Genomic DNA, 54,422 nt, shown 5'->3' on the forward strand with positions numbered 1-54,422 from the left:
GCATCGGCGCCAGCGCGTAACCCACCATGCCGCCGAACCCCACGGCCGGCGACGGCGAGCGCCGCTACAACGCGCGCCTGGCCGTCCCGCACTATCAGGACATCTTCGACGGCTGGGCACGCGCGTCCGCCGCGGTGCGCGAGCGCGCCCGCGCGCGGCTCGACATCGCCTACGGGCCGCACGCGGCCGAGCGCCTCGACCTGTTCCTGCCCGAGGGCCGCCCGCGCGGCACGCTGATGTACATCCACGGCGGCTACTGGCGCTCGCTCGACAAGAGCGACGCCTCGCTGGTCGCGCCGCCCTTCACTGCCGCCGGCTACGCGGTGGCGGTGGTCAACTACGCGCTGTGCCCCGCAGTGAGCGTGGAGACCATCGTCGCGCAGATGCGCAGCGCGGCAACCTGGCTCGCCGCGCACCACGCGCAGTGGGACGCACCGCCCGGACGCCTGTTCGCCTGCGGCCATTCGGCCGGCGGGCACCTGGCAGCGATGCTGCTGGCCACCGAACCCGAAGTGAAAGCCGCCGTCTGCATCAGCGCGTTATACGACCTGCGCCCACTGCTCGACGTGCCGTCGGTGATGGAGGCCACGCGCTTCACGCCGCACAGCGCAGCGGCCCTGAGCCCGGCCCTGTTGCGACCGGTCTCTGCCGCGCCCCTGCTCACCGCGCTGGGCAGCGAGGAGAACGCCGGCTTTCACGAACAATGCGGGATCATCCGGCGCCAGTGGCACGACGTGCACGCCGGCCACATCGACTGCCCCGGCCACGATCACTTCTCGATCCTCGACGCATTGACGCAGGCCGACGGCGCCATCGCCATCGCGGCGCTTCGCCTGATGCGGTCTTTCGACGACACACCTTCCCCATGATTCCAGACAGCGCCCTCGACACCCTCTTTCGCCAGGCCCGCTCCCACAACGGCTGGCTGCCCCGACCGGTCAGCGAAGCGCAACTGCGCCAGATCCACGAGCTCGTGAAGTGGGGTCCGACCTCGGCCAACTGCTCGCCGATGCGCGTGGTCTTCGTGCGCACCGACGAAGGCCGCGAACGCCTGCGGCCGCTGCTCTCGCCCGGCAACGTCGACAAGACGATGACGGCGCCCGTCACCGCGATCCTCGGTTTCGACACGGCCTTCTACCGCGAGCTGCCACGGCTCTTTCCGCACCGGCCGTCGATGCAGGACGACTTCACGGGGCCCGACAAGGAGGCGCACGCGATGCGCACGGCCTTTCGCAACGCGAGCCTGCAGGCGGCCTACTTCATGCTCGCGGCCCGCGCCATCGGGCTGGACTGCGGGCCGATGTCGGGCTTCGACGCAGACGGCATGGACGCGGCCTTCTGGCACGGCACCTCGGTGCGCACCAACTTCCTGTGCAACCTCGGCCACGGCGACCCCGCCAAGCTGTTCGAGCGCCACCCGAGGCTCGCGTTCGAAGAAGCCTGCCGCTTCGCCTGAGGGTCGCACGATGCTTGTCGATGCGACGTTGATCGCCGCCGCCTTCGTGGCGGGCACCCTGAACGCGGTGGCCGGCGGCGGCAGCTTCCTGACGCTGCCGGCCCTGGTGTTCGCGGGCGTGCCGGCCGTCAGCGCCAACGCCACGGGCACGCTGGCGCTGCTGCCCGGCTACCTGTCGGCGGCCTGGGGCTTTCGCGGCGACACCCAGCCACCGCCCGGACTGTCCATGCGGGCGCTGGTGCTGCTCTCGCTGCTGGGCGGCAGCGCGGGCGCCGCGCTGCTGCTGATCACGCCCGATCACACCTTCCGCCGCGTCGTGCCGTGGCTGCTGTTGCTGGCCACGCTGCTGTTCGTGCTGGCGCCGCGCCTCACGGCTTCGCGGCAGGCGGGCGCGCGCAGTCCGGCGGTCGCGAGGGTCTCGGTGCTCGCCGTCACGGTCTATGGCGGCTACTTCAACGGCGGGCTGGGCATCCTGCTGCTGGCGCTGTTCGGCCTGCTCGGACAGACCCGCCTGCTGGCCGCCAACGGGCTCAAGAACCAGGTGTCGGCGCTGCTCACGCTGATCGCGGTCGCCCTCTATGCCTGGGGCGGCCTCATCGCCTGGCGCGAGGCCGCGACCATGGCCGGCGCCGCACTGCTCGGCGGCTACCTGGGCGCACGCGGCGCGCGGCGCCTGCCGCCGGCCTGGCTGCGCGCGGGCATCGTCGCCACGGGGCTGACGATGAGCCTGCTGTTCTTTCTTCGCTCCTCGTGAAGGCCCGATGGACGCTGGCGCATCGGGTGGCGATGCGCCCACGCGTTCACACGCCGATGCGCTTGAAGGTGTTCGAGCGCAGCAGCCCGATGAAAGCCTGGCTCGCGCGGCTGGCGCGGTAGGTCGTCCCGAAAGCCAGGCAGGCACGGAACATGAGCGCCGGTTCGAAAGGCACGCTGGCCAGGCCCTGGTTGTGGAACTTGTGCGCCACGATGGGATTCGTGATCGCGATCCCCGCGCCGGCCAGTGCCAGTTCGCATTGCGTGAGGCTGTAGGGCGTGCTGATCGCGGGCTGCCAAGGCACGCCGGCGTCGACGAAGCTGCGCCTCATCTCGGCGCATGCGGGGGCCGGCGGAGAAAGCGCGATGACGGCTTCGCCCGCCAGGTCAGCAGGGACCAGAACCGCCCGCCGCGCCAGGCGATGGCTGACCGGCATGGCGCAGACGGCGGGCACCTCGTAGAAGCTCGAGGCCGTCAGCCCGGCCAGGTCGACCTCGTCGCTGAGCACCGCGAAGTCCGCCTTGCCCGCCAACAGCGCGTGGCGAATGCTGCGTGAACTCTCCACCATCAAGGTGAGGCGGATCGTGGGAAAGCTCTGCCTGAACTGTCCCACCGCTTCCGGCAGCACCGCGGTGGCCAGCGCATGCAGGCATGCCACCGTCAGTTCGCCCTTCGCCGGCGAGCGCAATGCGTCCAGGCGCGCGCCGACGCGCTCCATGGCGCCGAACACCTCGTCGATGTCGCCCACCAAGGCCTGCGCGGCCGCCGTCGCGGCAACGCGGCCATGACGCCGGGTGAGCAGCTCGACACCGCAGTCGCGCTGCAGCTGCGACAGCGTCTGCGTCACCGACGGCTGGCTGACGTGCAGCGCCTGCGCCGCCCGGCTCAGCGAGCCCAGTTGCACCACGGCCCGCAGCACTTCGAGCTGGCGCAACGTCGGTGTCCAGTCGGGGGCCGGGGCGGAAGGGGTCTGACGGGTCATAAGGCCAACTTATATACCCTAAGGCCCGCTGGCTGGCCGCGCTGCGGTGCGCTGCCTAGACTGCCCGCATGCCTTTTCCCGCCCCCCAAGACTTGCAGCCCGCGCATCGCAGCGGCTTGCGCTGGAACCCCGCTCTCGAGGGGCTGCGCTGCCTCTCGTGCGGCACGCTCTATCCCGTCTCGTTGCGCCACGATGGCTGCGCGAAGTGTGCCGCCGACGGCCGCCACGTGAGCCTGGCCGCCTCCTATGCGGGCGCTCCTGGCCAGGGCATCTCGCTGCCCTTTCTCGGTTTCGCGCAGCAGACACTGGCCGGGACCTCGCGCTCGCTGCCGGCGTTCGCCCAGGCCCTGGGCGTCGCGCAGCTCACGGTGCACGACGAAAGCCGCAACCCCTCGGGCTCGCACAAGGACCGCATGTCGGCCTTCGGCGTGGCGCACGCGCTGCTGGCCGGCGCCGACACGCTGGCGCTGGCCTCGAGTGGCAACGCGGCCCTCTCCGCAGCGGTCTACGCGCGCGCCGCCGGCCTGCGCTGCGAAGTCGCGACATACGCCGACATGCCGCCGCCCTATGTCGACGCGCTGGAAGCTCAGGGGGCCGTGCGCTTCGTCTTCCCGGACAACCAGGGACGCTGGGACCACGTGGCCCGCCGCGCCGGTGACACGGGCGTCCTGCCGTTGACCAACTATCACCTGCCCGCCTTGGGTGGCGCACCGCTTGCCATCGAGGGCTACAAGACGATCGCGGCCGAAATGGCCGCCTGGAGCGCGTTGCCGGACCACATCGTGGTGCCGACGGCACGCGGCGATCTGCTCTGGGGGATCTATCGCGGCCTGTCGGAACTGCAGGCCGCGGGACGCATCCGGGCCATGCCTCAGCTGTGGGCCGTGGAGCCGTTTCCCCGCCTCTCCCTGGTCTTGAACGGGGCCTCGCTGCACGCCTCCCACCCCGGCCAGACCGTCCAGTTCTCGACCGCCGGCGCCACGACCACGTGGCTGCAGCATCAGGCCGTCACCGCAACGGGCGGCGGCGCGGTGGCGATCGACGACGCGACGGCCCGGCGGGCCAGGGTCAGCTGGCAGGCCGTGGGCAGCCAGCCCGAGCTTTGCGCGGCCGCGACCCTGGCCGCCGCGCAGCAACTCGTCGCCACGCAGCGCATCGACCCGTCCTCGCACGTGTGCCTGGTGCTGACCGCCAATGCCACGCGCGACCCGGCGTGGCCGGACCCGGCCACCACCCCTTCCTTGTTCGAACCCTCCCACGGAGTCCCCGCATGACGCTGCATCCCTCCCGACGCCAGGCCGTCCTTGCGCTCCTTGCCGCCGGCCTCGCAGGCCGGGCGAGCGCCCAGGCCGCGCCGATCAAGATCGTGGTGCCCTGGGCGCCGGGCGGCAGCACCGACGCCATCGCACGGGTGCTGGCGCAGCGGCTGTCGGAAACCATGGGCCGCACCGTGCTCGTCGACAACAGGCCGGGCGCGGCCGGGCAGATCGGCACCGATTCGGTCGCCAAGGCGCCCCCCGACGGGAACAGCCTGCTGATCGTGGAGTTGCCGCACGCCATCGCACCCGCGGTGACGGCGAAGCTTCCCTATGACCTCCTGCGCGACTTCGCGCCCGTCACGCTGCTGGGCACGACGCCCCTCGTTCTCTTCACCAGTGCCGATTCCGGGGCGCCCACCGACTTCGCGAGTTTCGTGGCACGCGCCAGGAGCGAGCCGCCGCTCGCGCTGGCCCACAGCGGCGCCGGGACCATCAGCCACCTGTCGTCCGAATTGCTCGCCGCGCGCAGCGGATTGAAGTTCACCCTCGTGCCCTACAAGGGCTCCGCGCCGGCACTGGTCGATGTCGCGGGCGGCATCGTCGCGGGGCACTTCTCGTCGCTGGCAGCCGGTGCGTCGCTCTACCAATCGGGCAAGCTGCGCGCCCTCGCCGTCACTTCCGCGAGCCGCATCCCCCTGCTGGCGAACGTGCCCACGCTGAAGGAACTCGGTGTGCGCGACATGGAGATCGACCAGTGGTGGGCCCTGGTGGCGCCGGCGCAGGCCAACGCGGACATGCTGGAGAAACTGCGCTTGCAGGTCTCAGCGGTCATGGCCCACCCCGGTGTGAAGGACAAGCTCTCGTCGCTGGGCATCGTGCTGCGCTTTTCCTCGTCCCGGCCCGAGTTGGCCGAGTTCATGCAGGGCGAAGTTCGACGCTGGGGTGCCGTCGCGCGCGGGCTCGCCTTGAAGCCGGAATAGGCCCGCGGGTTGCCGGCAGTTTCAGGCCGGCTTGCGCGCCCTGCCGCCGAAGATCGCCGTCCCGACCCGCACCATCGTGCTGCCGGCGCTGACCGCCGCCTCGAGGTCAGTGCTCATGCCCAGCGAGAGCGTGTCCAGCGCGATGCCCGCCGCGCGGATCGATTCAAACACCGCGTGCGCGCGCAGGCACAGTTCGCGCTGCGCCGCGAAATCCGCCGCCGGTTCGGGGATCGCCATGAGCCCGCGCAGCTGCAGTTGTGGCAAGGCCGCCACAGCGCGTGCCAGCGCCAAGGCTTCTTCCGGCGGCACGCCGGACTTGTTCGCGCCGCCGTCCACGTTGACCTGCAGGCACACCTGCAACGGCGGCAGGTGGGCCGGCCGCTGGGCCGACAGGCGCTCGGCGATCTTCAGGCGGTCGATGCTGTGGACCCAGTCGAACTGCTCGGCCACGGGCCGTGTCTTGTTGCTCTGCAGAGGGCCGATGCAGTGCCATTCGAGCCCCGCGCGCAGGTCGGCCAGCGCGGCGATCTTGTCCAGGCCCTCCTGCACGTAGTTCTCGCCGAAGGCCGCCTGGCCGGCCGCGTGCGCCTCGCGCACCGCCTGCGGCCCGAAGGTCTTGGACACCGCCAGCAGGCGCACCGCCAACGGGTCGCGCCCGGCGTCTGCACAGGCCTTGTCGATCCGGGCCCTTACTTGCTGGAGGTCGTCGCCAATCATCGTCATAATCTTCCGAATTCGTATCAAAACGTCACTAAAGCCTGCCTGAGGAGCCCCGTGGACATCACCCAACTGCTGGCGTTCAGCGTCAAGAACAAAGCCTCCGACCTGCACCTGTCGGCCGGCCTGCCGCCGATGATCCGCGTGAACGGCGACGTGCGCCGCATCAACGTCGATGCGCTGGACCACAAGGCGGTGCACGCCATGGTGTACGACATCATGAGCGACACGCACCGCAAGCACTACGAAGAGTTCCTGGAGGTCGACTTCTCGTTCGAGATCGACGGCCTCGCGCGCTTTCGCGTGAACGCCTTCAACCAGGCACGCGGCGCGGCGGCGGTGTTCCGGACCATTCCCTCGAAGATCCTCACGCTCGAGCAGCTCAACGCCCCGAAGATTTTCGGCGAACTCGCGCTCAAGCCGCGCGGGCTGGTGCTGGTGACGGGCCCCACGGGTTCGGGCAAGTCGACCACGTTGGCCGCGATGGTGAACTACCTCAACGAGAACGAGTACGGTCACATCCTCACGGTGGAAGACCCGATCGAGTTCGTGCACGAATCGAAGAAGTGCCTGATCAACCAGCGCGAAGTGGGGCCGATGACGCTGTCGTTCTCGAACGCACTGCGCTCCGCCTTGCGCGAAGACCCGGACGCGATCCTGGTGGGCGAGTTGCGCGACCTCGAAACCATTCGCCTCGCGATGACCGCGGCCGAAACGGGCCACCTGGTGTTCGGCACGCTGCACACCTCGTCGGCCGCCAAGACCATCGACCGGATCATCGACGTGTTCCCGGGCGAGGAAAAGGAAATGATCCGCGCGATGCTGTCCGAATCGTTGCAGGCCGTGATCTCGCAGACGCTGTGCAAGACCAAGGACGGCCAGGGCCGCGTGGCGGCGCACGAGATCATGCTGGGCACGCCGGCCATCCGCAACCTGATCCGCGAGGCCAAGGTCGCGCAGATGTACTCCACCATCCAGACCGGCCAGGGCTCGGGCATGCAGACGCTCGACCAGAACCTGACGGAGCTGGTGCGCCGCAATACGATCTCTGCCGCCGAAGCGCGCGGCAAGGCCAAGATCCCAGAAAACTTCCCCGGCTGATTCGAACAGCCACCCGGAGCACAGACATCATGGAACGCGATCAAGCCAGCCAGTTCATCAACGACCTGCTCAAGCTCATGGTGAGCCGCAACGGCAGCGACCTGTTCATCACCGCCGACTTCCCGCCGGCCATCAAGGTCGACGGCAAGGTCACCAAGGTGTCGCAGCAGGCGCTGGGCGCACAGCACACGCTGGCGCTCACGCGCTCGATCATGAACGACCGCCAGACGGCCGAGTTCGAGCGCACCAAGGAGTGCAACTTCGCGATCTCGCCGACCGGCATCGGGCGCTTTCGCGTCAACGCGTTCGTGCAGCAGGGCAAGGTCGGCATGGTGCTGCGGACCATTCCCGCCAAGCTGCCGACCATCGACGGCCTGGGCATGCCGCAGGTGCTGAAGGACGTGGCGATGACCAAGCGCGGCCTCACCATCCTGGTGGGCGCCACGGGCTCGGGCAAGTCGACCACGCTGGCCGCGATGATCGACTGGCGCAACGAGAACTCCTACGGCCACATCGTCACGGTGGAAGACCCGGTCGAGTTCGTGCACCCGCACAAGAACTGCGTGGTGACGCAGCGCGAAGTGGGCATCGACACCGACAGCTGGGAAGCGGCGCTGAAGAACACGCTGCGCCAGGCGCCCGACGTGATCCTGATGGGTGAAATCCGCGACCGCGAGACCATGGAACATGCCGTGGCCTTCGCCGAAACCGGCCACCTGTGCATGGCCACGCTGCACGCCAACAGCGCCAACCAGGCGCTGGACCGCATCATCAACTTCTTCCCCGAAGAGCGCCGCGCGCAGCTGCTCATGGACCTGTCGCTGAACCTGCGCTCGCTGGTGTCGCAGCGGCTGGTGCCCACCGAGGACGGCCAGGGCCGCGTGGCGGCGGTCGAGATCCTGCTGAACACGCCGCTGATCTCCGACCTGATCTTCAAGGGCGAGGTGGGCGAGATCAAGGAGATCATGAAGAAGAGCCGCAACCTGGGCATGCAGACCTTTGACCAGGCGCTGTTCGACCTGTTCGAGGGCAACGCGATCAACTTCGAAGAAGCGATCCGCAACGCCGACTCGGCCAACGACCTGCGCCTGCAGATCAAGCTCAACAGCCAGCGCGCGCGCAGCTCCGACCTGGCGGCCGGCACCGAGCACTTCGCGATCGTCTGAGGCCGCCCCGCCGGTGCGTTCGTGGGGCGCGCCGGCTTTCTTTCTTTGGCTTTAAGCTGTCGGCCATGAGCAGCATCAACCCCCGCACCTACGAATCCGTTCCCGCCCAGACGGTGGCCTTCCTCGGCCTCGGCGTCATGGGCGGGCCCATGGCCGGGCACCTGGCCAAGGCCGGCCACACGGTCACGGTCTACAACCGCACGCCCGCCAAGTCGCAGGCCTGGGTCGCCGAGTTCGGCGCGCCCGGCCGCCACGCCCCCACGCCGCGCGAAGCCGCGGCCGGCGCCGACATCGTGTTCTGCTGCGTCGGCAACGACGACGACCTGCGCTCGGTGGTGCTCGGCGACGACGGCGCCCTCGCCGGCATGAAGCCCGGCGCCGTGCTGGTCGACCACACCACGGCCTCGGCCGACGTGGCGCGCGAGCTGTCGAAGGCGGCGCTGGCGCGCGGCCTGCACTTCATCGACGCGCCCGTGTCGGGCGGCCAGGCCGGCGCGCAGAACGGCGCACTCACCGTGATGTGCGGCGGCGATGCGGCCGTGTTCGAGCGCATCAAGCCGGTCGCGATGGCTTTCTCGCGCGCGGTCACGCTGCTGGGCGAGAGCGGCGCAGGCCAGCTCGCGAAGATGGTCAACCAGATCGCCATCGCGGGGCTGGTACAGGGCCTGTCGGAAGCCATCGCCTTCGGCCAGCGCGCCGGCCTCGACATGGAAGCCGTGCTGGGCGTCATCGGCAAGGGCGCGGCCCAGAGCTGGCAGATGGACAACCGCGGCAAGACCATGATCGCCGGCAAGTTCGACTACGGCTTTGCGGTCGACTGGATGCGCAAGGACCTGGGCCTGGTGCTCGACGAAGCCAAGCGCAACGGCGCGCGCGTGCCGGTGACGGCGCTGGTCGACCAGTTCTATGCCGACGTGCAGCAGGCCGGCGGCAGGCGATGGGACACCTCGAGCCTGATCATTCGGCTCAAATGAAAAAAGCCCGCGGAAGCGGGCTTTCTTGTTTCAGCGGACCGGCGCGGTGGTCGCACCACCGGACGGCGCCGGCAGCGGCTCCATCGGCGGCAGCGGCACGCGCGAACCCGAGGAGGCACCCGGCGTCGACGGCGTCGCGTTGCTCACCGGTGCCGGGCCCGTGCCGCCACGCTGTGCCGCGGCCTGGTTGGCCGCCTGGCTCGCGGCGAGGTCGGCCTCGCTCACCACCTCGACCACGCGCACGACCTTCGCCACGCCCGTCACGCCGCGCGTGATCTCGGTGGCGCGGTCGGTCTCGCGCCGCGTGGCGATGCCCATGAGGTAGACCGTGCCGCGCTCGGTCACGACCTTGAAGGAGTTGGCGAAGATGTCCTTGGCGTCGAGCAGCGAGGCCTTCACCTTGCCGGTGACGTACAGGTCGTTCGAACGGTCCTGGAAGGTGCTCGGGGCGCCAATGGTGAGCTCGTTCACCACCGAGCGCACGTTGACCACGCGGCTCACTTCGTCCTCGACGCGGCGGCGGTCGGCGTCGTTGCCGACGGCGCCGGTCAGCAGCACCTGGCGGTTGAAGCTGGTGACGCTCACGTACATGTTGTCGTTGGCGATGTCGCGCACGCGGGCCGCAGCACGCAGCTCGATGCCCTGGTCGTCCAGCTGGGCGCCCGAGCTGCGGCGGTCGGTCGCCACCATGCCCACGCCCACCACCGCGGCGCCGCCCACGACGAGCGGCACGCAGGCGGACAGGCCGCCCACCAGAGCGGCGCCGAGGGTGAGCGCCAGAGCGAAACGTTGGGTCGAGGCCTTGGTCAGGGTCGTCATGGTCATGAGGAAACTTCCTGTTCTCCGAGTAACTGGGCATCCACACCGTCGCACAGGCAATGCAGCGCGAGCAGGTGGATTTCGTGAATGCGCGCCGCACGCTCGTGCGACACGCTGATCTGGACGTCGGTTTCGCGCAGCGCGCGGCCGATGGTGCCACCTGTGCCGCCCGTGCCGCCGACGCCCGGCGCTGCCGTTGCCAGCCCCGTGGCGGCGTTGCCGAGCAGCGCCACCACCGTCATGTCGCGCTCATGCGCGGCGAGCACGGCGGCCAGCACCGCGGACGAATGCCCGCTGGCGCTGAGCACCAGCAGCACGTCGCCGGCCTGGCCGAGCGCGCGCACCTGGCGCGCGAAGCGGTCGGCATCGGCGGCCTGCGGGCTGTCGGCCGCCGGGTCGGTGGTGTCGCCGGGCAGCGCAATGGCGCCCAGCTCGGGCCGCTCGCGTTCGAAGCGGCCCACGAAATTCGAGGCGAACTGCGCGGCCAGCAGGCCCGACACGCCGGCGCCGCAGGCCAGCACCTTGCCGCCGCTGGTCACGCAGGCCAGCAAGGCCTGCATCGCTTGAGAGATGGGTTTGCTGAGGACCGGGCCGGTCTGGTATTTGAGGTCGGCACTGTCAATGAAGTGCTGCTGAATCCGTTGCTCGAGCATGGGGCGCGATGATAACTGGGGGTCGTGAAACAAGACGTTTGAGTGGTGGAGCCTTCAGCAAGGCTTCAGTTCCCTGGCGGGTGCGTCAGCCGGCGTCGAAGGCGGCTTTCAGCCAGGTGATTTTCTCCTCGATCAGCACCACATCGAAACGGCACGGCGGCAATGCGCGCAACCGGCCCAGATAGTGCCGCGCGGCCAGCACGATGCGCCGCTGCTTGCCCGCCGTGATGCTGCCGCCCGCGCCGCCGTGCGAGGCCGCGCTGCGTTGGCGCACCTCGACGAACACCAGCGTGCCATCGCGCGGATCGCGCATGATCAGGTCGACCTCGCCGCCGCCGCGCCCCGGCGTCCGATAATTGCGCGCGACCGGCACGAGGCCGGCCCGGCGCAGGTGGTCGAGCGCGGCGTCTTCCGCCGCATCGCCGCGATGCTTCGTCGTCGTGGTGCTTGTCGTCATGGCTCCCTGCCCTGTTTTTTGTTTTCGCTGCCCTACGGAGAAACCTCTTGGCTTCACTCGCCCCTGCTTCCTTCGGCGCCGCCCTGCCGGCCGCGCACGACGCCGCGGGCGCGCAGCATTATCCGCAGGGCACGCTCTACGTCGTCGCCACGCCGATCGGCAACCTGGCCGACATCACGCTGCGCGCGCTGCATGTGCTGCAACTGGTGGACGTGATCGCCTGCGAGGACACGCGCCACACACAGACGCTGCTGCGCGCCTACGGCATCGACCGCCCCGGCGCACGGCTGCTCGCGGTGCACCAGCACAACGAGGCCGAGGCCGCACAGGCCGTGGTCGCGCGGCTCGCGCAGGGCGAGCGCATCGCCTACGTGAGCGACGCCGGCACGCCCGGCGTGAGCGACCCCGGCGCGCGCCTGGCGGCCGCCGTGCGCGCGGCCGGCCAGCGCGTGCTGCCGCTGCCGGGCGCGAGCAGCGTCGTCACGCTCGTGAGCGCGGCGGGGCTGGTGGCCGACGGCGGCGAGAGCAACGCGCACAACAGCAGCGCCTTCGTGTTCGCGGGTTTCCTGCCGAGCAAGGCCGGCGAGCGCGACACCGCCGTGCAGGCCCTCGCGCAGGAACCGCGCGCCGTGGTGTTGCTCGAAGCGCCGCACCGCATCGAAACCCTGGCCCGCGCACTCGCCGTGCTGGGCGAGCGCCGCATCACCGTGGGCCGCGAGCTCACCAAGCAGTTCGAAGAGATCGCCACCGTGGCCGCCAGCGCGCTGCCCGAGTGGTTCGGCGCCGACCGCGACCGCACGCGCGGCGAGTTCGCATTGGTGCTTCACCCCGTGGCCGTGAGCGGCGACGGCGGCGCGGAAGGCGAGCGCGTGCTGCGCCTGCTGCTGGCGGAACTGCCGGTGAAGACGGCCGTGAAGCTGGCGGCCGAGATCAGCGGTGCGCCGCGCAACACGTTGTACGAGCTGGCGCTGCGCATCCGCAACGAAGCCGGCGCACGATGACGGCGCGTAACCCTCAACCGTCCAGCTCGGCGTAGCGCCGAAAGATCCCGTCCTCGTTGAACGCGATGCGACGCGGGCTCTGCAGGTAATCGTGCACGCGCTGGCGTCGCCGGATGTTGGCGTGCAGCTTCACGACAGCGGGCGTATCGGCCAGCGCCCGCGCAGCGGCTTTCGGAAAGGCGTACTGCAACCCATCCACCAGCTGGAACAGCGACAGATCGGCATAGGTCAGCACGTCGCCGACCAGGTGCAGGTCGCCCGAGGGGTTGCGCTGCAGCACCTGCTCGAACCAGTTCAGGAATTTCGGGATGCGCGCCTCGCGGAAGGCGCGCGCACGCTGCACGGCCGCGTCGCGCTGGTCTTCGTAGTAGTCGCCGGTCGAGATCGGGTGATGGGTGTCGTGCGCCTCGGCCACCGCGTCGGCGATGGTGAGCTGCAACTGGTGGGTCCACAGGCCGTCGGATTCGCCGATGCCGGCCAGCCCGAGCTTGGGGCCGAGGTACAGCAGGATCGCGGCGGTCTGACCGACCACGATGTCGCCGTCGACGAGGAACGGCGGTGCGAACGCGGCGCGCGGGTTGCCGGGGTCGCCGAGCCGTCGGCCCAACGCGGACTCGCCACCGCCTTGCGAGACGGGCAGCCGCGCGACATCGACGTAATCGGCGCCCGCTGCTTCGAGTGCGAGCCGCACGAATTCGCCGCGGCCCTGGATCGTGGGCCAGTAATGCAGTTGGTATGCCATGCGGCCATGGTGGCAGGGCCGGCGGGGCGCTGCAACCGGCGGCCGGCTGCGAGAAAGCTCAGATCAGGCGGCGAAGGCGCGCGGCCGGTTCACCAGAACTTCCACCACGGACGCGGTGGCTGGCGCAGGGCCAGGGGGCGGGTGTCCAGGTCGGCGCTCTGGCTCGGCGGCATCGAATCGCCGAAGCGGCGGCGCATCTCGGCCTCCAGGGCATGTGCGATGCCACGGGCCTGTTTCTCGCCGCGCAGCGCGCGCCGACGCCATTCGGCGGCGTGTGCTGCGAGGCTGGTTTCGTCCAGTTCGGAGAGCTCCATCATGCGGGGAATTTTTACATGCGTGCGTCCGGGTGACAGGGTGCAACGGCGTGTCACGGCCCGGTCGCGCGGATCTCCGGATCGGCCTTGTCGCGCAAGGCCGCGCCGGGTCGGGGAAGAAGTGAAAAAACCGGAAGCCCTTGCGGAATTTCCGGTCTTGAAGGTGGTCCCGCCGCCAGGAATCGAACCTGGATCTCAGCCTTCGGAGGGCCGAATTCTATCCGTTGAAATACAGCGAGAGGGGTGCTCCGGAATGCACCGGAGCCACACATTATGGCCTATCAGGCCGCGGCGGTTTCCGCGTCCTGCGCCGTCGGGACGCCACCGGCCGGCGTGCGCGGGAAACCGAGCCCGGCCAGGTAGACGCGGAAGGTGCGCCGGCCGGTCGACACGAGGTCGAAGGCCGTGGGGTCGAGCAGCCAGTTCTGGATCAGCCCGCCCATCAGGGCGTGCATGCCCTGCGCAGCAACCGCGCCCGGCAACGGCAGCCGGATGCGGGTGCGCCGCGCGGCCAGCCGCAGGGCCTTTTCGAAATCGATCACGCAGGCGTTGCGCGCGTCCAGGTGGCGCTGCTGCACCGAGGCCATGTCATGCGTGTACTCGACCTTGTGGGTCGCGATGTCGAACACGCGCCGCACCTGCGGGTCGGCGACCATGAGCGTCAGCGCGTGGATCAGGCCTTCCTCGATCTCGACCAGCGGATCGTCGCTGCCTCCGGGAGCGTCGCTCTTGGGCGGCGTTTCCAGCGGCAGGATCACGCGCTCCATCATGGCGTTGAACAGGTCGGCCTTGTCCTTGAAGTGCCAGTAGATGGCGCCCCGCGTCGCGCCGGCCTGCTGCGCGATCTGCTGCAGCGTGGTCTGCGAAACACCTTGCGCCTGAAACAACAGCTCTGCGGCATCGAGCAATCGATTCCGCGTCGCCAGTGCTTCTTCCTTCGTACGACGTGCCACCAAGTCTCCTGATTTGTAAAGCGAACGCCCTTTGCGTATCGTGGGGCCATTGCATGGCTGTCACTATACATCCATGAATGTATGTAAACTAGCGCGCTTCTCGGATGGCCCACCTGCCCGTGCTGGTTTACGGATCTCTCCCGCAAACGCGCCATCTCCCGTCTTCGCATCAAAGGAATCACATGCCTCTTCTGCATGTCTCGCGTCAACCGTCCTTGTCGTTTTCGCCGCGTCTCGCGACCGTGGCCCTCGTCTCCCTCCTGTTCCTGGCCGCCTGCGGCAAGGGCGAGGCCCCGGCCGGACCGGGCGGCGGTGGCGGTGGCGCCCGTCCGGCGCCTGAAGTCGGCGTGGTGACGGTCAAGCCCACCGACGTGGGCCTCGTGACCGAGCTGCCCGGCCGCCTCGAAGCCTCGCGCATCGCCCAGGTGCGCGCCCGCACCCCCGGCATCCTGCTCAAGCGCGAGTTCCGCGAAGGCAGCGACGTGAAGGCCGGCCAGCTGCTGTTCCGCATCGACCCGGCACCGCTGGTGGCCGCCACGCAGAACGCCCAGGCCGCCCTGGCCCGCGCCGAAGCCAACGCCGTGCAGGCCAAGGCACTGGCCGACCGCTACAAGCCGCTGGTCGAGGCCAACGCCGTGAGCAAGCAGGAATATGCAACGGCCGTGGCCTCCGCCAAGACGGCCGAGGCCGACGTGGCCGCCAACCGCGCGCTGCTGCAGACCGCCAAGATCAACCAGGGCTACGCCGACGTCACCTCGCCCATCGCGGGCCGCATCGGCCGCGCGCTGGTCACCGAAGGCGCACTGGTCGGCCAGGGCGACGCCACCGAGCTGGCCGTGGTGCAGCAGATCAACCCGCTGTACGTGAACTTCACGCAGTCGGCCTCCGACGTGCTCAAGCTGCGCCGCGCCGTGGCCGCCGGCCAGTACAAGCGTGCCAGCGGCGAAGAAGCCGCGAGCATCCGCGTGGTGCTGGAAGACGGCACCGACTACGGCCAGGACGGCAAGCTGCTGTTCTCCGACCTCACGGTCGACCCGACCACGGGCCAGGTCACGCTGCGCGCCGAGATCCCGAACCCCAAGGGCGAGCTGCTGCCCGGCCTGTACGTGCGCGTGAAGCTCGAGCAGGCCCAGGTGACGAACGCGATCACGGTGCCGCAACAGGCCGTCACGCGCACCCAGCAGGGCGACCACCTGACGGTGGTCAGCGCCGACGGCAAGCTGAGCCAGCGCACCGTGAAGATCAGCGCCGCCAAGGACAACCAGTGGGTGGTGCTCGACGGCCTGAAGGCCGGCGAACAGGTGATGGTCGACGGCTTCCAGCGCCTGCAGATGATGCCGCCCGGCACGCCCGTGAAGGCAGTGCCGTGGCAGAAGCCGGCGCCGAACGGCGCGGCTGCACCCGCGGCACCGGCAGCGTCTGCTGCCGCAGCGGCACCCGCCGCCAGCCCGGCTTCGGCCCCGGCTGACAAGAAGTAATCAGGAGCGCCTCGCATGGCCAAATTCTTTATCGACCGACCGATCTTCGCGTGGGTGATCGCACTGTTCATCATCGTGGTGGGCGGCGTCGCCATCACGCAGTTGCCGATCTCGCAGTACCCGCCGGTGGCCCCACCGGCCATCGTGATCAACGTCGCCTACCCCGGTGCCTCCGCACAAACGCTCGAGGACAGCGTGCTGTCCGTGATCGAGCGCGAGATGAACGGCTCGCCCGGCCTGATCTACATGGAATCGGTGGCCCAGGCCGACGGCACCGGCGCCATCACCATCAGCTTCGAGGCCGGCACCAACGAAGACCTCGCGCAGGTGGACGTGCAGAACCGGCTCTCGCGCGCCACGCCGCGGCTGCCCTCGGCCGTGACGCAGCAGGGCGTGCGCGTCGACAAGTCGCGCAACAACTTCCTGCTGTTCGCGATGCTGTCTTCGGACAACCCCGACTTCGACCCGGTGGCGCTCGGTGACTACGCCGCGCGCAACATCGTGCCGGAACTGCAGCGGATCGACGGCGTGGGCCAGGCCCAGCTGTTCGGCTCCGAGAACGCGATGCGCATCTGGATCGACCCGGCGAAGCTGCAGGGCTTCAACCTGTCGGCCAACGACGTGAATGCCGCAATCCGCGCGCAGAACGCCCAGGTGGCCTCGGGCACGCTCGGCGACCTGCCGAACATCCCCGGCCAGGCGATCTCCGCCACGGTCACGGTGAACGGCCAGCTCAACAGCGTCGAGCAGTTCCAGAACATCGTGCTGCGCGCCAACACCGACGGCTCGACCGTGCGCCTGAAGGACGTGGCACGCGTCGAACTCGGCGGCCAGAACTACGCCACCTCCGCACGCCTGAACGGCGTGCCCGCGGTCGGTATCGGCGTGCAGCCCACGCCCACCGGCAACGCGCTGAAGTCGGCCAAGGCGGTGCGCGCCAAGATGACCGAGCTGGAACGCTACTTCCCCAAGGGCGTGAAGTGGGACATTCCTTATGACAGCTCGCGCTTCGTGCAGATCTCGATCTCCGAAGTGGTGAAGACGCTGTTCGAAGCCATCGCGCTGGTGTTCCTGGTGATGTTCCTGTTCCTGCAGAACTGGCGCTACACGATCATCCCGACCATCGTGGTGCCGATCGCGCTGCTGGGCACCTTCGCCACGCTGCTCGCGCTGGGCTTCTCGATCAACGTGCTCACCATGTTCGGCATGGTGCTGGTGATCGGTATCGTGGTGGACGACGCCATCGTGGTGGTGGAGAACGTCGAGCGCATCATGAGCGAAGAGGGGCTCTCGCCACTCGACGCCACGCGCAAGGCGATGCAGCAGATCTCGGGCGCCATCATCGGCGTGACCGTGGTGCTGATCTCGGTGTTCGTGCCGCTGGCCTTCTTCGCGGGTTCGACCGGCAACATCTACCGCCAGTTCTCGGCGGTGATGGTGGCCTCGATCGGCTTCTCGGCCTTCATGGCGCTGTCTCTCACGCCGGCGCTGTGCGCCACGCTGCTCAAGCCGGTGGAAGCCGGCCACCACCATGAGAAGCGCGGCTTCTTCGGCTGGTTCAACCGCGGCTTCTCGCGCACTGCCAAGGGCTACGAAGGCGTGGTCGCGCGCATCCTGCGCCGCGCCGCACGCTACCTCGTGATCTACGCTGCGATCATCGGCGCCGTCGCGTACTTCTACTCGCACCTGCCGAGCTCGTTCCTGCCCGAGGAAGACCAGGGCAACATCATCGTGAACGTGCAACTGCCCCCGGGCGCGACGCAAGAGCGTTCGCTGTCGGTGATGCAGCAGGTCGAAGGCTTCATCCTGAAGCAGCCTGAAGTGCAGAGCATCGTGAGCGTGATGGGCTTCAGCTTCTCGGGCCAGGGCCAGAACGCGGGCCTCGCCTTCGTGACGCTGAAGGACTGGGAAGAACGCAAGGACCCGGCCCACTCGGCCAGCGCGCTGGCCGGCCGTGCCTTCGGTGCGCTGTCGGGCATCCGCGACGCCTTCATCTACCCGCTGAGCCCGCCGCCGATTCCCGAGCTGGGCAACGCCAGCGGCTTCAGCTTCCGGCTGCAGGACCGTTCGGGCGCAGGCCACGAGGCGTTGATCAATGCACGCAACCAGCTGCTGGGCATGGCCTCGCAGAGCAAGATCCTCGCGCAGGTGCGCCCTGACGGCCTGGAAGACGCGCCGCAGCTGGAGATCGACATCGACCGCGACAAGGCCAACGCCCTCGGCGTGAGCTTCGACGCGATCAACAGTGCGCTGTCGACCTCGCTGGGTTCGAGCTACATCAACGACTTCCCGAACCGCGGCCGCCTGCAGCGCGTGGTGGTGCAGGCCGATGCGCCGGCACGGATGCAGCCGGACGACCTGCTGCGCCTGAACGCCGTCAACACCAAGGGCCAACCGGTGCCGCTGTCGGCTTTCGCGACCACCAAGTGGGTCTCGGGCGCCACGCAGACCGTGCGCTACAACGGCTACCCCGCCATCCGCATCAGCGGTGACGCGGCGCCGGGCCAGAGCACGGGCGCGGCCATGGCCGAGATGGAAAAGCTCGCCGGCCAGCTGCCGCAAGGCTTCGGCTTCGAGTGGACCGGCCAGTCGCGTGAAGAAAAGCTCGCCGGCTCGCAGGCCATGATCCTGTACGGCTTCGCGATCCTGGCGGTGTTCCTCTGCTTGGCCGCGCTGTACGAGAGCTGGTCGATCCCGCTGTCGGTGATCCTGGTGGTGCCGCTGGGCGTGCTGGGTGTGCTGGTGGCGACGATGCTGCGCGCCTACTCCAACGACGTGTACTTCCAGGTGGGCCTGATCACGATCATCGGCTTGTCGGCGAAGAACGCGATTCTGATCATCGAGTTCGCGAAAGACCTGCAGGCGCAGGGCCGCGGCGTGGTCGAGGCCGCGCTCGAGGCCGCGCACCTGCGGTTCCGTCCCATCATCATGACCTCGCTGGCCTTCGGCCTGGGCGTGCTGCCGCTGGTCCTGGCCTCGGGCGCTGGCTCGGCGAGCCAGCGCGCCATCGGCACCGGCGTGCTCGGCGGCATGGTGACCGGCACGATCCTGGCCGTGATCTTCGTTCCAGTGTTCTTCGTGGTGGTGCGCACGCTGTTCAAGGGCAGCGCGCGCCAGCACGAGGCCGACAAGCGGCATGCGGCCGCGGCCGGCATCACGGGAGACCAAACACATGACTAAGAAACCTCTGATTCCTACCGTGCTGGCGGCGGCGATGCTGCTGGCAGGCTGCTCGCTGATTCCGACCTACGAGCGCCCTGCGGCGCCAGTGCCGACCACCTTCCCGGGTGACCCGGCGCAACCGGCCGGCCAGGCTGCGGCCGCCCTGCCCTGGCAGGACTTCTTCACCGACCCGCGCCTGGCGGGCCTGATCCAGACGGCGCTGGCGAACAACCGCGACCTGCGCGTGTCGGTGCTCAACATCGAGCAGGCGCGTGCGCAGTTCCAGATCGAACGCTCGGCGCTGTTCCCGGCGCTCGGCCTCACGGGCACGGGCTCGCGCTCGAGCCCCAACGCCTACCAGGCGATCGATCCGACGCAGGGCAGCGTGGCCTCGCAGTACGCGGTCAACTTCGGCTTCACCGCGTGGGAGCTCGACTTCTTCGGCCGCATCCGCGCACTGAAGGACCAGGCGCTGTCGCAGTACCTGGCCACCGAAGAGTCGCGCAAGGCCGCGCAGATCAGCCTGATCGCGGCCGTGGCCAGCGGCTGGCTCACGCTGCTGGCTGACGACGAGCTGCTCGAGATCACGCGCCAGACGATGGTCACGCGCGACGAGTCGGTGCGCCTGACCAAGCTGCGCTTCGACAACGGCGTGTCGTCCGAGATCGACTTCCAGGCCGCGAACTCGCAGGCCGAGACCGCTCGCGCCGCCTATGCGCAGCAGCAGCGCGCCCGCCTGCAGGACGAGAACGCGCTCGCGCTGTTGCTCGGTGCGCCGGTGCCGGCCGAGGCCACTGCCGGCGGCACCAAGGGGCTCGCGGGCATCCGCCCGATGCCCGACGTGCCGGCCGGCCTGCCCTCCGACCTGCTGACCGAGCGGCCCGACATCCGCGCGGCCGAGCAGCAGCTGATCGCGGCCAACGCCAACATCGGCGCAGCGCGCGCGAACTTCTTCCCGCGCGTGTCGCTGACGAGCTCGATCGGCACCGCGAGCAGCGAGTTCTCGGGCCTGTTCGACCGCGGCACCAAGGCCTGGAGCTTCGCGCCCACGGTCACGCTGCCGATCTTCGATGCGGGCCGCAACATCGCGGGGCTCAACTCGGCCAAGGCCGGGCGCGAGATCGCGGTGGCGCAGTACGAGAAGTCGGTGCAGACCGCCTTCCGCGAAGTGGCCGACGCCCTCGCGGGCCGCGCCACGCTGGGCGAGCAGGCGCGCGCGCAGACCGCGCAGGCCGACGCCGAGGCGGTGCGCTACAAGCTCTCCGACCTGCGCTATCGCAACGGCATCGCCAGTGCGCTCGACCTGCTCGACGCACAGCGTTCGCTGTTCACGGCGCAGCAATCGGCCGTGGCCACGCGCCTGCTGCAATTGCAGAACCAGGTCACGCTGTACAAGACGTTGGGTGGCGGCTGGACCACACGCAACAACGGTTGAGACACCTGCGCGTCCGATATGGAGAGGTCAATTGCCCGCGCGGGCAAAGGGCCTCTCTATAATCGCCGGTTGGTTAGAAAAAGCCCCCGACGAGCCCCCCGTTATTGAGGACGCCATGAGCGCAGACCCGCACAACCAGGCCACAGAAGAAGCCCATACCGGCCCGATCAAGAACCCGAAGCAACTGCTGCTCGCGGTATTTTTCTCTTTCATCATTCCGATCCTGATCATCGTGGGCCTCGTGTCCTATGTGGTCTCGGGCACCAAGCCCGCCGGTACAGCGGAGGGCGACAACATGGCGCTCTACGGCGTGACCAAGGAATCGCGCGACCGTGAAGTGGCCGAGCGCCTGAAGAAGGTCGGCTCCATCGAGATCCGTGACGCCAACCGGCCGCTGGCCGCTGGCGATGCCGTGTTCAAGGCCCAGTGCGTGGCCTGCCACGGCGCACCCGGCATCCCCGGCGCCCCGCACCTGAACGACGCCGCAGCCTGGGGCCCGCGCATCGGCCAGGGCTACGCAACCCTGCTCGAGCACGCGCTCAAGGGCAAGGGCGCCATGCCCGCCCAGGGCGGTGGCGACTTTGAAGACATCGAAATCGGCCGTGCCGTGGTGTACCTGGCCAACGCCGGCGGCGCCAAGTTCCCGGTGCCGGACCGTCCGGCAGCGGCTGCCGCGCCGGCCGAAGGTGCTTCGGCTGCGGCCAGCGCACCTGCCAAGTAAGCAATCGACGGCGCCTCGCGCCCATGAAAAAACCGGCTCTCAGGCCGGTTTTTTTACGTCCGGACAATCCGGAATGCTATCTTTTCAGTAGCTATCAAGCCGCACCTGCATGATGTTCTGCCGGGCTCAGCACATGCCCGAAGCGCCCCGGCAGGTCGTCCGCCTGCACCGCCTCCGGCGTCCAGAGTCCCTGCTCGATCGCTTCGGCGGCGATGCCCACGTCCTGCGTGTGCACCAGCCCGAGCCCTGCCGGCGCAACCAGATAGAGCCGGCCCTGCTCGTCGAGCAGGCAGCCGGTCACCTCGGCCGGCGCGCCCGTGTGGGCCGTGACCGTGAACGCGTTCTCGCCCTGCTGCGCCACGCGCCACACCAGCGGCGCCGCCTCCAACTCGACGTACACGCGCTGCGGCCCGTTCTGGAAGAACCACTGGCCGTCCGCGTCGTGCTCGTAGTTGCGGTGAATGAAGTCGATCAGCTTATCGTGCCGGAGCATCGAGCCCTTGGCGCTGCGAAACGGGCCCTGGGCCTGCGTACGGTCGTCGCGCATGTACCAGTTGCCGCGCGCGTCCAGGCCCAGCCAGCCGTAGCAATGCGGCACATTCGGCCACTTGGCCAACGCCTGTTTGACGATGTCATCCATGGGCCGTATTTTGCGCCTGCGTCGACGAGAGGTGGTGGGCCAGCCACCCGCCCACGCGCTCGGGCATCCCGCCCACATGCCCCGGCGGCAGGCCGAGCGGAAAGCCCACGTGGCCGCCGCCCGCGGGCTGCCACAACGTGACGTGCGACCCGACCTCGCTGGGCCCGGGCAGGCTGCGGGCCGGAATGAAGGGGTCGTTGCGGGCGTTCACCACCAGCGCGGGCACGCGGATCGCGCCCAGCAGCGGCTTGGACGAGCCGCGCGCCCAGTAGTCGTCGGTGTTGCGAAAGCCGTGCAGCGGCGCCGTGAACACGTCGTCGAAGTCGTAGAGATCGCGCGCCGCCATCAGCCGGTCGCGGTCGAACAGGCCCGGGAACTGCGCCAGCTTGGCCAGCGCCTTGGGCTTCATGGTGGCGAGGAACATGCGCGTGTAGACCAGCCGGTTGAAGCCGCGCCCGATCGCCTCGCCGCCCGCTGCGAGGTCGAGCGGCGCACACACCGATGCCACCGCATCGACCGAGGCGCGCGCGGTGTCGCCCGCCTCGCAGGCCCAACACAGCAGCGCATTGCCGCCCAGCGAGACGCCGGCCGCCAGCACCGGCCCGCCGCCGCCCTGCACCACGTGCTGCGCGTGCATGCGTCGCAGGATCCAGTCGATCTCTTCGTGGTCGCCCGAGTGGTAGGCGCGCGGCGCGAGGTTCAGCTCGCCGCTGCAGCCGCGGAAGTGCGGCACCGCGAAGGCCATGCCACGCGACGCGGCAAAGGCCGCGAAGGCTTCGGCGTAGTGGCTGCGCGACGAACCCTCGAGCCCGTGGAACAGCACCAGCAGCGGTCGGGGGCCGGGCTGCGGCGCATCGGCGAAGTCGACGTCGATGAAGTCGCCGTCCGGCGCGGTCCAGCGCTCGCGGCGGTACACCGGCGCCGGCCCGTCGAAGCGGCGCGCCCACAGCGCGGCCCAGATGGTCTGGAGATTGCCGCCGGGCAGCCAGCGCGGCGCGATGTAGCCCATCGCATCGTGCGCAGCGGGCGACGCAGAAGTCGGAGAGAAAGAGGACGAAGGAAAGGGAGAGGCCATCGCTCGGGGCAGGACTCAGTGAAGAACCTGCGGCGTATCGTTCGCATCGTCCGGCTCGCGCGCGCTGCCCGGGCTCGCGTGGTGCGCCACCAGGCGCCAGCCCTGCGCGGTCTTGTGATACACGTTGGTGGCCAGCACGAATGCGTGGCGCGGCCCCTCGGCCGTGAGCACCTCGATGCGCTCCAGCACGTTGTGCACGGCGCTCGCGAGCGACTCGATCTTGCGCACGCGCGCCGGCGTCGCATGGATCGCACCGTTGCCGAACATCTGCTCGAAGGCCGCGCGGATCGCCACCGCGCCCACCAGCCGCGGGCCGCCCGGGTGGACACAGAACACCTCGTCCTCGTCGGCCCAGCAGGCCATCAGCGCATCGACATCGCCGCGTTGCAGCGCTTCGTAGAAGGCGGCCTCGACATCGTCGGCAGTGCCGCCGATGGCCGCGGCGGCGCGGAAAGGGGTCTTGGGCATGGCGGTGAAGGGCGAGAGCGAAGGGGGTACGGCAGATTTTGCCCTGCCCGCGTCACGGCCATGTGGCAGCAGGTGACCGGGCCGCGGGGGCTTCGGTAACGGACGCGGGAATCAGCCACGCGCGCGCCGCGGCCTCGGTGGCGCCCTGCGCAGCCTGCCACACCATCTCGGGCGCGGCCACGTGCACGCCCGGCGGCGCCACGCGCAGCGCGAGGTCGACCAGCTCGGCCATCTTGGGCGCGCGCACCGGCTGCTCGTTGGCCGGCACCATGAACCGCATGATCGACAGCATCCAGGCGGCCAGCCGCTCACCCACATTGGCCAGGCGCACGTCGGCCGGCTTGCGCGCCGAGCGCAGCAGGATCAGGCGCTCGAAGCCGCAGGCGACCACGGCCTGCTCGTCGAGGCTGGCCAGCCCGCGCTTGAGCGCCTCGGGCAGCCGGCCGCGGTCGTGCGGCTGCACGATGGCCAGCGTGCGCACGCCGCTGGCGCGCAGCCAGCGCGCCAGTTCGGGCAGGTCGGCGGGCTCGGGGTGCCACAGCGCGCGCTCGCGGCCGTGGTACAGGCGCGGCGGGTCGAAGGCGATCACCGCGACATCGGCCGCGACCGGCGGCCACTGCGCGATCGGCAGCGCCGGGCACAGAACACTTTCGACGCCGGGCAGCCCGTCGTGCATGGGCTCGCGCGCCAGCACGCGCGTGAGCTGGAAGCGGTGGCGGCCCGCGAGCCGGTGCAGCAGCTCCTGGCCGAGCGCGCCGGTCGCACCCGCGATCAGCAGCGTGCCGGTGGGCGGCGCGGCCGCCGGTGGGAGCGCGCGGTTCGCAGCTTGCAGGGCGTGGAGGGGATCGAGGGCCATGACCCCATCTATGCTAACTTCGGCCTCCTTCTGCGGAGGTAATGCAAATGATGATGAAGCGCTGGTTCCTGATTCTCGCGGCCGTCCTGTCCCTCAGCGGATGCGGCTACAACCAGTTCCAGTCCCTCGACGAGGCCAGCAAGTCGGCCTGGAGCGAGGTCCTCAACCAGTACCAGCGGCGTGCCGACCTCGTGCCGAACATCGTCGCCACCGTGAAGGGCGAGGCCAGCTTCGAGCAGGACACGCTCACCAAGGTGATCGAGGCGCGCGCCAAGGCCACCTCGATCCAGGTGACGCCCGAGACGCTCAACAACCCCGAAGCCTTCAACAAATTCCAGCAGGCGCAGGGCGAGCTTTCGTCGGCGCTGTCGCGGCTGATGGTGGTGTCGGAGCGCTACCCCGAGCTCAAGGCCAACCAGGCCTTCCGCGACCTGCGCGTGACGCTCGAGGGCACCGAGAACCGCATCACCGTGGCGCGCAACCGCTACATCGAGAGCGTGCAGGAGTACAACGTGCTCGCGCGCAGCTTCCCGACCAACCTCACGGCCATGGTCTTCAGCTACAAGCCCAAGGCGAACTTCTCGGTGCAGAACGAAGCCCAGATCTCGACGCCGCCCACGGTCGATTTCAGCGCCCCGAAGAAGTAAGAAGCGGCGCCGATGGCCGCTGCCCTGATCCACCGCGCACTGGCTGCGATCTTCATCGCAGCCCTCGCCTGGGCCGGCCTGCCCGCGCTGGCGCAAAGCCTGCTGCCGATCCCCGCGCTCACGGCGCGCGTGATCGACCAGACCGCCACGCTCGACGCCGCGCAGCGCTCGGGCCTCGAGACCAAGCTCGCGGCCTTCGAGCAGCGCAAGGGCTCGCAGATCGTGGTGCTGATGGTGCCGACCACGGCGCCCGAAGACATCGCGAGCTACGCGCAGCGCGTCGGCGACGCCTGGAAGATCGGCCGCAAGGGCGTGGGCGACGGCCTCCTGGTCATCGTCGCCAAGGACGATCGCAAGATGCGCATCGCCACGGCCAAGACGCTCGAAGGCGCGGTGCCCGACCTCGCGGCCGTGCGCATCATCGACGAGGAGATGAAGCCGCGCTTTCGCAACAACGACTTCGCGGGCGGCTTGAACGCGGCGGTGGACCGACTCATCGGCCTGGTCGACGGCGAGCCGCTGCCCGAGCCTTCGCGCAACAGCAGTAGCGGCAGCAGCAACGACGGCTTCGACTGGGAGAACCTCGCGATCTTCCTGTTCGTCGGTGTCTTCGTCGGCGCGCCGATCGCGCGCGCCATCCTGGGCAAGACGCTGGGCTCGGTCGCCATGGGCGGCGGCATCGGCGTGGTCGCGTTCTTCCTCACGACCAGCACCGTGATCGCGGTGATCGCCGGAATGATCGCGCTCATGGTCTCTCTGTTCTCGGGTCTCGCCGGCTTCGGTCCTGGTCGCGGCGGCCGAGGAGGAGGCGGCGGCGGTGGCGGCTGGAGCAGCGGTGGTGGAGGCGGCGGCTGGGGCGGAGGCGGCGGTGGTGGCGGCGGCGGTTTCAGCTCCGGCGGCGGTGGCAATTTCGGCGGCGGCGGCGCCTCGGGAGACTGGTGAACGACATGGCTACTGCAGACCCCACGCTCTTCTCGAAGCTGGGCCGCATCTGGCGGCATCGCTGGACCGACGAAGCCGCGGTGCGCCGCGTGCTGCCGGCCGATGCACTGGAGCGCCTGGCCGGCCGCGTGGCCGCGAGCGAGCGGCGCCACAGCGGCGAAGTCCGCATCTGCGTCGAGGCCGGCCTGCCGATGTCCTACCTGTGGCGCCACGCGTCGCCTCGCGAACGCGCCGTCATGCTGTTCGGCAAGCTGCGCGTGTGGGACACCGCGCACAACAACGGCGTGCTGATCTACCTGCTGCTGGCCGAGCACGCCATCGAGATCGTGGCCGACCGCGGCATCGACGCGCATGTGGACAGCGCCGAATGGGCCGCGATGACGCAGCGCATGGGCACGGCCTTCCGCGAAGGCCGCTTCGAGGACGGCATCACGCTGGCGCTGGAAGAGGTGTCGGCGCTGCTGATGGCCCACTTCCCGCTGGCCGACGACCAGCCCGACACCAACGAGCTGCCCGACGCGCCTGTGGTGCTCTGAGGCCCGGCGCCCTCGGCGCCCGTGCCTTGCAATCCGTGTACATGGCCCTATTTTTCGGGCATGACCGAATCCGAATCGCTGCACATCGTCTGCCCGCACTGCCACACGACCAACCGCGTGCGCACGGCGCAACTGGGCAGCGCGCCCGACTGCGGCAGCTGCCACCGTCCGCTGTTCACCGGCCACTCCACCGCACTGCCCGACGTGACCACCTTCGATCGCCACATCGCGCGCAACGAGATTCCCGTGCTGGTCGATTTCTGGGCGCCCTGGTGCGGCCCGTGCCGCCAGATGGCGCCGGCCTACGAACAGGCGGCGGCCCAGCTCGAACCGCAGGTGCGGCTGGCCAAGGTCGACACCGAGGCCGTGCAGGCGCTGGGCGCGCGCTTCAACATCCGCAGCATCCCGACGCTGGCCCTGTTCAAGGGTGGCCGCGAGGTCGCGCGGCAGGCCGGCGCGATGGGCGCGGCCGACATCGTGCGCTGGGTCAAGGCGAACGGCGCGGGCTGATCCGACCACCGGCCGCGCTCACTTGCGCGGCGGCATCTTCGCCATCGCGTCGAGCATGTTCATCTTCATGCCGTTGCCCATGACCATGTCGCCCGGCTTCTGGCCCGGCTTGCAGGGGCCGACCCATTTGGCGTCGACGACGCTCGTGCCTTCGGTGCGGCCCATCAGTGGCGGGCTGTAGGTCGACTTGCTTTCGACGCGGTAGGCGCTGCTGAAGTCGCCGGTCATCACGGCGCGCGAGGTCGCGGTGGTGGGGCCGATCTTGCAGACCGAGTCGATGACCAGCTTCACGCCTTCGAGGCGCAGGTCCTGCTTGGAACACATGTCCTTGCCCATGCCCTGCCCCATCTCGCGCATTGCCTTGTCGGTGGCCGCGTCGATGCATTGCTGGATCGTCTGGCCCGGCGTCTTGGCCGGGGCCGCGCCGCCCTCGCCGGTCTGGATTTCCCACAGGCCCGCCTTGCGTGCCGGGTAGTCGATGGCGAAGGCGGGGCCGGCCAGGAGGCAAGCAGCAGCGGCGATGGAGAGCAGGCGAAAGGTCATGGCGGGCTCGGTGAACAGCGATGCCGCTTTGTACCGTCGGTGCCCGCGCGGCGGAATACCGCGATCGGTCTACGCCGCGACCGGCGCCAGCGCCGCCGATGGGCGCTCGCGCAACGCGAAGCCCATCGCCAGACCCAGCCCGAGGCCACCCAGCACGTCGATCAGCACGTGCTGGCGCACGGCCATCGTCGAGTACACGATGGCCACGGCCCAGACGAGGTTGAGCAGCCGCAGCCAGCCCGGCGCGCCGGCTTCGCGCAACTGCCGCGCCAGCACGATGCAGGCGAAGACCGAGAACGACACATGCAATGAAGGAAAGGCGTTGCCCGCCGCATCGAAGGTCTTGAGGAAGTGCAGCGACGAGCCCGGTGCAGCATCGATCGCGAAGTTCGGGATCGCCGTCGGCATCCACCAGAACACAGCCAGCGCGATCGCCGTCATCACCGCGCAGCCGATGGCGATGGTGTTCAGCTCGCGCCGGTCCTTCGCCAGCAGCACCGGCAGCGCGATGTAGGCCCACAGCGTGAGGTACACCGGCAACATCGCCGGCCAGAACGCGATCAGCCGGTCGACGGCCGTGAGCGGCAGCACCCACGCGGGCCCGGCGTTGTGCATGACCCAGAAGTACAGCGGGAAGAAGCCCAGCGTGGCGACGGTGTTGCCAGCGAGCTTGAGCAGCCACAGCGTCCGGCAGCGCTGCCAGAGGGCCGCGGGCCAACGGTGGGTGCCCGCAGCGACGGGTTCGGAGGAGGCGAGGGTCATGGATGGCAGAGGCGTGCGCCCGTGTGCATCCACTGTATTCGCTTCAGCGCACCTCCGACGTGACCACCGTGGCCGGGCATGCGCCCGAAGCAGCACCGCTCGGCACAGACATCAGCGTCTCTCTCAGGGTGAGCAACACCCGGCGCGAGCACTGCTCCGACACCAGCGCCGCTCGCTCCACCTTCTCCGTCTTGCCTTCGAAGTAGCGGAAGGTTCTCTGAGGAGTCGCGCCACCTGGCATCGTCTTCGCGGCCATGGACACGGCAAGCTCCACGGACTCTCGCATCAGTGCCCCCGCCATCTGGCGCAGCGGTGCACCGTTGTCGCGACGCCAGTACCCCAGGATGTCGGGCTCGTCGAGCGGCGACGACACGACGCGGATCACGCTCTCGTAGACGGGCGCGCCCTGAGTCCCCGCACGCCGCACGCTCACGGCGTTGTCGAGCACGAGTGCGGCCTGATCCTGCGTGAGCGCGAACACGGGCGCGCTCTGCACAGACCACGTCTCGCCGGTCGAATCGGCAGGCGCCTGCACGCTCGATGCCAGCTCGGCATGCGTGTAGGCCGAGAGCATCGGGCGGTAGGGCAGCAGGACGCGATCGGCCTCTTCCTGGAGCTTGGTCTTCTGCGCGTTCTTGGCGGATTCGTTCATCAGGCCGTGCACGATGATCGCGGCCAGCAGGCCCGCGGCATTGGGCGCGGGGTACACCATGGGCGCGCTGCCCACGCCGGCACTGTCGAAACTCTCCAGCCCCCTGAAGGCCACGGGATCGGTGGTGGGCAACTGGATCGCCCATCGCGGCGACGTGGCCACGGCCGACGGCGGCGCAAGAGACGCCGGCGGTGCCGCCGGCTCTTCCTGCGCACAGACGCTGGAAACCCCCAGAACGGCGCATGCGATGGCAGCCCGCCACACGGCGATCGGCGCCCGGGCGCTCGGTGACGCGCGCACAGGCCTACTGCCCGTCGGGTGCGGTGGCGGCAGACGCGCCCGCGGCACGAAGCGCGGCGCTGCCGAGCGGCTTGAGCACGCTGTCGCGGCTGGCCTCCACGACCTGGAAGTAGGCATTGGTCAGGCCCGGGAACTTGGGCGGCTCGTCCCATTTCTCACCTGCACTGCGGCTGACGTCGATCGGCAGGTACCAGAGGTAGGTGTTGGACTTCAGGTCGACCAGGTAGGCGGCGCCGGTGACGACGGCCTTGGGGTCGCTGGTGGGCACATAGGACGAATACGTCCGCACGTAGCCGACCAGGGGCATGTCGATGACCAACAGCTTGTCGATGGCATGCTTGGTGCGCAGCGAGGCGAAGTCCTTGCGCGACGCTGTGGGCACCTCGGTGCGGATGTCGGGCAGCGACTTGAGATCGATGGGTTCCTTGATGACGACGACCTCGACGTTCTTCTTGCGCAGCGCGGTCGCTGCGTCCTCCTTGAGTGCCCCCAGGTCGTCGTGCGCCAGGGTCTCGGAGTGCTTGGTCAGCGAGGCGTTGGATGCGCTGGCAAACGCGTAGCAAAGCAGGCAGCCTGCGCCGGGGAAGTAGGTGTCGACCTTGGGCAGCGCCGACATCGCGACGCCGACCCGGGCACCCTTCGAACTCAGCGCCTCCGCTTCCAGGGGCACCGGCTGTTGCGGCTTGATCGCGCACCCGCTCAGAAAAATGCCAAGCACCGCGGTGGCGGCCATCAGATTCCATCTCATCTTCTTCTCCTCGTTTGTTATGGACGGCAGAACTGACGGGATTAAACCTGCGCCCGCGGAAGCGCCGCCACGCCTTTGAGAAGGCGCGGCTCAAATTGTGACATTTTGTGAACTAGTTGCGAAACTTTCGATGCCGTGCCGTCACCACGACGTCCACTTCAGCTCGCTTCCAGCCGACGCCACCGTGCGCTCGATGAAGCGCACGCCGCGCGCCCCGTCTTCCACGCGTGGATAGTCCGCCGCCAGCGGATCGGCCACCTGCCCCGCGAGCCGCGCGCGGATGTCCGCCGCCACGCCCGCATAGACGTTCGCGAATGCCTCGATGAAGCCTTCGGGATGGCCGGCCGGCAGGCGGCTCGCGCGCCGCGCCGACTCGCACAGCCAGGGCGCGCCGCGCGTGAGCACGCGCCGGGGGCCGTCGTGCGGCAGGTGCACGAGCTGGCTCGGCTGCTCCTGGCGCCATTCGAGCGTGCCCAGCGTGCCGGAGACGCGCAGGCGCAGGTCGTTCTCCAGCCCGGTGTTGATCTGCGAGGCCACCAGTACGCCGCGCGCGCCGCCTTTGAAGCGCAGCAGCAGGCTGCCGTCGTCGTCGAGCAGGCGGCCCGGCACCAGCGCGCCGAGGTCGGCGCACAGGCTCTCGATCTCCAGGCCCGTGACGGTGGCGACGAGGTTCTCGGCGTGCGAGCCGATGTCGCCGATGGCACCGGCCGCGCCGCTGCGCGCGGGGTCGGTGCGCCAGTCGGCCTGCTTGTTGCCGCCCGCGGCTTCGACGTGGCTGGCGAGCCAGCCCTGGTTGTATTCGACGACGACCTTGCGGACCTCGCCGATCTGGCCTGTGCGCACCATCTCGCGCGCCTGCCGCACCATCGGGTAGCCGGTGTAGTTGTAGGTCACGCCGAACACCGTGCCCTGCCGGGCCACGGTGGCGACCAGCGCATCGGCCTGCGCGCGCGTGTGCACCAGCGGCTTGTCGCACACCACATGAAAGCCCGCCTCGGCGAAGGCTTGCGCCACCGGATAGTGCACGTGGTTGGGCGTGACGATCGAGACGAAGTCGATGCGCTCATCGGCCGGGCGCTTCAGCTCGTCGGCCAGCAGCGCCTGCCAGTCGCCGTGGTTGCGGTCGTCGGCCAGGCCGAGGTCGCGGCCCGAGGCGCGCGCCTTGTCCGGGCTCGACGACAGCGCACCGGCGACCAACGCGATCTGGCCATCGAGCGCCATGGCCTTGCGGTGCACGGCGCCGATGAAGGCGTCGCGACCGCCGCCGACCATGGCGCAGCGCAGGGGACGTGAAGCGATCTCGGTCACCTTAGAACGGCGAGTTCGGGTGGTAGAAGTCCTTGGCGTTCTCTTTGGTGATCAGCACCGACGGAATGATCGTGGTCGCCGGCAGCTTCTCGCCCTTCAGGCGCGCCTCGGCCGTGAGCTTGATCGCGTCGTAGATGAACTTGGGCGAGTAGCTCACGTCGGCCGTGATGCGCTTGTCCTTGGCGTCCATGATGGTCTTGACCATGTCCTTGGCGCCCGCGCCGCCGAACACGATCTTGATGTCGTCGCGCTTGGCCTGCGCGATGGCCTTGAGCACGCCCACGGCCATGTCGTCGTCGGCGGCCCAGATGGCGTCGATCTGCTTGAAGCGCGTCAGGTAGTCCTGCGTGACCTTGAAGGCGTCGTCGCGGTTCCAGTTGGCGTACTTGGCGTCGAGCAGCTTGATGTCGGGGCTGCCCTTGAGCACGGCGTTGAAGGCGTCCATGCGCTCGTTGTCGAGCGTGGTGGCGATGCCGCGCAGCGCCACCACATTGCCCTTGCCGCCGAGCTGCTTGACGATGTACTCGGCCGGGATCTTGCCGAAGGCCGTGTTGTCGCCGGCCACATACGCATCTTGTGCGCTGGTGTCGGTGAGGCCGCGGTCGACCACGGTGACGTACGCGCCCTTGGCCTTGACCTGCGCGACCGGCTTGGTCAGTGCGGCCGATTCAAAGGGGAACACGACGAGCGCGTTGATCTTGGTGACCGTCGACAGGTCTTGCAGCTGGTTGGCCTGTTCGGGCGCGTTGGCTGCGGTCTTGATCGTGATCTTCAGGTCCTTGTGCTCTTTCTCGAGGTCCTTCTTCGCCTGGTTGGCCCAGTAGTTGATGCCGCCCATGAAGCTGTGCGTGGCCGCGGGAATCGACACGCCGAGGTTGACCTTGTCCGCGGCAAGCGCGGGCAGGCTGGCGGCGAACGCTGCGGTGGCAACCGCCGTGAGCGCGAGGCGTCGGGTGAAAGTCGTCATGCTGGATGTCTCCTCTTGGGTGGGTGGAACGGGAACGGAACGAACAACGAAAAACTAGCGGCGTCCGCGCTGCAGGAACGCGACGACGATGATCACGAAGCCCTGGACGGCTGCGTTGAGGTACACGCTGATGATGCTGGTGAGGTTCAGGATGTTGCTGATGACCGAGAGCAGGATCGCGCCCACCACCGTGCCGGTGATGCTGCCCGCGCCGCCCTTCAACGCGGTGCCGCCGACGATCACCGCGGCGATCGCTTCGAGCTCCCACAGCAGGCCCGTGGTCGGCGAGGCCGAGCCCAGGCGCGGCACGTACAGCAGCGTGGCAATGCCCACGCACACGCCGAGCAACACGTAGGTGAGGATCTTCACGCGGTCGACGTCCACGGCCGCGTAGCGTGCCACCTGCTCGTTGGAACCGATGGCCTGCACGTAGCGCCCGTAGGCGGTGCGATTGAGGATGACGCCGCCGATGATCGCGACGATCACGAACACCCACACCGGCACGGGAATGCCCGCGAGGCTCGCGTAGTACACGGGCGCGTAGAGATCGGACAGCTCGTTGTCGAGCGTGAGCGCGCCGCCGTCGGCAAAGTACGTGAGGTACGCGCGGAAGATGCCCAGCGTGCCCAGCGTCACGATGAAGGGCTCGATGCGTCCCTTGGTGATGAGCAGGCCGTGCGCCAGGCCGAACAGCGCGCCGAGCACCACGGCGAGCACCGCGCCCATCATCACCGCCATCAGCGGCGAGCCCGAGGCGGGCCCGGCCCAGTTGATGAACATGATCACGCTGCCCGCGATGAGCGCGGCCATCGAGCCGACCGACAGGTCGATGCCGCCCGAGATGATCACGAAGCACATGCCCACCGCGATGATGCCGATGAAGGCGGTGCGCGTGAGCACGTTCATCGCGTTGTCGACGGTGGCGAAGTCGCCGTTGAGCAGCGTGCCCGCGATGCACAGCAGCACGAGGCCGATGACCGGGCCGAGGCCGTGCAGGCGCTCGGTCCAGCGCGGCTTGGCCTCGCTGCGATGCGCTGCTGCCGCGGTGACGGCCGCTTCAGGCTGCGGTGGAGGTGTCTGCAGTTCCGGTGGCATGAGCGATGAGCTCCTCTTCAGTCAGGTGGGTCGCGTCGAGCGTGGCAACGAGCCGGCCCGCGCGCATCACCGCGACGCGGTGGCACAGGCCGATCAGCTCCATCAGTTCGGACGAGACGACGATCACCGCGAGGCCTTCGCGGGCGAGTCGCTGGATCAGGAAATAGATGTCGCGCTTGGCGCCGATGTCCACGCCGCGCGTGGGCTCGTCCAGCACCACCACCTTGGGCTGTGGCTGCAGCACTTTGGCGAGCGCGAGCTTCTGCTGGTTGCCGCCCGACAGCGACGAGGCGCGCACGTCGAGCGAGCCGGTGCGGATGCCGTAGTCCTTCACCGCCTCGCCGAGCGCCGCGCGTTCCGCGTCGGGCTTCAGCCAGGGCTGCGCGTAGCGCTCGAGCGCCATCAGCGTGAGGTTCTGGCGCAGGCCGAAGTGCACGTGCAGGCCCTTGCCCTTGCGGTCTTCGCTGAGATAGGTGAGGCCGTGTTTCGCCGCGTCGCGCGGGTTGCGCCAGCCCTTGCCCTGCGGCACGGGCTCGCCACGCATCTCGACGGTGCCGCTGGCCGGGCGCAGCCCGAGCAGGCCTTCGAACAGCTCGGTGCGGCCGGCGCCGACGAGGCCCGCGAAGCCGAGGATCTCGCCGGGGCGCACCTCGAAGCTCGCGTCCTGCGCCCAGCCGGGCACGCTGAAATTGCGCACGCGCAGGGCGGGCTTGTCGGCGGCCACGACGAGGTCGCGCGGCGGGTACAGGTCAGCCAACTCGCGGCCCACCATGAGGTTGGCCATCTGCTGGCGCGAGACCTCGGGCGTCGGTGCGCGCGCCACGAAGCGCCCGTCGCGCATCACGATCACCTCGTCGGTGACCTGCTCCACTTCGTCGAGCTTGTGCGAGATGTAGACGATGGTCACGCCGTCGGCGCGCAGCTGCGCGATGAGCTTGAACAGGCGCTCGGTTTCGCCGGGCGTGAGCGTGGCGGTGGGCTCGTCCATGACGAGCAGGCGCGCGCGGCGGGCGATGGCCTTCGCGATCTCGACGAGCTGCTTCTCGGCGACGATGAGGCGGCGCACCTTGGTGCGCGGGTCGATGGCCAGGCCGACGGCGGCGAGCGCGGCGGCGGCATCGCGCTCCATCGCGGCGTCGTCGAGCAGCCAGCCCTTTTTCTTCTCGTGGCCCAGGAAGATGTTCTGCGCCACGCTGAGGTCTTCGGCGAGGTTGAACTCCTGGTGGATCAGCACGATGCCCAGTGCCTCGGCATCGCGCGAGCTCGTGAACTGCTGCGGCTGGCCGTTGATGCGCAAGGTGCCGCTGGTCAGCGACTCGTAGCCCGACAGGATCTTCATCAGCGTGGACTTGCCCGCGCCGTTCTCGCCCAGCAGCCCGTACACGCGCCCCGGCGCGAGCGCAAAGCTCACACCGTGCAGCACCTGCACGGGGCCGAAGGCCTTCACCACGCCGTCGAACTCGACGGCCACGCTGCCCTTGGTCTCGACGGCGTTCGTCATGGCGCCACCCCGCGGGCCTTGAGCGTTTCCTGCATCGCCAGCACGCCCGCGCCAACGAGGCCACCCTGCGTGCCCAGCGGCGTGTACTGGATCTCCAGGTGCCGCGTCGACAGCGCGAGCGAGCGCTGGTAGACGCTCTGGCGCACGGCCGCGAGAAACAGCGGCCCGATGCGCGTGATGCCGCCGCCGATGAACACGTGCGAGGGATTGAAGAAGTTGACGACCGACGCGAGCATCTGGCCGATCAGGCTGCCCGCGCGCTGGATGATGGCGTTGGCCGCCGGGTCGCCGCCGCGGCTGGCCTGGCCCACATCGAAGGCATCGATGCGCCCGCGCGTGCGCAGGCACTCGGCGAGCGTCGCGCTTTCGCCGGCTTCGGCCGCCTGCATCGCCATGCGCGTGATCGCGGGGCCGGCCGCCATCGCCTCGACGCAGCCCAGGTTGCCGCAGTGGCAGCGCGGGCCTTCCTGATCGACGCAGATGTGGCCCACGTCGCCGGCCGAGCCGGCGGCGCCGCGGTACACCTCGCCGTGGCAGACGATGCCGCAGCCGATGCCGGTGCCGATCTTGATCACGAGGAAATTGGAGAGCGAGCGCCGCAGCCGCCACAGCTCGCCGAGCGCCATCAGGTTGACGTCGTTGTCGACGAACACCGGCGCGGCATAGTCCTCGCGCAGGTAGTCGCGGATCGAGAAGCTGTCCCAGGCCGGCATGAGCGGCGGGTTCACGAGCTGGCCGATCTCGAAGTTGACCGGGCCGGGCACGCCGATGCCGATGCCCAGGACGTTGCGTGCGCCCTGCCCGCAACGCGCGAGCAGTTCGCGCATCAGCACGCGCACACGGGCCAGCACCACGGCCGGGCCTTCGCGCACGTCGGCGGCTTCTTCGTGCTGGGCGAGCACCGTGAGGTCGGGGCGCAGCACCGCGACGTCGAGGCTGGTGGCGCCGATGTCGATGCCGACGAGCACGCCGAGTTCGGCATTGAGCTGGAGGTTTTCGGCGCGCCGTCCGCCCGAGGAGCGTTGCAGGCCGGCCTCGGCGAGCAGGCCCTGGTCGACGAGGCCGGCGATCAGGCCGTTGGCCTTGCTCTTGGAGAAGCCGAGCTGTTCGGCCATGGCATGGCGCGAGCCGCCGGCCGACCAGAAGGTCGATTCCAGCAACCGCATTTCGTCGGTCGTGATGCCGCTCCAGGGTGCCACGCGTTTGTCTCCGCTCTTTTTGGAAAGGCGCCGGTCGAACGATCGGGTGATCGGCAGCCGGGCGAAGGCGAATACTAGGAGGGCATCTTCAGCCGGGCAAGGCTGAACTTCGACCTATTTCAGATCGAACACACCTTCGTCCTGGCAGGGACAGACGAAAAAAAGCCGCCCGGAGGCGGCTTTCTCGTTGCGTCTGCCCGAAGGCAGAGGCGTTGATTTACTTCTTCTGGCGGTACTTGCGCAGCGCAGCGATCTGCGCGGCCATCACGGCCAGTTCCGACTGCGCCATCGCGATGTCGATGTCGCTCTTCGCGTTCTTCAGCGCTTCCTCGGCGGCCGCCTTGGCGTGGTTGGCCTTCTCGTCGTCGAGGTCCTTGCCGCGGATCGCGGTGTCGGACAGCACGGTGACGGCGTCGGGCTGCACTTCGAGAATGCCACCGGCCACGAAGACGAACTCTTCGCCGCCGTCGGCCGTTTCGATGCGCACGGCACCCGGGCGGATGCGCGTGATCAGTGGCGTGTGACGCGGATAGATGCCGAGCTCACCGGCTTCACCGGGCAGCGCGACGAACGTGGCTTCGCCCGAGAAGATCGACTCTTCCGCGCTGACCACATCGACGTGAATGGTGTTGGCCATCTGAGTTCCTATGCCGCCTTAGGCGACCTTCTTGGCTTTTTCGAACGCTTCGTCGATGGTGCCGACCATGTAGAACGCTTGTTCCGGCAGGTGGTCGGCTTCGCCGTTCACGATCATCTTGAAGCCGCGGATGGTTTCCGACAGCGGCACGTACTTGCCCGGCGAACCCGTGAACACTTCGGCCACGTGGAACGGCTGCGACAGGAAACGCTGGATCTTGCGGGCGCGGGCCACGGCGAGCTTGTCGTCGGGCGCCAGTTCGTCCATGCCCAGAATCGCGATGATGTCGCGCAGTTCCTTGTAGCGCTGCAGCGTGCCTTGCACGGCGCGGGCCACGTTGTAGTGCTCTTCGCCGACCACGTTCGGGTCGAGCTGGCGCGAGGTCGAGTCCAGCGGGTCCACGGCGGGGTAGATACCGAGCGAAGCGATGTCACGTGACAGCACCACGGTCGAGTCCAAGTGGGCGAAGGTCGTGGCGGGCGACGGGTCGGTCAAGTCGTCGGCAGGGACGTACACGGCCTGGATCGAGGTGATCGAGCCGACCTTGGTCGACGTGATCCGCTCTTGCAGACGGCCCATTTCCTCGGCCAGCGTCGGCTGGTAGCCCACGGCGGAAGGCATGCGGCCCAGCAGTGCCGACACTTCGGTACCGGCCAGCGTGTAGCGGTAGATGTTGTCCACGAAGAACAGCACGTCGCGGCCTTCGTCGCGGAACGACTCGGCGATGGTCAGGCCGGTCAGGGCCACGCGCAGACGGTTGCCCGGGGGCTCGTTCATCTGGCCGTAGACCATGGCGACCTTGGAGTCTTCGAGCTTCTCGAGGTTCACGACGCCGGAGTCGGCCATCTCGTGATAGAAGTCGTTGCCTTCACGGGTACGTTCGCCCACACCAGCGAACACCGACAGACCCGAGTGGGCCTTGGCGATGTTGTTGATGAGTTCCATCATGTTCACGGTCTTGCCCACGCCGGCACCACCGAACAGGCCCACCTTGCCGCCCTTGGCGAACGGGCACACCAGGTCGATCACCTTGATGCCGGTTTCCAGCAGGTCTTGCGACGGCGACAGTTCGTCGTACGCGGGGGCCTTGCGGTGGATGGAGGCGGTCAGCGTCTGGTCGACCGGACCACGCTCGTCGATGGGCGCGCCCAGCACGTCCATGATGCGGCCCAGCGTCGCCTTGCCCACGGGCACGGTGATGGGGGCTTGCGTGTTGGTCACGATCAGGCCGCGGCGCAGGCCGTCGGAAGAACCCAGCGCAATCGTGCGGACCACGCCGTCGCCGAGCTGCTGCTGGACTTCGAGCGTCAGTGCGCTGCCTTCGAACTTGAGGGCGTCGTAGATCTTGGGCATCTTGTCGCGCGGGAATTCCACGTCGACCACAGCGCCAATACACTGAACGATCTTGCCTTGAACTGCTTCTGCTTGAGCCATGTCTGCTCCGATAAAAATTTAAATCTGTTGAGGTCCGAAGGGCTCAGACACCGGCGGCCGCCGCAGCGCCCGAAACGATCTCCGAGAGCTCCTTGGTGATACCGGCCTGGCGGGTCTTGTTGTAGACCAGCTTCAGCTCGCTGATCACGTTGCCTGCGTTGTCGGTGGCAGCCTTCATGGCCACCATCCGCGCCGAATGCTCGGACGCCATGTTCTCTGCCACGCCCTGGTAGACCAGCGACTCCACATAGCGAACCAGCAGCTCGTCGATCACGCTTTGCGCATCGGGCTCGTAGATGTAATCCCACGAATGCTGGCCTTCCTCGACTTGCAGCGAGTCAGCGGCCAGCGGCAGCAGCTGCTCGACGAGCGGCTCCTGCTTGATCGTGTTGATGAACTTCGTGTAGCACAGGTACACGGCCGAGAGCTTGCCTTCCGCGTAAGCGTCGAGCAGCGTCTTGACCGGACCGATGAGCTTGTCCAGATGCGGCGTGTCACCCAGGTGGGTGACGTGTGCCACCACGCGGGCGCCGATGCGGTTCAGGAAGCCGAGGCCCTTGCTGCCGATGGCGACCGACTCGATGGCCACGCCAGCGGCCTGCGCTTCGCGCAGCTTGGTCGTCACGGCGCGCAGCAGGTTGGTGTTCAAGCCACCGCACAGGCCCTTGTCGCTCGTCACGATGATGAAGCCGATCGCCTTGGCGTCGTTCTTCTTCATGAAGGCGTGCGTGTACTCGGGATTCGCCTTGCCAAGGTTCGCCGCAATGTTGCGGATCTTCTCGCTGTAGGGGCGTGCGGCACGCATGCGCTCTTGCGCCTTGCGCATCTTGGAAACCGAGACCATTTCCATGGCCTTGGTGATCTTCTTGGTGTTCTCCACCGATTTGATCTTGCCGCGGATTTCCTTACCAGCTGCCATATGAGCTCCTTCTTGCGTCGGTCAAAAGGTCGCTCAGGCGAACGACTTCTTGAACGAGGTGGCTGCGGCCAGCAGTTCGGCTTCGGCGTCCTGGCACACCTTCTTGAAGGCCTGCTTTTCTGCGCTGTCGTCCGGCTTGGCGGGCTTGGCATCCCACTTGGCACCGTTCTTTTCCATGGTCTCGAGCAGCGCAGCGTGGCTGGTCTTCAGGAGCTGGTGGAAGCCGTGTTCGAACGGGAGCACCTTCTTGACTTCGATGTCGTCCATGAAGCCCTTGTTCACTGCGAACAGCGTGGCATTCATCAGCGAGATCGGCAGCGGGCTGTACTGGGTCTGCTTGAGCAGTTCCGTCACGCGCGCACCGCGGTCGAGTTGCTTGCGGGTCGCTTCGTCCAGGTCGGAAGCGAACTGCGCGAACGCGGCCAGTTCACGGTACTGGGCCAGGTCGGTACGGATACCGCCCGACTGGTTCTTGATCAGGTTGGTCTGCGCCGACGAACCCACGCGCGACACCGAGATACCGGCGTTGATGGCGGGGCGGATGCCGGCGTTGAACAGGCTGGTTTCCAGGAAGATCTGGCCGTCGGTGATCGAGATCACGTTGGTCGGAACGAAGGCGGACACGTCGCCGGCTTGCGTTTCGATGATCGGCAGTGCGGTCAGCGAACCGGTCTTGCCCTTGACTTCACCCTTGGTGAAGGCTTCGACGTAATCGGCGTTCACGCGGGCTGCGCGCTCGAGCAGACGGCTGTGGAGATAGAACACGTCGCCGGGGTAGGCCTCGCGGCCTGGCGGGCGGCGCAGCAGCAGCGACACCTGACGGTAGGCCACGGCTTGCTTGGACAGGTCGTCATAGACGATCAGGGCGTCCTGGCCGCGGTCGCGGAAGTACTCGCCCATCGTGCAGCCCGAGTAGGCCGACACGTACTGCATGGCAGCCGATTCGGAGGCCGAAGCAGCCACGACGATGGTGTAGTCCATCGCGCCGGCTTGTTCCAGCGAGCGCACCACGTTCTTGATCGACGAAGCCTTCTGGCCGATCGCAACGTAGACGCAGGTCATGTTCTGACCCTTCTGGTTGATGATCGCGTCGATCGCCACGGCGGTCTTGCCGGTCTGGCGGTCGCCGATGATCAGCTCGCGCTGGCCACGGCCGACGGGCACCATCGAGTCGATCGACTTCAGGCCGGTCTGCATCGGCTGGTCCACGGACTTGCGTGCGATCACGCCGGGAGCGACCTTTTCGATCACGTCGGTCATCTTGGCGTTGATCGGACCCTTGCCATCGATCGGCTGGCCCAGTGCGTTCACCACGCGGCCGATGAGCTCGGGGCCCACGGGCACTTCCAGGATGCGGCCCGTGCACTTCACGGTGTCGCCTTCGGAGATGTGCTCGTACTCGCCCAGAATCACGGCGCCGACCGAGTCGCGCTCGAGGTTCAGCGCCAGGCCGAACGACGGCGTGCCGTCAGCCGTGGGCGGGAACTCGAGCATTTCGCCTTGCATCGCGTCCGACAGGCCGTGCACGCGCACGATGCCGTCGGTCACCGAGACCACGGTGCCCTGGTTGCGGATGTCGGCGCTGACGCCAAGGCCTTCGATACGGCTCTTGATCAGTTCGGAAATTTCTGCGGGATTGAGTTGCATGACTCTTTCCTTCTTTCAATAAATAGGGCCAACCGCGGCTCGCCGCCTCAGGCGGTGAGCGCTGCTTTCATTTGTTCGAGACGCGCCTTGACGGAGGTGTCGAGGACTTCGTCCCCCACCACCACACGGATGCCGCCGATCAGCGAAGGATCGGATTCCACACGCGTGTTCAGCGTGCGACCGAAACGGCGTTGCAGCGCGACGGCGACCTCGGCGAGACTCGCCGCGTCGATCGGGAAGGCGCTGTAGATCACCGCGTCGGACGTGCCGCCCTTGGCGTTCTTGAGCTCGCGGTACTGGGCCGCGACTTCGGGCAATGCAGCGAGCCGGCCGTTGTCGATCACCGTGCGCAGGAAGTTCTTGCCGGCGTCCGGCAAGGCTTGCGGCAGCAGACCGGAGATCAGGTCGAAGACCTGTTCCGGCGACACCTTCGGGTCGGCAGCGAACTGCAGGAGCTGGGGATCGGCAGCGAGAGCGGCCAGCTGGCCGATCCAGCCGGCCGTGCCTTCGAGGTCGCTCGAAGTAGCCTCGAAGAGCGCGTCCGCGTAGGGGCGGGCAATGGTCGCAAGTTCGGCCATATCGTCCTCAGAGCTCGGTCTTCAGGCGCTGGAGCAGGTCGGCGTGGACACCGGCATTGACTTCCTTGCGGAGAATCTGCTCGGCACCCTTGACGGCCAGTGCAGCGACCTGCTCACGCAGGGCTTCACGGGCACGCACGGACTGCTGTTCGGCTTCGGCGTGCGCGTCGGCCACGATCTTGTTGGCCTCCACCGTTGCACGGCCCTTGGCCTCTTCGATGATCTGCTGGGCGCGGCGCTCGGCATCGGCCAGGCGGCTGGTGGTCTCGTTGCGAGACTGAACCAGTTCCTGCTCGACGCGCTGGTTGGCGGAAGCGAGTTCAGCCTTGGCCTTCTCGGCGGCCGCCAGGCCCGCAGCGATCTTTTGTGCGCGTTCATCCAAAGCCTTCGCGATGGGCGGCCACACGAATTTCATCGTGAACAGCACCAGCAGCAAGAAGACGATGGCCTGAACGAACAGGGTCGCGTTGATACTCACGGCAACACCTTTCTGGAGTGGCGTTGAACCGGCTTACTTGGGCAGGTTGGCCAGCAGGGTCGCGGCGAACGGGTTGGCGAAGGCGAACAGCAGAGCGATGGCCACGCCGATCAGGAAAGCCGCGTCGATCAGACCAGCCAAGATGAACATCTTGGTCTGCAGGTCGTTCATGAGCTCAGGTTGACGGGCCGACGATTCCAGGAACTTGCCACCCATCAGCGCGATGCCGATGGAAGCACCGATGGCGCCGAGACCGACGATCAGACCACAAGCGAGAGCGACGAGACCGAGAATGTTTTCCATGATGACTCCTTAGAACAGATTTAAAGCAAACGAAAAGAAAAAGGGAAACTCAATGCGCCTCATGCGCCTGGCCCAGATAGATCAGGGTCAGCATCATGAAGATGAAAGCCTGCAGCGTGATCACCAGGATGTGGAAGATCGCCCAGACAGTGCCGGCAATGATGTGCCCGATGGGCAGCAACACACCGGAGAACGAGGCCGCCATGGCACCGCCCATGAGGGCGATGAGCATGAAGACGAGCTCGCCTGCATACATGTTGCCGAACAACCGCATGCCGTGCGAGACCGTCTTGGCCAGGTACTCGATGACCTGCATCAGCAGGTTGATGGGCCACAGCAGAGGGTGGGCACCGAAGGGCGCGGTGATCAGCTCATGGCCCCAGCCGCCCAGGCCCTTGACCTTGACGCTGTAGAAGAGGCACAGGAGCAGCACAGAAGTCGAAAGACCGAGCGTGGTCGAGAGGTCGGCGGTCGGCACGGCACGCATGTAGGCGTGGTGCGGATCGTGGCCCAGGGCCGAGTAGACCTGGGTCCAGATGGCCGGCAGCAGGTCGACCGGCAGCATGTCCATCGCGTTCAGCAGGAAGATCCAGACGAACACGGTGAGCGCCAGCGGGGCAATGAACTTGCGGCTCGCGGCGTTGTGCACGTTGGCCTTGGCCTGGTTGTCGACCATCTCGACCAGGATTTCGACCGCGGCCTGGAAGCGGCCGGGCACGCCGGGCGTTGCCTTGCGGGCAGCCAGCCACAGCACGAAGCAACCCAATGCGCCAATGATCAGCGCGTAGAGCACCGAGTCAAGGTTGATGACGTTGAAGTCAACAATGGCGGATTGAACGACGGGCTTGAGGCTCCAGTCGACTTGCCAGTGCTGGAGGTGGTGAACGATGTATTCACTCGCGGTCGGGGCGTGTCCTTCGGCGGCCATCTTTCAGCGTCTCTCTTCCAAAACAGTCAAATCCGGTTCAAAAATTTGGGCCGCACCAACAGTGCCACCCAGTACATCTTCATGGCGACCACCACGCCAGCCACCATGGCCAGCCAGACGAGCCCCCCGATCAGCCACGGCGCCGCGGCCAGCAAGGCAACGGTCAGCGCGATCTTGATCATCTCCCACACAAAAAACCTCAACATGACAGCCTGCGACGGCATGCCCGGTTTGCGCCGGACACCGCGGACAAACAAGGCCGCGGGGATCGCTACTGTCATGGCTCCGTAAAACGCCGAGATTGCAGCCTCGGATCGCGCCGTCCAGATCCACGCCAGGCAAGCTACCACCACACCTGCAGCCACTTGGGCTGCGATCACCCACCAGGGCGACAGCTCGGGGTTTTGCTCGCGCAACTTCTGGGCCTCTTCGGCCGTGAGTGGCTTGAAATCTGATTCTTCGGCGTCAACCTCAGGGACAGGGGCGTTGGTTGTCATTCGAATGCACCCCGTGTTTGTCCCCGGAGAATTTTACAAAGCCATTGATTATAAGTAAAACCTAGCGGGGTCCCGACATAACGTGACACTTCGTCGACAGTTCTGCACCGAGTGTGGCGTCCGCCCATAATTTGCGGATGCAAGACATCACCTCGGCACTGCCCGACACGCCGTGTTTTCTCAACGGCGAATTCACCCCCCTGCGCGACGCGAAGATCAGCGTCCTCGACCGCGGCTTCATCTTCGGCGACGGCATCTACGAAGTCATCCCTGTGTACTTCGGAGCGCCCTTCTGCTTCGACGAGCACATCGCGCGCCTCGAGCGTTCGCTGGCCGAACTGCAGATCGACAACCCCTACTCGCGCGACGAATGGCGCGACATTGCAACACAGCTTGCCGCGCCGCTGGGCCAAGCACCGCAGGCCGTGTACTTCCAGGTTTCGCGCGGCGTCGCACCACGTGACCACGCCATGGTGCGCGGCCTGCGCCCCACCGTGTTCGCGATGGTGAACCCCCTGCCGCCGGTGGCCGATGCGGTGCGCGCCAAGGGCGTGACCTGCGTCACCGCCGACGACTTCCGCTGGCAGAAGGCCCACATCAAGAGCACCAGCCTACTGGGCGCGGTGCTCGCACGGCAGATCAGCGTCGAGGCCGGTGCGACCGAGACCGTGATGTTCCGCGGCGACTGGCTCAGCGAGGCCTCGTCGAGCAATGTGTGGATCGTGAAGGACGGCACGCTCATCGGCCCGCCCAAGGACAACCTCGTGCTGACCGGCATCCGCTATGGCCTGCTCGAGCGCCTGTGCCGGGACAGCGGCATTCCCTTCGCGCTGCGCCGCGTGTCGCGTGACGAGGTGTTCGGCGCCGACGAGCTGTTGCTGTCCTCGGCCACCAAGGAAGTGTTGCCCGTCGTCACACTCGATGGCCAGACCATTGGCAATGGCCGTCCCGGCCCCATCTACCAGAGCTTGTATGCCGCCTACCAACAGGCCAAGCAACGCAACGCTGAGAAGCCAGGAGCCCTTGCATGACCGACAACACCACGCCCCCGACCGACGACACCACCGCCCCGATCCCCGACCCGCGCAAGGAGTCGCTGATCGAGTACCCCTCACAGTTCCCGATCAAGGTGATGGGCGCCAAGACCGACGGCCTGGTGCACGCCATCACGCAGATCGCCGAGCGCTTCGACCCCGCCTTCGACGCCACCACCGTCGAGCTGCGCGACAGCAAGGCCGGCAACTACCTGGGCGTGACGATCACCGTCACCGCCACCAGCCGCGAGCAGCTCGACGACCTGTATCGCGCCCTGTCGTCGCACCCGTCGGTCAAGGTCGTTCTTTGACCATCGAAGCGCAGTCGCTCGGCCGGGCCGACTACCTCGCCACCTATGCGGCGATGCAGCGCTTCACGCAGGAGCGCACGCCCGAGAGCCCCGACGCGCTATGGATTTGCGAGCACGACCCCGTGTTCACCCAAGGGCTGGCGGGCAAGACCGACCACATCCTGGCCCCCGGCCCGATCCCCGTCGTGCAGACCGACCGGGGCGGGCAGGTCACCTTCCACGGCCCGGGCCAGGTGGTGGCCTACCCGCTCATCGACCTGCGGCGCGCGGGCTACTACGTCAAGGAATACGTCTACCGCATCGAGGAATCGGTGCTGCGCACGCTCGCCCACTTCGGCGTGACCGGCCACCGCGTGCCGGGCGCCCCGGGCATCTACGTGCGCCTGGACGACCCGTTCTCGCATGCCGCGCTGACCGGCCCGATGCCCGGCGCCGACCCGTTCCGGGGCCTGGGCAAGATCGCCGCGCTGGGCATCAAGGTGAGCCGTCACGCCACTTACCACGGTGTGTCGCTCAATGTCGCGATGGACCTCGAACCCTTCTCGCGCATCAACCCTTGCGGCTACGCGGGGCTGAAAACGGTCGACCTTTCTACAATCGGCGTCCAAACCACATGGGAAGAAGCTGCCGGCGTGCTGGGCCAGAAGCTCATCACCTTCCTGGCACCTTAGCAATCCAATGAGCACCACCGAAGTCGTCCGCGACGCCCAGAGCGCCGAAAACTACAACCCCCTGGCCAAGCAGAAGGCCGCGGCCAAGCTGTCGCGCATCCCCGTCAAGGTGGTGCAGACCGGCGAAGTGCTCAAGAAGCCCGAGTGGATCCGCGTCAAGGCCGGCAGCCCCACCACCCGCTTCTACGAGATCAAGCAGATCCTGCGCGAAAGCAACCTGCACACGGTCTGCGAAGAAGCCTCGTGCCCGAACATCGGCGAATGCTTCGGCAACGGCACGGCCACCTTCATGATCATGGGCGACAAGTGCACCCGCCGCTGCCCGTTCTGCGACGTGGGCCATGGCCGCCCCGACCCACTGGACAAGGACGAGCCGCTCAACCTGGCCAAGACCATCGCCAAGCTGCGCCTGAAGTACGTGGTGATCACCAGCGTCGACCGCGACGACCTGCGCGACGGCGGCAGCCAGCACTTCGTCGATTGCATCGCGAACATCCGCGAGCTCTCGCCGATGACGCAGATCGAGATCCTGGTGCCCGACTTCCGCGGCCGCGACGACCGCGCGCTGGAAATCCTCAAGGCCGCGCCGCCGGACGTGATGAACCACAACCTCGAGACCGCGCCGCGCCTGTACAAGGAAGCGCGCCCCGGCAGCGACTACCAGTTCAGCCTGAACCTGTTGAAGAAGTTCAAGGCGCTGCACCCGAACGTGCCGACCAAGAGCGGCATCATGGTCGGCCTGGGCGAAACCGACGAAGAGATCCTGCAGGTGATGCGCGACATGCGCGCCCACGACATCGACATGCTGACCATCGGCCAGTACCTGTCGCCGTCGGGCTCGCACCTGCCGGTGCGCCGCTACGTGCACCCCGACACCTTCAAGATGTTCGAGGAAGAGGCCTACAAGATGGGCTTCAGCCACGCGGCCGTGGGCGCGATGGTGCGCTCCAGCTACCACGCCGATCAGCAGGCGCACGCCGCCGGCGTCTGACGCCCCCTGCCCGACCGCCCGCCGCACGCGGGCGTCGGCGCACACCCCTCTTCCCGCCCCCTTCGACCTCGCCCCGCAGCCGCTTCCCGACGGCCGCGGCGACGGTCTTGCGCGCCTGCCGCGCCATCCAAAAAACTGATTAAAACCTTCGGGGGAAATAACTCGGGGTATCAAAAAATTTGCGGCGGCATTCGCTTGCGCCTGCCAAATTCATCCCCTACGCTGACCTCCTGATTTCGCTCGGCATGGAATTAAAAACCCAGAGCCGACGCGACCTCAAGATCCCTCGGAGGCTTTGACAAGGAAATTGAGCCGTCAATTTCCAAGGCATTGTTTTGCCAAGAATTAATTAAAACCGCATCGCACGAAAAATTCAGTCGCCACGGCCCGCGCGTTTCCATCTCACGGAGAAACCGGAATGCATGCCCTGCTCGAAGCCATCGATTCGCCCCATTCGCTGCGCCAGCTCGGCATTGCGCAATTGCCGGGCCTTGCTGATGAATTGCGATCCTTCATCGTCGACAGCGTGTCGCGCACGGGCGGCCACTTCGCCTCCAACCTGGGCACGGTCGAGCTGACGGTCGCCCTGCACTACGTGTTCGACACCCCGCGCGACCGCATCGTCTGGGATGTCGGCCACCAGAGCTACGCCCACAAGATCCTGACCGGCCGGCGCCAGGCCATGCCCACCTTGCGCCAATTCGGCGGCATTTCCGGATTTCCGAGGCGCACCGAATCCGAACACGATCATTTCGGCACCGCGCATTCCAGCACGTCCATTTCCGCCGCCCTGGGATTTGCACAGGCCGTCCGCATTTCCAATTCGACCGACCACGCCATTGCGGTAATCGGCGACGGGGCCTTGAGCGCCGGTATGGCTTTCGAGGCCATGAACAATACGCAAGCATGTGGCCGCTTGTTGGTGATATTGAATGACAACGACATGTCGATTTCGCCACCCGTCGGCATGCTGCGCCTTTATCTGGGCGGATTGATTTCGGAACGCGCCTATGCCAGCGCCAATGAAGCCAGCCGGCAAAGATGGCGCGCCATGCGCCCGGCGCTGGCCCCCTGCGAGCCCTCGGAACTCGGCCTCGCGTTCGGCCCCGACGGCGGCTGCGTTCGCACCGGCGGGGGCGACAGCCCGCCTCGCGCCGCCCTCACGGCCCGCCATGCGCGGGAGGTCGACGGCGGCATCCTCGTGTGGGTTGATCATGCCGGCCTGCCACCGACCTGGGAGATGCCGACCCAGGACTTCGAGGCAGGCTCCGCTGCGCTGTACGTCCACTAGGAGCTGAAGGGCCAGGCGCACGACGGCGTCGAGAACAGCGCGGACGTCGCACATTTCGGCTGGGTCCACGGCCTCACGGACACGCAGATGTCGTACCGGATCGACGGCAGCCTGTTCGAAGTCACGCTCACGGCGCGCTGGAAGGGACAGCGCTTCCTGGGCACCTTCCTGAACTACGGCGTGGGCTGCGCTGTGGGTCTTTTCCACATGCCGGACCTCGGGGTCCGGCTGAATTCCATCGCGCATTTCGTCCAGACCGAGCCCTTGAAGTGGCGCCTGGACGTGGCGAACCAGCTGAGCATCGCACGGGTCAACCGATGGCCGCCGATGCTCAGAAACCTGACCTATCGCATGCTCGTGCCGTTCGCCAATTTCTGGCTGGGATGGTTTGTCAAGCCGGACTACCAGATCTGGAACGCCAAGCGCTTCGTGAGGCATCCGCAGCTGATCGCGAGCGACAAGACCATGATCGCCCACCGGCGCTGGGCCTCCCGCTTCTACCCCGGCGGCCTGGTGGACGGCCTCGACCCCGGCGCCCTCCCGGTGCCTTCGCAGCGCGATGCCGCACCGGTGCGTCTTCGGGAAGCCAGCCATGCGCCATGAAGCACGGCAGATGCCGGCAGCGGACATCGAGCCGGCCGACACCTTCGAAGAATGGATGCGCGGCACGGTCCAGCGGACCGAAGCTGCCCTCGGCATGCACCTGCCGCCGTCCGACACCCTCCCCTCGCGCCTGCACGAGGCATTGCGCTACGCCACGCTCGGCGGCGGCAAGCGCATCCGCCCGCTGCTGTGTCAGGCCGCAGGCGCCCTGGTAAACGCACCGCCCGACGCGCTCGACGCCACGGGCGCCGCCATCGAGATGGTCCACGTCTACTCGCTCGTGCACGACGACCTGCCCGCGATGGACGACGACGACCTGCGCCGGGGCAAGCCGACCGTGCACGTGGCCTACGACGAAGCCACGGCCATCCTCGTGGGCGATGCACTGCAGGCGCAGGCCTTCCTCACGCTGGGCGAACTGCCGCTGCCGGCCGAGCGCCGCATCGCACTGGTGCGCGAGCTCTCGGAGGCGGCCGGCTCGCGCCAGCTCGTTGGCGGCCAGGCCATCGACCTGCAGAGTGCGGGCCGGTCCTTGAGCCAGCCCGCGCTCGAGCAGATGCACCGCATGAAGACCGGCGCGCTGATTCGCGCGGCGGTGCGCATGGGCGCGCTGTGCGGCGTGGCCGACACACCAGCGAACGCCGCGCTGTACCGCGCGCTCGACGACTACAGCAGCGCCATCGGCCTGGCCTTCCAGGTCGTCGACGACATCCTCGATGCGACCACCGACACGGCCACGCTCGGCAAGACCGCGGGCAAGGACGCGTACGACGACAAGCCGACCTGTGTATCGATGCTGGGCCTCGACGCCTCGCGCGCGCTGGCCCGCACGCTGAACGCGCGCGCCCATGCGGCGCTGGCGCCCTGCGGCGTGCGTGCAGAGCGGCTCGGGCAGCTGGCCGATCTCGTGGTCCACCGCGTGAACTGACCCCTCCAACCTCTCGAGGAGCCCCCACCATGCGCGTCATCCTTGCCCAGCCCCGAGGCTTCTGCGCCGGCGTCGTGCGGGCCATCGACACGGTCGAACACGCGCTGCGGCGCCACGGCACGCCCATCTACGTGCGCCACGAGATCGTCCACAACAAGCACGTCGTCGACGACCTGAAGGCGCAGGGCGCGGTCTTCGTCGAGGAGCTGGCCGAAGTGCCCGCGGACGCGGTGGCGATCTTCAGCGCGCATGGCGTGAGCCAGGCCGTCGAGACCGAAGCCCGCGCGCGCGGCCTGCGCGCGATCGACGCCACCTGCCCGCTCGTCACCAAGGTGCACGAGCAGGGGCGCCGCTATGCCGCCAAGGGCTATGCGCTGATCCTCATCGGCCACGCCGGGCACCCCGAGGTGACGGGCACGCTGGGGCAGATTCCCGCGCCGGTCACGCTGGTGCAGACCGAGGCCGACGTGGACGCGCTGGTGCTCGATGCCGACACGCCGCTGGCCTACATCACGCAGACCACGCTGTCGGTGGACGACACGCGCGGCATCATCGATGCGCTGCAGCGGCGCTTTCCGCAGATCGTCGGCCCCGACACGCGCGACATCTGCTACGCCACGCAGAACCGGCAGACGGCCGTGCGCGAACTGAGCCAGCAGGTCGACGTGGTGCTGGTGGTCGGCGCGCAGAACAGCTCCAACTCGCAGCGCCTGCGCGAGATCGCGGCGCAGGCCGGCGTGCGCAGCTACCTCATCGCCCAGGGCAGCGAGCTCAAGCCCGACTGGGTGCGCGACGCCGGCGCGGTGGGCGTCACCGCCGGCGCGTCGGCGCCCGAGACCATGGTGCAGGACGTGGTGGCCGCGCTGCGCCGGCTGGCCGAGGTGGAACTGCTGACGCTGCCCGGGCGCGAGGAGCACGTGGTGTTCCGGCTGCCGGCGGAACTCGCAACGGAAGTGGCCGTGCCATGAAACCGCCCGTCGCACGCCGCCTCTCGCGGCAGGTGCGCGTCGGCGCGGTGCGCATCGGCGGCGATGCACCCGTGGCCGTGCAGGCCATGACCAACACCGACACCGCCGACGCGGCCGCCACCGTGGCGCAAGTGGCGGCACTCGCGCGCGCGGGGGCCGAGCTGGTGCGCCTCACGGTCAACAACGAAGAGGCCGCCGCGCAGGTGGCGCCGATCCGCGACGCGCTCGCGCGCCAGCAGGTGCACGTGCCGCTGGTGGGCGACTTCCATTTCAACGGCCACCGACTGCTCGCGCAGCACCCCGACTGCGCGCAGGCGCTGGCCAAGTACCGCATCAACCCCGGCAACGTCGGGCGGGGCGACAAGCGCGACGCGCAGTTCTGCCAGCTCATCGAGATCGCCTGCCGCCACGGCAAGCCGGTGCGCATCGGCGTGAACTGGGGCAGCCTCGACCCCGCGCTGCTGGCGCGCCTGATGGACGCCAACGCGCAAGCTGCGCAGCCGCAGCCCGCCGACGAGGTGATGCGCCAGGCGCTCATCGTCTCGGCGCTGGAGAACGCCGCGCGCGCCGAAGACGTCGGCCTGCCGCCCGATCGCATCGTGCTGTCGGCCAAGGTGAGCCAGGGGCAGGACCTGATCGCCGTGTACCGCGAACTCGCCGCGCGCTGCGACTACCCGCTGCACCTGGGCCTGACGGAAGCGGGCATGGGCTCCAAGGGCATCGTGGCCTCGGCCACCGCGATGGGCGTGCTGCTGCAACAGGGCATCGGCGACACCATCCGCGTGTCGCTCACGCCCGAGCCGAACGGCGACCGCACGCGCGAGGTGCTGGTGGCGCAGCAGATCCTGCAGTCGATGGGCCTGCGCGCCTTCACGCCCAGCGTGACTGCCTGCCCCGGCTGCGGGCGCACCACGAGCACCTTCTTCCAGTCGCTGGCCAGCCAGATCGAAGGCTGGCTGCACGCGCAGGCGCCGGCCTGGCGCGTGCGTTTTCCGGGCGTGGAAGACATGCACGTGGCCGTGATGGGCTGCGTGGTCAACGGCCCCGGCGAGAGCCGGCTGGCGCACCTGGGCATCTCGCTGCCGGGCTCGGGCGAGCAGCCGGTGGCGCCGGTGTACATCGACGGCGAACGCGCGCTGACGCTCAAGGGCGAGCACATTGCCGACGACTTCACGCGGCTGGTCGAGACCTACGTGGCCGCGCGCTACGGCGCCGATGCCGAGGCAAGCGAGCGGCTGGGTGCGTGGATGAAGCCGTCTTCGCGCGAGCGCGTCGTGCCGATCGCTTCCGTCTGAAGGCATCGCCATGCCCACGCAACGCCTCACCCTGCTCGGCGCCACCGGGTCGATCGGCGACAGCACGCTCGACCTCGTGGCGCGCCACCCCGACCGCTTCACGGTGCATGCGCTGACGGCGCACCGCAACCTCGACAAGCTCTTCACGCACTGCGTCGCCTTCCGCCCCGAGGTCGCGGTGGTCGGCGACGCGCAAGACGCCATGCAGTTGCAGAACCGTCTGCGCGCGGCCGGCCTGCGCACCGAGGTCATGCACGGCCCGCAGGCGCTGTGCGAGGTCGCGCAGTCGGCGGGCTGCGACACGGTGGTGGCGGCCATCGTCGGCGCGGCGGGGCTGCTGTCGTCGCTGGCGGCGGCGCGCGCGGGCAAGAAGATCCTGCTGGCGAACAAGGAGGCGCTCGTGATGTCCGGCGCGCTGTTCATGCGCGCGATGGCCGCGCACGGCGCCGCGCTGCTGCCGCTGGACAGCGAGCACAACGCGATCTTCCAGTGCCTGGCCGGCGCGCCGGCCGGCGGCGCGGGCGTGCAGCGGCTGGTGCTCACCGCCTCGGGCGGGCCGTTCCTGCACCGCCCGTTGGAGGCGCTGGACCGGGTGACGCCCGACGAGGCCTGCGCGCACCCCACCTGGCGCATGGGCCGCAAGATCTCGGTCGACTCCGCGACGATGATGAACAAGGGCCTCGAGACCATCGAGGCGCGCTGGCTGTTCGCGATGCCGCCCGAGCGCATCGAGGTGGTGATCCACCCGCAGAGCGTGATCCATTCGATGGTGGCCTATGCCGACCAGTCGGTGCTGGCGCAGCTGGGCCGCCCCGACATGCGCACGCCGATCGCGCACGCGCTGGCCTGGCCCGAGCGCATCGACTCGGGCGTGGCGCCGCTGGACTTCCTGCAGCTCGCCCACCTGAGCTTCGCCGCGCCCGAGCTGAAGCGCTTTCCCTGCCTGCGCCTGGCGCTGGAGGTGCTGCGTGAGGGGTGCGCGGCCAGCGTGACGCTCAATGCGGCGAACGAAGTAGCGGTCGATGCCTTCCTGAACGGGCGCCTGCGCTACACCGACATTGCGCACGTGGTGGAAGACTGCCTGCAACACGCGCCCGCATCTGCGCACGAGAACCTCGACGACATCCTCGCGGCCGATGCGCATGCGCGCGTGCTGGCGGGTCAGGCGATCCAGCGTGCGGCGTTGCGGTCCCCATCGCCGGCTGTCCCGCTTTCCGAGTCGGTCACCTTGGACGAAGGCATGGGGGCGCGGCTGTAGCGCGACAGCCACTTGGCCGCGACGGCCAACGCCATCGGCGGCGGGGTCTCACGCACGGCGCGCGACGCGCCATGCGCCTCGTGCGCCGCGCCGCTCACCATGGCAGCGAATAGGTCTTGGTGTTGGTGAAGCTCTTCATGGCCTCGAGCACGCCTTCCTTGTAGCCCAGGCCCGAGTCCTTGATGCCGCCGAAGGGCGTGAGCTCCAGGCGGTAGCCCGGCACCTCGCGCACGTTCACGCTGCCCACATTCAGCTCGCGGATGAAGCGCGTGATGTAGTCCAGGCGGTTGGTGCAGATCGAGGACGACAGGCCGTAGGCCGTGCCGTTGGAGATGCGGATCGCCTCGTCGATGTTCCTGAAGCGGATCACCGGCGACACGGGGCCGAAGGTCTCGTGCTTGGCGACGGTCATCTCGGGGTCGACGTGGTCGAGCACGGTGGGCGAGTACAGCGCACCGCGGCGTTCGTTGCCGTACAGGAGCTTGGCGCCGGCCGCGATGGCTTCGTTGACCACGGCTTCGAACTGCTTCGCAGCGGCCTCGTCGATCACGGTGCCCATGTCGGTGTCGGGGTCCATCGGGTCGCCGTACTTCAGTGCGCGGGTCTTCTCGACCAGCAGTTCGACGAAGCGATCAGCGACCGATTCGTGCACCAGCATGCGCTTCACCGCCGTGCAGCGCTGCCCCGAGTTCTTGTAAGAACCATTGGCGGCCAGCGTCGCCGCTTCCTCGATGTCCGCGTCTTCCATCACGATGATCGGATCATTGCCGCCCAGCTCCAAAATCTGGCGCTTGTAGGTGGCCTTGCCCGCGATGTACTTGCCGATGGGCACGCCGCCGGTGAAGGTGACGAGGTCGACGTCGGCATTGGTCAGCAGCTCGTCGGCGATCTCCTTGGGGTCGCCCGTGAGCACCGACAGCATCTGCGGTGGCAGGCCCGCTTCGTACAGGATGTCGGCCAGCAGGAAGGCCGTGAGCGGCGTCTTCTCGCTGGGCTTGAGCACGATGCGGTTGTTGGTCGCAATGGCCGGCGCCACCTTGTGGATCACCTGGTTCAGCGGGTGGTTGAACGGCGTGATGGCGGTGATGGCGCCCAGCAAGGGCTCGCGCATCGTGTAGACCTTGCGGCTCTTGCCGTGGTGCGTGAGGTCGCAGGAGAACACCTGGCCGTCGTCCACCAGCGCCTGGTTGGCGGCGAACAGCAGCACGTCGGAGGCGCGGCCCACTTCATACAGCGAGTCCTTGCGCGACAGGCCCGACTCGAGCGTGATGGTGCGCGACATTTCATCCAGGCGCGAGGCGATGATCTCGCCGGCGCGCATGAGGATCTTGTAGCGCTCGTAGCGCGTGAGCGTGGGCTTGTAGTCGCGGGCGATGCGCAGGGCATTGCGCACGTCGTCCAGCGTGGCCTTGGGCACGGTGGCGATCACCTCGCCGGTGTACGGGTAGGTGACCTCGATGGTGCGGTCGCGGTGGACTTTCTCGCCGGCGATGCGCAGCGCTTCGCGGTACACGGTGCCGGGCTTCAGGGCGGCGTGGTCGGACTTGCTCATGGAATGCTCCGTCAAATAAGTTCAGGCGGCGGCCACCAGCGGGCCTTGGGCGTGGTTCAGTGCGAGGTCGAGCGCGTCGAAGTTGCGCAGCCGGCGCGTGCTCGCAACGCCCGCGACGGGGCGGTTGCAGATCAAGGGCACCTTCTGCTCCGACACGCCGCCGTGCGAGCGCAGCGGCACTTCGAGCGCCGTGAGGTCGTGGCGCGTGGCCGAGGTTCCGATGACG

Annotated in this window: 59 protein-coding genes, 1 tRNA gene and 1 pseudogene (2 of these 61 running past the window's edge); 28 read left to right on the plus strand and 33 right to left on the minus strand. The window is 68.2% G+C overall.

Annotated features, from left to right (window positions below; genetic code table 11):
• The 4 genes in view from dapA to AC07OH_RS29370 are tightly spaced (at most 10 nt apart) and all read left to right on the plus strand, a layout consistent with a single transcriptional unit that may run on beyond the window.
• On the plus strand, positions 1-20 hold the end of the coding sequence (gene dapA / locus AC07OH_RS29355; protein ID WP_083259398.1) for a 4-hydroxy-tetrahydrodipicolinate synthase. Its footprint begins 874 nt before the window's first position; 20 of the gene's 894 nt are visible here — the last part of the coding sequence; the start codon falls outside the window, past its left edge; its stop codon occupies positions 18-20.
• Positions 21-26: 6 nt separating this feature from the next.
• Entirely contained in the window at positions 27-869 is an 843-nt protein-coding gene (locus tag AC07OH_RS29360; protein WP_495303043.1) for an alpha/beta hydrolase, read from the plus strand.
• Positions 866-1,456 (plus strand): malonic semialdehyde reductase, encoded by a 591-nt coding sequence (locus AC07OH_RS29365; RefSeq protein ID WP_095950090.1) that lies wholly within the window; start codon positions 866-868, stop codon positions 1,454-1,456. The genes AC07OH_RS29360 and AC07OH_RS29365 overlap by 4 nt, the downstream gene beginning before the upstream one ends.
• Positions 1,457-1,466: 10 nt before the next feature.
• A complete protein-coding gene (locus AC07OH_RS29370) occupies positions 1,467-2,210 on the plus strand; it encodes a sulfite exporter TauE/SafE family protein (RefSeq protein WP_495303044.1) in 744 nt (247 codons plus the stop codon).
• 46 nt (positions 2,211-2,256) lie between these two features.
• Here the strand turns inward: AC07OH_RS29370 and AC07OH_RS29375 are convergent, their stop codons facing one another.
• A complete protein-coding gene (locus AC07OH_RS29375; protein WP_495303045.1) occupies positions 2,257-3,192 on the minus strand; it encodes a LysR substrate-binding domain-containing protein in 936 nt (311 codons plus the stop codon).
• A 68-nt stretch (positions 3,193-3,260) separates the two neighbouring features.
• Here AC07OH_RS29375 and AC07OH_RS29380 point away from each other — a divergent pair, with 68 nt between their 5' ends.
• Both AC07OH_RS29380 and AC07OH_RS29385 read left to right on the plus strand, forming a co-directional pair.
• Entirely contained in the window at positions 3,261-4,466 is a 1,206-nt protein-coding gene (locus AC07OH_RS29380) for a pyridoxal-phosphate dependent enzyme (protein ID WP_495303046.1), read from the plus strand.
• Positions 4,463-5,431, plus strand: coding sequence for a tripartite tricarboxylate transporter substrate-binding protein (locus AC07OH_RS29385; RefSeq protein ID WP_495303047.1), 969 nt, complete (start codon positions 4,463-4,465; stop codon positions 5,429-5,431). Before AC07OH_RS29380 ends, AC07OH_RS29385 begins: the two co-directional genes overlap by 4 nt.
• Before the next feature lie 21 nt (positions 5,432-5,452).
• Here the strand turns inward: AC07OH_RS29385 and AC07OH_RS29390 are convergent, their stop codons facing one another.
• Positions 5,453-6,154, minus strand: a complete 702-nt coding sequence (locus AC07OH_RS29390) for a YggS family pyridoxal phosphate-dependent enzyme (RefSeq protein ID WP_495303048.1) — start codon at positions 6,152-6,154, stop codon at positions 5,453-5,455.
• Positions 6,155-6,205: 51 nt separating this feature from the next.
• On the opposite strand from AC07OH_RS29390, the gene AC07OH_RS29395 reads away from it, so the two are divergent.
• From AC07OH_RS29395 to AC07OH_RS29405, 3 genes are all read left to right on the plus strand, one after another.
• Positions 6,206-7,249, plus strand: coding sequence for a type IV pilus twitching motility protein PilT (locus tag AC07OH_RS29395; protein ID WP_056576373.1), 1,044 nt, complete (start codon positions 6,206-6,208; stop codon positions 7,247-7,249).
• Between the two features lie 29 nt (positions 7,250-7,278).
• The gene (locus tag AC07OH_RS29400; protein WP_489062094.1) at positions 7,279-8,415 is read left to right on the plus strand and encodes a PilT/PilU family type 4a pilus ATPase; all 1,137 of its coding nucleotides are present in this window, start codon (positions 7,279-7,281) and stop codon (positions 8,413-8,415) included.
• A gap of 65 nt (positions 8,416-8,480) precedes the next feature.
• The gene (locus AC07OH_RS29405) at positions 8,481-9,389 is read left to right on the plus strand and encodes an NAD(P)-dependent oxidoreductase (protein WP_319357697.1); all 909 of its coding nucleotides are present in this window, start codon (positions 8,481-8,483) and stop codon (positions 9,387-9,389) included.
• 30 nt (positions 9,390-9,419) lie between these two features.
• Here the strand turns inward: AC07OH_RS29405 and AC07OH_RS29410 are convergent, their stop codons facing one another.
• The 3 genes from AC07OH_RS29410 to AC07OH_RS29420 form a co-directional block, all read right to left on the minus strand.
• Entirely contained in the window at positions 9,420-10,214 is a 795-nt protein-coding gene (locus AC07OH_RS29410; protein WP_489062091.1) for a BON domain-containing protein, read from the minus strand.
• Positions 10,211-10,861, minus strand: a complete 651-nt coding sequence (locus tag AC07OH_RS29415; RefSeq protein ID WP_495303049.1) for an SIS domain-containing protein — start codon at positions 10,859-10,861, stop codon at positions 10,211-10,213. Before AC07OH_RS29415 ends, AC07OH_RS29410 begins: the two co-directional genes overlap by 4 nt.
• A gap of 85 nt (positions 10,862-10,946) precedes the next feature.
• On the minus strand, positions 10,947-11,318 hold the full coding sequence (locus AC07OH_RS29420; RefSeq protein WP_319357700.1) for a YraN family protein: 372 nt from the start codon (positions 11,316-11,318) through the stop codon (positions 10,947-10,949).
• 47 nt (positions 11,319-11,365) lie between these two features.
• Between AC07OH_RS29420 and rsmI the strand changes: the two genes are divergently transcribed.
• Positions 11,366-12,319 carry a 16S rRNA (cytidine(1402)-2'-O)-methyltransferase gene (gene rsmI, locus AC07OH_RS29425; protein WP_495303050.1) on the plus strand — a complete coding sequence of 318 codons (954 nt, stop codon included), beginning with the start codon at positions 11,366-11,368 and terminating at the stop codon, positions 12,317-12,319.
• 13 nt (positions 12,320-12,332) lie between these two features.
• Here rsmI and AC07OH_RS29430 read toward each other — a convergent pair whose 3' ends face one another.
• The 4 genes from AC07OH_RS29430 to AC07OH_RS29445 form a co-directional block, all read right to left on the minus strand.
• On the minus strand, positions 12,333-13,061 hold the full coding sequence (locus AC07OH_RS29430; protein ID WP_495303051.1) for a glutathione S-transferase: 729 nt from the start codon (positions 13,059-13,061) through the stop codon (positions 12,333-12,335).
• A gap of 89 nt (positions 13,062-13,150) precedes the next feature.
• Positions 13,151-13,378 (minus strand): hypothetical protein, encoded by a 228-nt coding sequence (locus AC07OH_RS29435; protein WP_307588173.1) that lies wholly within the window; start codon positions 13,376-13,378, stop codon positions 13,151-13,153.
• 161 nt (positions 13,379-13,539) lie between these two features.
• Positions 13,540-13,614: transfer RNA gene (locus tag AC07OH_RS29440), tRNA-Arg, on the minus strand.
• A gap of 42 nt (positions 13,615-13,656) precedes the next feature.
• Positions 13,657-14,331 (minus strand): TetR family transcriptional regulator, encoded by a 675-nt coding sequence (locus AC07OH_RS29445; RefSeq protein ID WP_495303052.1) that lies wholly within the window; start codon positions 14,329-14,331, stop codon positions 13,657-13,659.
• A gap of 179 nt (positions 14,332-14,510) precedes the next feature.
• Between AC07OH_RS29445 and AC07OH_RS29450 the strand changes: the two genes are divergently transcribed.
• The 4 genes from AC07OH_RS29450 (at position 14,511) to AC07OH_RS29465 (ending at position 21,124) form a co-directional block, all read left to right on the plus strand.
• Entirely contained in the window at positions 14,511-15,806 is a 1,296-nt protein-coding gene (locus AC07OH_RS29450; protein WP_495303053.1) for an efflux RND transporter periplasmic adaptor subunit, read from the plus strand.
• Between the two features lie 15 nt (positions 15,807-15,821).
• On the plus strand, positions 15,822-18,986 hold the full coding sequence (locus AC07OH_RS29455; RefSeq protein ID WP_495303054.1) for an efflux RND transporter permease subunit: 3,165 nt from the start codon (positions 15,822-15,824) through the stop codon (positions 18,984-18,986).
• Positions 18,979-20,403 (plus strand): efflux transporter outer membrane subunit, encoded by a 1,425-nt coding sequence (locus AC07OH_RS29460; protein WP_495303055.1) that lies wholly within the window; start codon positions 18,979-18,981, stop codon positions 20,401-20,403. Before AC07OH_RS29455 ends, AC07OH_RS29460 begins: the two co-directional genes overlap by 8 nt.
• Before the next feature lie 115 nt (positions 20,404-20,518).
• Entirely contained in the window at positions 20,519-21,124 is a 606-nt protein-coding gene (locus AC07OH_RS29465) for a c-type cytochrome (RefSeq protein ID WP_062481762.1), read from the plus strand.
• A 94-nt stretch (positions 21,125-21,218) separates the two neighbouring features.
• On the opposite strand, the gene AC07OH_RS29470 is transcribed toward AC07OH_RS29465, so the two are convergent.
• The 4 genes from AC07OH_RS29470 to AC07OH_RS29485 form a co-directional block, all read right to left on the minus strand.
• The gene (locus AC07OH_RS29470; RefSeq protein ID WP_495303056.1) at positions 21,219-21,764 is read right to left on the minus strand and encodes a DUF2946 family protein; all 546 of its coding nucleotides are present in this window, start codon (positions 21,762-21,764) and stop codon (positions 21,219-21,221) included.
• Positions 21,757-22,773 (minus strand): YheT family hydrolase, encoded by a 1,017-nt coding sequence (locus AC07OH_RS29475; RefSeq protein WP_495303057.1) that lies wholly within the window; start codon positions 22,771-22,773, stop codon positions 21,757-21,759. The genes AC07OH_RS29470 and AC07OH_RS29475 overlap by 8 nt, the downstream gene beginning before the upstream one ends.
• A gap of 81 nt (positions 22,774-22,854) precedes the next feature.
• Entirely contained in the window at positions 22,855-23,307 is a 453-nt protein-coding gene (locus AC07OH_RS29480) for a YybH family protein (protein WP_099793396.1), read from the minus strand.
• Between the two features lie 52 nt (positions 23,308-23,359).
• Positions 23,360-24,163, minus strand: coding sequence for a hypothetical protein (locus tag AC07OH_RS29485; RefSeq protein ID WP_495303058.1), 804 nt, complete (start codon positions 24,161-24,163; stop codon positions 23,360-23,362).
• 47 nt (positions 24,164-24,210) lie between these two features.
• On the opposite strand from AC07OH_RS29485, the gene AC07OH_RS29490 reads away from it, so the two are divergent.
• From AC07OH_RS29490 to trxC, 4 genes are read left to right on the plus strand one after another with little or no spacing between them, the layout of a single operon-like run.
• The gene (locus AC07OH_RS29490) at positions 24,211-24,810 is read left to right on the plus strand and encodes a LemA family protein (RefSeq protein ID WP_180288586.1); all 600 of its coding nucleotides are present in this window, start codon (positions 24,211-24,213) and stop codon (positions 24,808-24,810) included.
• A 12-nt stretch (positions 24,811-24,822) separates the two neighbouring features.
• Positions 24,823-25,752 carry a TPM domain-containing protein gene (locus AC07OH_RS29495; protein WP_495303059.1) on the plus strand — a complete coding sequence of 310 codons (930 nt, stop codon included), beginning with the start codon at positions 24,823-24,825 and terminating at the stop codon, positions 25,750-25,752.
• 5 nt (positions 25,753-25,757) lie between these two features.
• Complete coding sequence (locus tag AC07OH_RS29500; protein WP_495303060.1) at positions 25,758-26,288, plus strand: TPM domain-containing protein; 531 nt, start codon at positions 25,758-25,760, stop codon at positions 26,286-26,288.
• Between the two features lie 60 nt (positions 26,289-26,348).
• Entirely contained in the window at positions 26,349-26,798 is a 450-nt protein-coding gene (trxC, locus tag AC07OH_RS29505; RefSeq protein ID WP_495303061.1) for a thioredoxin TrxC, read from the plus strand.
• Between the two features lie 18 nt (positions 26,799-26,816).
• Here trxC and AC07OH_RS29510 read toward each other — a convergent pair whose 3' ends face one another.
• From AC07OH_RS29510 to AC07OH_RS29595, 18 genes are all read right to left on the minus strand, one after another.
• On the minus strand, positions 26,817-27,341 hold the full coding sequence (locus tag AC07OH_RS29510; protein ID WP_495303062.1) for a DUF3617 domain-containing protein: 525 nt from the start codon (positions 27,339-27,341) through the stop codon (positions 26,817-26,819).
• 69 nt (positions 27,342-27,410) lie between these two features.
• The gene (locus tag AC07OH_RS29515; RefSeq protein ID WP_495303063.1) at positions 27,411-28,103 is read right to left on the minus strand and encodes a phosphatase PAP2 family protein; all 693 of its coding nucleotides are present in this window, start codon (positions 28,101-28,103) and stop codon (positions 27,411-27,413) included.
• A 43-nt stretch (positions 28,104-28,146) separates the two neighbouring features.
• Positions 28,147-28,887, minus strand: a complete 741-nt coding sequence (locus AC07OH_RS29520) for a hypothetical protein (protein WP_495303064.1) — start codon at positions 28,885-28,887, stop codon at positions 28,147-28,149.
• Positions 28,888-29,059: 172 nt separating this feature from the next.
• Positions 29,060-29,803, minus strand: a complete 744-nt coding sequence (locus tag AC07OH_RS29525) for a hypothetical protein (RefSeq protein WP_495303065.1) — start codon at positions 29,801-29,803, stop codon at positions 29,060-29,062.
• A gap of 141 nt (positions 29,804-29,944) precedes the next feature.
• A complete protein-coding gene (locus tag AC07OH_RS29530) occupies positions 29,945-31,075 on the minus strand; it encodes a Gfo/Idh/MocA family protein (protein ID WP_495303101.1) in 1,131 nt (376 codons plus the stop codon).
• 37 nt (positions 31,076-31,112) lie between these two features.
• Positions 31,113-32,078 (minus strand): substrate-binding domain-containing protein, encoded by a 966-nt coding sequence (locus AC07OH_RS29535; protein ID WP_495303066.1) that lies wholly within the window; start codon positions 32,076-32,078, stop codon positions 31,113-31,115.
• A 54-nt stretch (positions 32,079-32,132) separates the two neighbouring features.
• On the minus strand, positions 32,133-33,173 hold the full coding sequence (locus tag AC07OH_RS29540; RefSeq protein WP_070063796.1) for an ABC transporter permease: 1,041 nt from the start codon (positions 33,171-33,173) through the stop codon (positions 32,133-32,135).
• Complete coding sequence (locus AC07OH_RS29545) at positions 33,136-34,674, minus strand: sugar ABC transporter ATP-binding protein (protein WP_495303067.1); 1,539 nt, start codon at positions 34,672-34,674, stop codon at positions 33,136-33,138. Before AC07OH_RS29545 ends, AC07OH_RS29540 begins: the two co-directional genes overlap by 38 nt.
• Positions 34,671-35,840: an ROK family protein gene (locus AC07OH_RS29550; protein ID WP_495303102.1), complete on the minus strand. Its 1,170-nt coding sequence runs from the start codon at positions 35,838-35,840 to the stop codon at positions 34,671-34,673. Before AC07OH_RS29550 ends, AC07OH_RS29545 begins: the two co-directional genes overlap by 4 nt.
• A gap of 250 nt (positions 35,841-36,090) precedes the next feature.
• Positions 36,091-36,510, minus strand: coding sequence for a F0F1 ATP synthase subunit epsilon (locus AC07OH_RS29555; protein WP_489062057.1), 420 nt, complete (start codon positions 36,508-36,510; stop codon positions 36,091-36,093).
• 18 nt (positions 36,511-36,528) lie between these two features.
• Positions 36,529-37,944: a F0F1 ATP synthase subunit beta gene (gene atpD / locus AC07OH_RS29560; RefSeq protein ID WP_062480184.1), complete on the minus strand. Its 1,416-nt coding sequence runs from the start codon at positions 37,942-37,944 to the stop codon at positions 36,529-36,531.
• Between the two features lie 43 nt (positions 37,945-37,987).
• The gene (atpG, locus tag AC07OH_RS29565) at positions 37,988-38,863 is read right to left on the minus strand and encodes a F0F1 ATP synthase subunit gamma (RefSeq protein ID WP_489062055.1); all 876 of its coding nucleotides are present in this window, start codon (positions 38,861-38,863) and stop codon (positions 37,988-37,990) included.
• 33 nt (positions 38,864-38,896) lie between these two features.
• Complete coding sequence (atpA, locus tag AC07OH_RS29570) at positions 38,897-40,510, minus strand: F0F1 ATP synthase subunit alpha (protein WP_095747008.1); 1,614 nt, start codon at positions 40,508-40,510, stop codon at positions 38,897-38,899.
• Between the two features lie 47 nt (positions 40,511-40,557).
• Entirely contained in the window at positions 40,558-41,088 is a 531-nt protein-coding gene (locus AC07OH_RS29575; protein WP_095950109.1) for a F0F1 ATP synthase subunit delta, read from the minus strand.
• A gap of 7 nt (positions 41,089-41,095) precedes the next feature.
• Positions 41,096-41,566 (minus strand): F0F1 ATP synthase subunit B, encoded by a 471-nt coding sequence (locus tag AC07OH_RS29580; protein ID WP_062480176.1) that lies wholly within the window; start codon positions 41,564-41,566, stop codon positions 41,096-41,098.
• A 33-nt stretch (positions 41,567-41,599) separates the two neighbouring features.
• Positions 41,600-41,869 carry a F0F1 ATP synthase subunit C gene (gene atpE / locus AC07OH_RS29585; protein ID WP_056576471.1) on the minus strand — a complete coding sequence of 90 codons (270 nt, stop codon included), beginning with the start codon at positions 41,867-41,869 and terminating at the stop codon, positions 41,600-41,602.
• Positions 41,870-41,918: 49 nt separating this feature from the next.
• Positions 41,919-42,797 (minus strand): F0F1 ATP synthase subunit A, encoded by an 879-nt coding sequence (gene atpB, locus AC07OH_RS29590; RefSeq protein ID WP_495303068.1) that lies wholly within the window; start codon positions 42,795-42,797, stop codon positions 41,919-41,921.
• Between the two features lie 26 nt (positions 42,798-42,823).
• Positions 42,824-43,294 carry an ATP synthase subunit I gene (locus tag AC07OH_RS29595; RefSeq protein ID WP_056576477.1) on the minus strand — a complete coding sequence of 157 codons (471 nt, stop codon included), beginning with the start codon at positions 43,292-43,294 and terminating at the stop codon, positions 42,824-42,826.
• 137 nt (positions 43,295-43,431) lie between these two features.
• Between AC07OH_RS29595 and AC07OH_RS29600 the strand changes: the two genes are divergently transcribed.
• The 10 genes and pseudogenes from AC07OH_RS29600 (at position 43,432) to ispC (ending at position 52,644) form a co-directional block, all read left to right on the plus strand.
• Positions 43,432-44,325, plus strand: a complete 894-nt coding sequence (locus tag AC07OH_RS29600) for a D-amino acid aminotransferase (RefSeq protein WP_495303069.1) — start codon at positions 43,432-43,434, stop codon at positions 44,323-44,325.
• A complete protein-coding gene (locus AC07OH_RS29605) occupies positions 44,322-44,639 on the plus strand; it encodes a YbeD family protein (protein WP_489062048.1) in 318 nt (105 codons plus the stop codon). Before AC07OH_RS29600 ends, AC07OH_RS29605 begins: the two co-directional genes overlap by 4 nt.
• Positions 44,636-45,310 carry a lipoyl(octanoyl) transferase LipB gene (gene lipB / locus AC07OH_RS29610; protein WP_101493840.1) on the plus strand — a complete coding sequence of 225 codons (675 nt, stop codon included), beginning with the start codon at positions 44,636-44,638 and terminating at the stop codon, positions 45,308-45,310. The genes AC07OH_RS29605 and lipB overlap by 4 nt, the downstream gene beginning before the upstream one ends.
• A gap of 7 nt (positions 45,311-45,317) precedes the next feature.
• Complete coding sequence (gene lipA / locus AC07OH_RS29615; protein WP_095747013.1) at positions 45,318-46,301, plus strand: lipoyl synthase; 984 nt, start codon at positions 45,318-45,320, stop codon at positions 46,299-46,301.
• Between the two features lie 418 nt (positions 46,302-46,719).
• A pseudogene (locus tag AC07OH_RS29620) lies at positions 46,720-47,367 on the plus strand (1-deoxy-D-xylulose-5-phosphate synthase N-terminal domain-containing protein); the annotation flags it as partial.
• A 312-nt stretch (positions 47,368-47,679) separates the two neighbouring features.
• A complete protein-coding gene (locus AC07OH_RS29625) occupies positions 47,680-48,195 on the plus strand; it encodes a hypothetical protein (RefSeq protein WP_495303070.1) in 516 nt (171 codons plus the stop codon).
• 10 nt (positions 48,196-48,205) lie between these two features.
• Complete coding sequence (locus tag AC07OH_RS29630; protein ID WP_495303103.1) at positions 48,206-49,123, plus strand: polyprenyl synthetase family protein; 918 nt, start codon at positions 48,206-48,208, stop codon at positions 49,121-49,123.
• A 29-nt stretch (positions 49,124-49,152) separates the two neighbouring features.
• Entirely contained in the window at positions 49,153-50,091 is a 939-nt protein-coding gene (ispH, locus tag AC07OH_RS29635; RefSeq protein WP_495303071.1) for a 4-hydroxy-3-methylbut-2-enyl diphosphate reductase, read from the plus strand.
• On the plus strand, positions 50,088-51,386 hold the full coding sequence (ispG, locus tag AC07OH_RS29640; protein ID WP_495303072.1) for a flavodoxin-dependent (E)-4-hydroxy-3-methylbut-2-enyl-diphosphate synthase: 1,299 nt from the start codon (positions 50,088-50,090) through the stop codon (positions 51,384-51,386). The genes ispH and ispG overlap by 4 nt, the downstream gene beginning before the upstream one ends.
• Positions 51,387-51,396: 10 nt before the next feature.
• Complete coding sequence (gene ispC / locus AC07OH_RS29645; RefSeq protein ID WP_495303073.1) at positions 51,397-52,644, plus strand: 1-deoxy-D-xylulose-5-phosphate reductoisomerase; 1,248 nt, start codon at positions 51,397-51,399, stop codon at positions 52,642-52,644.
• A 94-nt stretch (positions 52,645-52,738) separates the two neighbouring features.
• On the opposite strand, the gene phnY is transcribed toward ispC, so the two are convergent.
• Positions 52,739-54,196 (minus strand): phosphonoacetaldehyde dehydrogenase, encoded by a 1,458-nt coding sequence (gene phnY / locus AC07OH_RS29650; protein ID WP_492737068.1) that lies wholly within the window; start codon positions 54,194-54,196, stop codon positions 52,739-52,741.
• A 21-nt stretch (positions 54,197-54,217) separates the two neighbouring features.
• Positions 54,218-54,422, minus strand: partial view of a phosphonoacetate hydrolase gene (gene phnA / locus AC07OH_RS29655; RefSeq protein ID WP_495303074.1) — the final stretch only. Its footprint extends 1,043 nt past the window's final position; only the last 205 of its 1,248 coding nucleotides appear in the window; the start codon falls outside the window, past its right edge; its stop codon occupies positions 54,218-54,220.

The organism is Variovorax sp. GW821-FHT10C12 (genome assembly GCF_059415405.1).

Excerpts from the sequence above, each read along its gene's own strand:
- AC07OH_RS29485 (WP_495303058.1), bottom strand. The coding sequence starts at position 24,163 with ATGGCCCTCGATCCCCTCCACGCCCTGCAAGCTGCGAACCGCGCGCTC.
- AC07OH_RS29460 (WP_495303055.1), top strand. The coding sequence starts at position 18,979 with ATGACTAAGAAACCTCTGATTCCTACCGTGCTGGCGGCGGCGATGCTG.
- trxC (WP_495303061.1), top strand. The coding sequence starts at position 26,349 with ATGACCGAATCCGAATCGCTGCACATCGTCTGCCCGCACTGCCACACG.
- AC07OH_RS29500 (WP_495303060.1), top strand. The coding sequence starts at position 25,758 with ATGGCTACTGCAGACCCCACGCTCTTCTCGAAGCTGGGCCGCATCTGG.
- AC07OH_RS29415 (WP_495303049.1), bottom strand. The coding sequence starts at position 10,861 with ATGCTCGAGCAACGGATTCAGCAGCACTTCATTGACAGTGCCGACCTC.
- AC07OH_RS29470 (WP_495303056.1), bottom strand. The coding sequence starts at position 21,764 with ATGGATGACATCGTCAAACAGGCGTTGGCCAAGTGGCCGAATGTGCCG.
- AC07OH_RS29530 (WP_495303101.1), bottom strand. The coding sequence starts at position 31,075 with ATGGTCGGCGGCGGTCGCGACGCCTTCATCGGCGCCGTGCACCGCAAG.
- AC07OH_RS29510 (WP_495303062.1), bottom strand. The coding sequence starts at position 27,341 with ATGACCTTTCGCCTGCTCTCCATCGCCGCTGCTGCTTGCCTCCTGGCC.
- AC07OH_RS29420 (WP_319357700.1), bottom strand. The coding sequence starts at position 11,318 with ATGACGACAAGCACCACGACGACGAAGCATCGCGGCGATGCGGCGGAA.
- phnY (WP_492737068.1), bottom strand. The coding sequence starts at position 54,196 with ATGAGCAAGTCCGACCACGCCGCCCTGAAGCCCGGCACCGTGTACCGC.
- AC07OH_RS29380 (WP_495303046.1), top strand. The coding sequence starts at position 3,261 with ATGCCTTTTCCCGCCCCCCAAGACTTGCAGCCCGCGCATCGCAGCGGC.
- AC07OH_RS29375 (WP_495303045.1), bottom strand. The coding sequence starts at position 3,192 with ATGACCCGTCAGACCCCTTCCGCCCCGGCCCCCGACTGGACACCGACG.
- AC07OH_RS29550 (WP_495303102.1), bottom strand. The coding sequence starts at position 35,840 with ATGCGGTTGCTGGAATCGACCTTCTGGTCGGCCGGCGGCTCGCGCCAT.
- AC07OH_RS29465 (WP_062481762.1), top strand. The coding sequence starts at position 20,519 with ATGAGCGCAGACCCGCACAACCAGGCCACAGAAGAAGCCCATACCGGC.
- AC07OH_RS29430 (WP_495303051.1), bottom strand. The coding sequence starts at position 13,061 with ATGGCATACCAACTGCATTACTGGCCCACGATCCAGGGCCGCGGCGAA.
- AC07OH_RS29595 (WP_056576477.1), bottom strand. The coding sequence starts at position 43,294 with ATGACAACCAACGCCCCTGTCCCTGAGGTTGACGCCGAAGAATCAGAT.
- AC07OH_RS29435 (WP_307588173.1), bottom strand. The coding sequence starts at position 13,378 with ATGATGGAGCTCTCCGAACTGGACGAAACCAGCCTCGCAGCACACGCC.
- ispH (WP_495303071.1), top strand. The coding sequence starts at position 49,153 with ATGCGCGTCATCCTTGCCCAGCCCCGAGGCTTCTGCGCCGGCGTCGTG.
- lipA (WP_095747013.1), top strand. The coding sequence starts at position 45,318 with ATGAGCACCACCGAAGTCGTCCGCGACGCCCAGAGCGCCGAAAACTAC.
- AC07OH_RS29365 (WP_095950090.1), top strand. The coding sequence starts at position 866 with ATGATTCCAGACAGCGCCCTCGACACCCTCTTTCGCCAGGCCCGCTCC.
- AC07OH_RS29360 (WP_495303043.1), top strand. The coding sequence starts at position 27 with ATGCCGCCGAACCCCACGGCCGGCGACGGCGAGCGCCGCTACAACGCG.
- ispC (WP_495303073.1), top strand. The coding sequence starts at position 51,397 with ATGCCCACGCAACGCCTCACCCTGCTCGGCGCCACCGGGTCGATCGGC.
- AC07OH_RS29490 (WP_180288586.1), top strand. The coding sequence starts at position 24,211 with ATGATGATGAAGCGCTGGTTCCTGATTCTCGCGGCCGTCCTGTCCCTC.
- AC07OH_RS29535 (WP_495303066.1), bottom strand. The coding sequence starts at position 32,078 with ATGACGACTTTCACCCGACGCCTCGCGCTCACGGCGGTTGCCACCGCA.
- AC07OH_RS29600 (WP_495303069.1), top strand. The coding sequence starts at position 43,432 with ATGCAAGACATCACCTCGGCACTGCCCGACACGCCGTGTTTTCTCAAC.
- AC07OH_RS29545 (WP_495303067.1), bottom strand. The coding sequence starts at position 34,674 with ATGACGAACGCCGTCGAGACCAAGGGCAGCGTGGCCGTCGAGTTCGAC.
- AC07OH_RS29475 (WP_495303057.1), bottom strand. The coding sequence starts at position 22,773 with ATGGGCTACATCGCGCCGCGCTGGCTGCCCGGCGGCAATCTCCAGACC.
- AC07OH_RS29575 (WP_095950109.1), bottom strand. The coding sequence starts at position 41,088 with ATGGCCGAACTTGCGACCATTGCCCGCCCCTACGCGGACGCGCTCTTC.
- AC07OH_RS29410 (WP_489062091.1), bottom strand. The coding sequence starts at position 10,214 with ATGACCATGACGACCCTGACCAAGGCCTCGACCCAACGTTTCGCTCTG.
- atpE (WP_056576471.1), bottom strand. The coding sequence starts at position 41,869 with ATGGAAAACATTCTCGGTCTCGTCGCTCTCGCTTGTGGTCTGATCGTC.
- atpB (WP_495303068.1), bottom strand. The coding sequence starts at position 42,797 with ATGGCCGCCGAAGGACACGCCCCGACCGCGAGTGAATACATCGTTCAC.
- AC07OH_RS29480 (WP_099793396.1), bottom strand. The coding sequence starts at position 23,307 with ATGCCCAAGACCCCTTTCCGCGCCGCCGCGGCCATCGGCGGCACTGCC.
- AC07OH_RS29555 (WP_489062057.1), bottom strand. The coding sequence starts at position 36,510 with ATGGCCAACACCATTCACGTCGATGTGGTCAGCGCGGAAGAGTCGATC.
- AC07OH_RS29390 (WP_495303048.1), bottom strand. The coding sequence starts at position 6,154 with ATGACGATGATTGGCGACGACCTCCAGCAAGTAAGGGCCCGGATCGAC.
- ispG (WP_495303072.1), top strand. The coding sequence starts at position 50,088 with ATGAAACCGCCCGTCGCACGCCGCCTCTCGCGGCAGGTGCGCGTCGGC.
- AC07OH_RS29630 (WP_495303103.1), top strand. The coding sequence starts at position 48,206 with ATGCCGGCAGCGGACATCGAGCCGGCCGACACCTTCGAAGAATGGATG.
- AC07OH_RS29605 (WP_489062048.1), top strand. The coding sequence starts at position 44,322 with ATGACCGACAACACCACGCCCCCGACCGACGACACCACCGCCCCGATC.
- AC07OH_RS29495 (WP_495303059.1), top strand. The coding sequence starts at position 24,823 with ATGGCCGCTGCCCTGATCCACCGCGCACTGGCTGCGATCTTCATCGCA.
- AC07OH_RS29385 (WP_495303047.1), top strand. The coding sequence starts at position 4,463 with ATGACGCTGCATCCCTCCCGACGCCAGGCCGTCCTTGCGCTCCTTGCC.
- AC07OH_RS29455 (WP_495303054.1), top strand. The coding sequence starts at position 15,822 with ATGGCCAAATTCTTTATCGACCGACCGATCTTCGCGTGGGTGATCGCA.
- AC07OH_RS29625 (WP_495303070.1), top strand. The coding sequence starts at position 47,680 with ATGTCGTACCGGATCGACGGCAGCCTGTTCGAAGTCACGCTCACGGCG.
- AC07OH_RS29405 (WP_319357697.1), top strand. The coding sequence starts at position 8,481 with ATGAGCAGCATCAACCCCCGCACCTACGAATCCGTTCCCGCCCAGACG.
- AC07OH_RS29370 (WP_495303044.1), top strand. The coding sequence starts at position 1,467 with ATGCTTGTCGATGCGACGTTGATCGCCGCCGCCTTCGTGGCGGGCACC.
- AC07OH_RS29400 (WP_489062094.1), top strand. The coding sequence starts at position 7,279 with ATGGAACGCGATCAAGCCAGCCAGTTCATCAACGACCTGCTCAAGCTC.
- AC07OH_RS29515 (WP_495303063.1), bottom strand. The coding sequence starts at position 28,103 with ATGACCCTCGCCTCCTCCGAACCCGTCGCTGCGGGCACCCACCGTTGG.
- AC07OH_RS29525 (WP_495303065.1), bottom strand. The coding sequence starts at position 29,803 with ATGAGATGGAATCTGATGGCCGCCACCGCGGTGCTTGGCATTTTTCTG.
- atpG (WP_489062055.1), bottom strand. The coding sequence starts at position 38,863 with ATGGCAGCTGGTAAGGAAATCCGCGGCAAGATCAAATCGGTGGAGAAC.
- AC07OH_RS29540 (WP_070063796.1), bottom strand. The coding sequence starts at position 33,173 with ATGCCACCGGAACTGCAGACACCTCCACCGCAGCCTGAAGCGGCCGTC.
- AC07OH_RS29450 (WP_495303053.1), top strand. The coding sequence starts at position 14,511 with ATGCCTCTTCTGCATGTCTCGCGTCAACCGTCCTTGTCGTTTTCGCCG.
- atpA (WP_095747008.1), bottom strand. The coding sequence starts at position 40,510 with ATGCAACTCAATCCCGCAGAAATTTCCGAACTGATCAAGAGCCGTATC.
- atpD (WP_062480184.1), bottom strand. The coding sequence starts at position 37,944 with ATGGCTCAAGCAGAAGCAGTTCAAGGCAAGATCGTTCAGTGTATTGGC.